Source organism: Periweissella beninensis (genome assembly GCF_016908275.1).
In the GTDB taxonomy this organism is placed as follows: Bacteria; Bacillota; Bacilli; order Lactobacillales; family Lactobacillaceae; genus Periweissella; species Periweissella beninensis.
Genome location: NZ_JAFBDN010000002.1, coordinates 115,344 through 167,039 on the forward strand (window position 1 = coordinate 115,344; position 51,696 = coordinate 167,039).

Below are 51,696 nucleotides of genomic sequence, written 5' to 3' on the forward strand. Positions count from 1 at the left end.
AACCAGTTTTGTTGAGCAATTGCAAAAAAATAATGGAATTGAACAAATAATTATTGGCTTAGCACAATTTGGCTTTACCGCTAATATGGCTACAACTATTTATGAAACTTATCGGGATGATGCATTGAAAATAATTAAAGACAATCCTTATCAGTTAGTTGAAGATATTGAGGGGATTAGTTTTCAAAAAGCTGATCAAATTGCACAACTTGTGGGAATTCCACTAGATGCGGATATTAGAATTGGTGCTAGTATAATTAGTGTTTTAACTAGTCAAAGTTTTAGTAGTGGGGATACTTATCAAGATGTTAATTTGGTCTTAAAAGAAAGTCAAAAATTACTTAGAAATAACAAAATCGTCATTGATCAAGAGAATATTCAAATGGTTTTACTTGAATTTGCTCAATCTAAAAAAATTATTGCCGAGGGCACACATGTTTATTTAGCTGATTTGTATCATGCAGAGTGGAATATTGCTGAGCATTTAAAACGGTTAACTAAGGCTGGTGTTTCTAAAAAATTTAGTACTAGTGAAATTACAGAAGCGCTAACTAGTGTTGAAAAAATGTTAAATGTTAAGTATGACCTTAGTCAAAGGAAAGCAATTATAGCAGCAATTAATGAACCATTATTTATTTTAACAGGAGGACCGGGTACTGGGAAAACAACGATTATTAATGGCTTTGTAGGTACGTTTGCTCTATTAAATGAAGTGGATTTGGATACAAACGCTTACAAAAAAGAGCCAGAGTTGCCAATATTACTAGCAGCACCAACTGGTCGAGCAGCTAAACGGTTGAGTGAGTCAACTAAATTACCAGCTAAAACAGTTCATCGTCTTTTAGGGATGACTGGCCGTGAAAAAAATAAAGTACCAGAAGTAGAAGATTTAAAGGGAAGGTTGCTGATTATTGATGAAATGTCGATGATTGATACACAGTTATTTGATATTTTAGTGGCTGCGGTACCTTTAAAAATGCAAATTTTATTAGTGGGTGATAAAGACCAACTACCTTCAGTAGGACCAGGACAAGTGTTTGCTGATTTATTACAAAGCAAAGCTTTTATGCAAATGGAATTAACACACATTCATCGGCAAGCACAAGAAAGTTCGATTATTCCCTTGGCACATGCCGTTAAACAGGGTAAAATTCCAGAAGATTTAGTTAATAATAAAACGGATAGATCATTTTTATTTGCGCGGACCAATCAAGTTAGTCAAATAGTCAAACAGGTTATCCAAAAGGCTTACGAAAAAGGGTTCAAAGATACTGATATTCAAATATTAGCCCCAATGTATCGAGGAGTAGCAGGAATTGATCATTTAAATAGACTTGTACAAGATGTAGTGAATCCATTAAATGTACATAAAGGACGCCAAGTGGAATTTAATAATCAAGTTTTTCGTGTTGGTGATAAAGTTTTACAATTGGTTAATAGCCCAGAAAGTAATATATTTAATGGTGATATTGGCAAAATTGTAGCAATCAATTTAGCAAAAGATGTTGGGAATGATACCAAGACAGATGAATTAATAATTTCGTTTGAGTCTGGTGAAGTTACTTATCCACGTTCCGATTGGCAACGGCTCACCTTGGCATATGCAATATCTATTCATAAGGCTCAAGGTAGCGAATTTGAAGTAGTTATTTTACCACTGGTAAATGCATATTCAGTGATGCTCCAACGTAATTTATTATATACAGGACTAACACGTGCCAGTAAAAAATTAGTAATTATTGGGGAACCAACTGCGTTTGCTAAGGCTGTCAATCAGTTAGGGGCTAATCGGCAAACAACCTTAGCCCAAAGAATAACTGCAGTTTATCAAAAAACAACACTAAATGAGGAAGCAAAACTAGGACTAGTAGCTAATAGTAACACTAAAACGGATACCGTAACTAAAAGTTTAGATGAAACAGTTAATGCATATACTGTAAAACCAAATCAAGGTATTGAAGAACGCATTGATAATGATAATAAACTAGCTTGGACAACTAATTATCGATTAACTATTAAAAACGTAGATGATCAAGATATTGATCCTTTAATTGGTTTAAATGACTTAAGTCCGTTTGATTTTATGAAGTAAAGCTGATTTGTTTGTTGCAAGAATTGAGATTTCTTGCGACAATTAAAAGGACATAAAAAGCTAGATGAGGTAAAAAAATGGCAGAAAATAAAAATATTAAGTTGTTCGCACTTAATTCAAATTTACCATTGGCACAAAAAATTGCTGACGAATTAAGCTTGACAATTAGTGAAGCTGAAGTAAAGCATTTTGCTGATGGTGAAATTCAAATTTCAATTGGAGAGTCAGTTCGTGGTGCTGAAATTTATGTAATTCAAGCAGTTGCTGATCCAGTAAATACTTCCTTAATGGAATTAATGATTATGGTTGATGCGCTTAGACGAGCTAGTGCGGCCAAAATTAATGTAGTAATGCCTTATTATGGTTATGCACGACAAGATCGCAAGGCACGCTCACGTGAGCCGATTACTGCTAAGTTAATTGCTTCGATGCTTGAAATGAATGGGGTAGATCGCGTTATTACAATTGACTTACATGCTGATCAAGTACAAGGATTTTTTGATATTCCTATTGATCACTTATTAGGAGCCCCCTTATTAGCTAATTATTTTTTTACACGCCATCTTGTTGGAGAAGATGTTGTGGTTGTTTCGCCGTCCCATTCAGGCGTAAGTCGGGCAAGAAAATTTGCTGAATTACTAAAGGCCCCTATTGCTATCATTGATAATCGGGATAATGAGAAGGATACAGCAGGTCCTTCAGAAATTATTGGTGAAGTTGCTAATAAAAGAGCAATTATTGTTGATGATATTATTGATACTGGTTTGTCAATGTCTGCATCAGCCCAGGCGCTCCATTTTGCTGGCGCTACTGAAATTTATGGTGTGGCTACACATGCGGTCTTGTCTGGCGATGCAGTGACGATTTTAAAAGAAGCACCAATTAAGGAGTACGTAACGACTGATTCAATTAATTTAGCTGTAGCAAAACAATTTCCACGCCTAACACAACTTTCAATTGGACCGCTTTTAGCTGCTGCAATTGAACGGATTCATAAAAATGAAGCAATTGAAGATTTATTAAAATCGCCGGATAATATGGATGTACAACTATAAATGTAATTAAATACATTGACTAAGTGTCTATTATTTGATAGTATGTACTTTGTTGTGTTTCACGTAATCGTTACGTGTTACTGCAACCGCACGGATCACGTATTAAGCTCGATTATAGCGAGCACGTGTTATGGCGAGTCTAAGAAAAAACACAAAGGAGGTGCACAAAACATGGCTGTGTACGCAATTATTGAAACAGGCGGCAAGCAATACAAAGTAGAAAAAGGTGATGCCATCTACATTGAAAAGCTTGCTGCTGAAGCAGGTGAAAAGGTTACTTTCGACAAGGTTGTTCTTTACAAGAACCGTACTGCAAAAATTGGTGAACCATTTGTTGCCGGTGTAAAAGTAGAAGCTACTGTTGAAAAACAAGGTAAGCAAAAGAAGGTTGTTACTTTCAAATACAAACCTAAGAAACACATGCATACTAAGCAAGGTCACCGTCAACCATACACTAAGGTTGTTATTGACGATATCATTGCTGAATAATATATTCAAAAATATCAATTTAATTAATAATTTATGGAGGTGCTCAAAATGTTGTTGAACATGGAAAGCCTTACAATGTTCGCCCACCACAAAGGGGGTGGATCATCTGCCAATGGACGTGACTCTGCTGGTCGTCGTCTTGGAACTAAAGTTGCTGACGGTCAATCATTGACTGCTGGTTCAATTATTTATCGCCAACGTGGAACTCACATCTATCCTGGTGTAAATGTACGTCGTGGAAATGATGATACTTTATACGCTGTTGCTGATGGTGTTGTTAAGTTTGAACGTAAGGGTCGTGATAAGCGTCAAGTATCTGTTTACACTCGTGAACAATACAACGAAATCATTGCTAAATAGTTAAAAGCTCGTGAAAAGTCGTATATCCCTAGGGATATACGACTTTTTTTATTCATAATTTTTAGATATTTTTAATTTATGGAGATCGGAATAATTTTTTATACTATTTTATTTTTATGAAAGCGCTACCAAAAAAGAGAAATGTACGTTATAATGTTTTTACAGTTATTAAGGAAAACATTTTCCTATAATATAAAGTATATATTATAGGAAAATTGCTTATGTCGTTATTTATTGTACTACTAGGAATTATTTTATTAATATTCTTGATTGTTAAAGTGAAATTAAATACATACATTTCATTACTAATTACTGCAGTTTTTTTGGCATTAATGCTAGAAATTCCAACCGATAAAATTGCAACGACAATTGAAACAGGAATTGGCTCACAACTAGGCCATTTAGCTATCGTATTTGGTTTAGGTTCAATGATTGGTAAATTAGTTTCGGATACTGGTGGTGGCTATCGAATTGCACATACGTTAATTGAGAAATTTGGCCGCAAACGCATTCAAATTGCCATTATTATTGCTTCATTTATTGTTGGTATTGCATTATTCTTTGAAGTCGGCTTGGTTGTATTACTACCTATTTTGTTTGTTGTAGCTAAGGAATTAAATATGTCGTTGCTATATTTGGAAATCCCTATGGCGGCGATATTAAATACAGCTCATGTATTTTTATCACCTCATCCAGCACCAACTGCAGTTGCTGGAGTATTTAATGCGAATATTGGTAGCGTTTTATTAATTGGAATTATCGTTTCAATTCCAACAATTATTATTTCTGGCCCAATTTTTAACTATGTTTTACAAAGAGTTTATCCCAAGGTTTATCGTGATTCAAAGCCGAGTGTTTTTGGTGAATTTAAGGAATTTAAACTTGAAGAAACACCAAAATTTGGAATTAGTATTTTAACATCAATGATGCCAGTTATTTTGATAGGACTGGCAACAATTCTATCATTTGTCTTACCAGCTAAACATGTTTTGACAAAGGCAGTTGAATTTGTTGGATCACCTGATATTGCAATGCTTATTTCATTAATTTTTGCAATATATACAATGGGACTTAAACAAAAACTAGCCATGGCGCAGATTGGTCAGATTATGACAGATGCAATTAAACAAATTGCAATGATGCTTTTAATCATTGGTGGTGGTGCTTTAAAGCAAGTACTAGTTGATGGGGGTATTTCTCAATACGTTTCAGAAATGTTTGTTCACACTAATATTTCACCAATTTTTGCGGCATGGTTAATTGCAGCTATATTAAGGGTAAGTTTAGGATCATCAACTGTTTCAGGAATTACAGCGGCGGGTCTTGTTGCACCAATTGTTAGTTCAACTAACGTTAATCCTGCTTTAATGGTATGAGCAATTGGTGCTGGTTCAGTCTTTGCTGATCATGTTAATGATGCGGGATTTTGGATGATAAAGGAATATTTTGGGTTAACACTAAAAAGAAACCCTACTTTCATGGACAACGTTAACTAGTGTGTTGTCACTGGCTGGTTTATTATCAGTTTGGGTAGCATCACTTTTTATTAATTTTAAAATATTAGATGTGAAGAAATAGGTATTTTAAGATTGATAAGGTACTTTGAATAAGTAGTAAGATTTAATTTATTATGAGATATAAAGCTAAAATAAAAAAATGATGCCAAGTTAAAATGTTTGACCTTTATTAACCAATGTAATATAGTATTCATGTAGAGCAGAGAAATGATTAAAAATCATTAAACTTATAATAATCAAATTTATGATAAGTGCTTTCATAGCTAAGGAAAAATTAATTAGGGGGAAATTAATTATGGCAAATTCATTTTTTAGTAATGATCCATTCTTTAATAATCAAGATATGGATGATATCTTTAATCAATTGATGCGTGGGGTCAATGGCATTAATTCAGAGAATCGCTATCTAGTTAATGGTCAAGAAGTAACACCAGAACAATTTGCACAGTTAAAAGCGGCTGCTAGTAAAAAACAACAACCAATAATGCCTGGACAAAAGAGTAATCCTAAGCAAACAGATATTGCAAATAATCAAGAAAATATCTTAACTAAATTAGGCCGAAATTTAACTGAAGAAGCTAAGTTAGGTAAACTAGATCCAGTAATAGGTCGGAATGCAGAGATTCAAGAAACTGCCGAAATTTTAAGCCGACGGACTAAAAATAATCCTGTACTAGTAGGGGATGCTGGTGTTGGTAAAACGGCGGTAATTGAAGGATTAGCGCAAGCAATTGTGGCTGGTAATGTGCCAGCAGCAATTAAAGATAAGCAAATAATTAGTATTGATTTATCTAGTTTAGAAGCAGGCACACAATATCGAGGAAGTTTTGAAGAAAATATTCAAGAATTAATTAAAACAGTAAAATCATTAGGTAATGTTATCTTATTTTTTGATGAAATTCATCAAATTTTGGGAACTGGTGCAACCGGTGATGCTAGTGGATCAAAGGGGTTGGCTGACATTATTAAACCTGCTTTAAGTCGTGGCGAGTTAACAGTTATCGGAGCAACAACTCAAGATGAATATCGAAATACAATTATGAAAAATGCAGCGTTGGCCCGTCGTTTTAATGAAGTAACAGTTAATGCTCCAAGTGCAACTGATACTTTTAAAATTCTACAAGGTATTCGTGATTTATATGAAAAACACCATCATGTTAAATTAAATGATGAGGTTTTAAAAGCTGCAGTTGATTATGCTGTTCAATATATTCCACAACGGTCATTACCTGATAAAGCAATTGACCTACTAGATATTACAGCGGCACATTTATCAGCTAAACATCCGGTTACTGACAAAGTAGCGTTAGAAAAACAGTTGATAGATGCCAAAGAGCAACAACAAAGCGCAGCAAAAAGTGAAAAGTATGAATTAGCGAGTCAAATGAAGGAAAAAGTCGCTAAATTAGAAAAAAAATTAGCTACAATAAAAGATAATCCTGATACTGATACGGTAGCAACTGTAAATGACGTGGCGCAAGCCACTGAACGATTAACTGGTATTCCGGTTTCTCAAATGGGAGCATCTGATATTGAGCGCTTAAAAACAATCGGGCAACGGTTGCGTGGTAAAGTAATTGGACAAGATGAAGCTGTTGACTTAGTTGCGAAAGCAATTCGGCGTAATCGAGCAGGATTTGATGAAGGAAATCGACCAATAGGAAGCTTTTTATTTGTTGGGCCTACCGGGGTTGGTAAAACTGAATTAGCTAAACAATTAGCATTAGACATGTTTGGGAGCAAAGAGAATATTATTCGCTTAGATATGTCTGAATATGCTGATGTAACAGCTGTTTCTAAATTGATCGGAACGACCGCTGGCTACGTAGGTTATGAAGATAATAACAATACTTTAACTGAAAAGGTGCGACGCAATCCATACTCAATCGTTTTATTAGATGAAATTGAAAAAGCAAATCCCCAAGTGTTAACGCTTTTATTACAATTAATGGATGATGGGCGTTTAACTGATGGTCAAGGGAATGTCGTTAATTTTAAAAATACGGTTATAATTGCTACATCAAATGCTGGTTTTGGAAATGAAAAATTTAAAGCTGATGAAAATGATAATGAAAAATTATTAGCAAAATTAGCACCATATTTTAGGCCAGAGTTTTTGAACCGCTTTAACGGAATTGTTGAATTTAGTCATTTGTCTAAAGAAGATTTAACTAAAATTGTTGATTTAATGTTAGCTGAGGTTAATACAACACTTGCTAAAAAGGATATTACCTTGACTGTCACACCAGCAGCAAAAGCATGGTTAACTACTCAAGGTTATGATGAAGCGATGGGTGCACGTCCATTGCGCCGTGTGATTGAACAACAAATTCGCGATAAAGTCACTGATTTTTATCTTGATCATCTCAACGCACATCAGCTACAAGCAGATGTGATAGATGATGAGTTAATAATTACTGCACAAAAATAAATTAAAAAAATTTAATTTTAATGTTGACTATTTTAATATTTTGGCTTACTATACTAATTAACGAAGGCAATGATGAGAAGAGTAAGCTAATTTAGTATTTTTTAAGCGACTACTGTTGGTGTAAGGGTAGATAAGAATGATTAGTTGAAGATGAACTCAGAGCCATTGGTTGGTGCAAGCTAGCCAATCGTTTAGCAAGCGTTACTTTGCTACATAATTGATAGATTATGGTTGAGATGGTTTCTTTAGAAATCATAAATTTGGGTGGTAACACGGTTAATGTCGTCCCATACTTACTAATTAATTTTAGTAAGTATGGGACTTTTTGTTTAATTTTTTATTTAGGAAAGTAGGTAATCATATGACAGTCGCATTTAAAGAGTTAACAAAAGCACCATATCGTTTTGACATTGTTGGTAGTTTTTTACGACCAAGTGAATTAAAAGAAGCACGACAAAAATTTATTGATAATGAAATTGATGCAACAAGTTTACGGGTAGTTGAAGATCAGGCTATTATTGATTTACTAGCCAAACAAGAAAAACACGGGTTAAAATCTGTTACTGATGGTGAATTTAGACGTAGTTGGTGGCATTTAGATTTCTTTTGGGGATTAAATGGCGTTAAGAAAGTAGCTTCAAGTAAAGGCTATGAATTTGAAGGTGAAATAACTCGTGCTGAAACTGCAACTTTAAGTGGGCTTATCTCTGGAACTAATCATCCATTTGTTGCTGATTTTAAATTTGCAAATGAGCACGTTAGTCAGGGTACAAATGTTAAGCAAACAATTCCTGCTCCGGCTCAATTTTTAGCTGAGCTACAACGACCAGAGAATCAAGCAGATGTCCAAAAGTTTTATAATAACGAAGAAGCGTTAATTCAAGCGATTGCAACTAGCTATCGACAGGTTATTAGTGATTTATATGATGCAGGTTGTCGTACTATTCAATTTGATGACTGTACTTGGGGAATGTTAGCTGGTTTACACAATGCTAATTTGAATAATGCAATTGATGAGGAAACACTTGAAAAAAGCAAAGCAGTTTATGTACGTGTTAATAATTTAGCATTGGTTGGGAAACCTGATGATTTAGTTGTTAATACACATGTTTGCCGAGGTAATTATCATTCACACTGGGCTTCTGCAGGTGGTTATGAATCAGTAGCAACACCATTATTTGACCAAGAAAACGTTAATGCTTACTTTTTAGAATACGATTCTAATCGTGCAGGTGGATTTGAACCATTGGCTAAAGTAACACAAGGAAAATATGTCGTATTAGGATTAGTCACCTCAAAAAATGGTGAGTTAGAGGATCAAAATGAACTTATTGAACGGGTTCACGAGGCAAGTAGGTATGTGCCACTTGAGTACTTGTGTCTTAGTACCCAGTGCGGTTTTGCTTCTACTGAGGAAGGAAATATTTTAACTGAGGATGATCAATGGGCAAAAATCGAATTAGTTAAAACAGTTGCACAAAAGATATGGGGAAATTATTAAAAAATTATATTTTTTTAATTTTAAAGCTTGACGAAAAATTTATTATAAGGCATAATAATGGACAACAAAGAAATGAGGAAAAATTTATGAAAGAAACGATGCGTACAACTAAATCAGCTATTATTATTCGCACGGTGATTATTATTAATTAGCGGCTGCGAATTATTTTGTCAGCCATTTACTAAGTAAAAGGCTGACTAGTACGTAATTGTTTCAATCGTGAACCCGTATTAGTTAGAGTAACTTCTAATTAATACGGGTTTTTATTTTATATTCAGACTTTGAAATCAGAAAAAGAGGTAATTATTATGCAAACGGCAGTGAAAACCAAGCAATCAACCACAGTATTAGTTAATGCAACTGATCAACTAAATAAAAAAGTATCGGTTAAAGAGTGGGTCTATCTAGTATCACAAGGTGTTTCAAATACAATTTTAGTTGTTTTAGGAATGGGTTTACTTTTAAATATGTTAGGCACAACCTTCCATTGGCCAGCTTTAGCACAAGCAGGAACATTAGCACAAAGGCTTCTAGCACCAGCTTTAGGTATGTCAATTGCCACAATGCTCAAAACAACTACATTAGTAACCGGAGCAACAATGATTGCGTCAACGGTAGGTGCTAACGCAGTATATTTTACTACAAGTACTGCAAATAATGCTTTTACAGCAACTGGTTGGGTTAGTACACAAGCCGCTGGGTCTGCAATTTTAACAGTTGGACAACCTGTATCAGCTGTTTTGGCTGGTGTCCTAGCAGCACTAATCGGAAAGTGGTTAACTGGTAAAACGCCATTAGATATGGTATTAGTTCCATTTGCTGTAAGTCTTTTAGGATCGGTTGCCGGATTGGGGTTAGCTGCTATTACAACACCTGCGCTAAATGCAGTTAGTGAAACACTTGCTAAAACAATGACAGTTAATCCAGTCTTAGGATCAGCTGTTGTTGCAGCCACATGGTTCATTTTTTTAATGACACCAGCTTCATCAGCTGCATTAGCGATTGCCGTACAACTAGATCCAATGTCAGCAGGTGCAGCCTTAATTGCTACTACTGTAGGATTTGTTGCATTTACCGCAATGTCATTTCGGCAAAATAATTTAGGGGCAAATATTGCGCAAACCTTAGTTACACCCAAAGTTCAATTTCCAAATTTATTAAAACGACCTATTTTAGCGCTTGGGCCAGTTCTTATTGCGATGCTAATGGCAGTCGTAGCTGTTGTCGGTTTTGATTTTAAAGTACCATTCGCAATTGCTGGTTTAGGTCTTAATTCACTAATTGCTCCGCTTTGGTTGTGGTCAAATAATGCACATAGTTTCATGTTACTAGTTGTGTTTGGGATCATATTGCCAGTTGTTTTATCATTTTTTTATTACCAATTATTAAAATTAGGTGGCAAAACGATGGAAAAAGATTTATATTTAGAAGAGATTTAATTATTAAATATTTATGTTTACAGTAGAAAGGGAATAATTATTATGACTGAAAAAGCAAAAGCTACAGATTTTGATTGGAATAACTTAGGTTTTGAGTATCATGATTTGCCATATCGTTATCGGGCATATTATAAAAATGGACAATGGAGTGTTGGTGGCCTAGAAACTGAAGCAACAATTCCAATGCATGAAGCGGCAAGTAGTCTACATTATGGTCAACAAATATTTGAAGGATTAAAAGCTTATCGTCGAAAAGATGGTGGTGTTAACTTATTTAGACCAGATCGGAATGCCGCACGGTTCAATCGGTCAGCTAGTCGGTTGATGATGCCTGAGCTTCCAGAAGAACAATTTATCGCTGCGTTAAAACAAGTAGTTGCGGCTAATGAAGAATTTGTACCACCCTATGGAACAGGTGCGACGTTATACTTGCGGCCATTTATGGTTGGTCAAGGAGCAGTAGTAGGTGTGCATCCAGCAGATGAGTATGTATTTACAGTGTATGCAACCCCAGTTGGGGCGTATTACAAAGGTGGGTTAACACCGACTGCTTATGTAACTAGTATGTATGATCGCGCAGCTCATGGTGGTACAGGACAAGCCAAAGTTGGTGGGAATTATGCTGCATCAATGCTTCCAGGGGATCAAGCACATAAAGCAGGATATTCAGATGTCGTTTATTTGGATCCCCGTCTCCATGAGTCAATTGAGGAGTTAGGATCCGCAAACTTTTTTGGTATTACCAAAGATGGACGATTTTTAACACCAAAATCACCGTCAATTTTACCATCAGTTACAAAGTACTCATTACTTGAGCTAGCAAAAGAGTTGGGATTAGAAGCAGAGGAAACGGTGATTAACATAAATGATCTTGATCAATTTCAAGAAGCTGGGGCAATGGGAACAGCTGCAGTAATTAGTCCCGTAGGCTCAATTACTCATAATGGTAATAAGCATGTTTTCTTTTCAGAAAGTGAAGTTGGACCATATACACAGAAATTGTATGATCGATTAACGGGGATTCAATTTGGTGAAGAACAAGGGCCAACAGGATGGGCGGTCGATGTACCATTAAAATAAATTTTAGATATACATTGAAAACGCTTTCATATAATGTTAGAATAATTTTGTGGGAAATACCAACCTCCACAAGGATTAAGTCTTTTGAAGATCTGATAGATTAAATTATTGTAAAAAAAGAATTCTAATTGGAATTCTTTTTTTATTTTTTAAAGGATTTTACTTATTAAAAGTAAGACAGTATAATTTAACTAATTAATAATAAGTTAAATATAAAGGAGTCAACCGCACATGTATGAATATAAAATAGACATACCTAGTAGTATCAATATAACGACCCCAGTTGTAATAACAATTCATGGTATGGGTTCAAATTATGATGATTTAAATACGTTAGTACCAGCAATTATTGGTAATGCCGTTAGTATTCATTTACAAGGAGATTTATCATTTGGTGCAGGATATGCCTTCTTTATACCAGATTTTACTAAATATTCCGAAGAAAGTATTATTCGACTAGTTATTGATAAAATATACGCAACTATTACGAAGATTATTGCGGATAATAATTTACAACAACAACCAATTTACTTGATTGGCTTTAGTCAAGGAGCAATTATTGGCACTGGTCTAATTAATTTATATGCAGACTTTTTAACTAAAGTATGGTTGTTTAGTGGACGCATGCCAACGTTTATTGCAGAGAGTGGTCAAAAATTAACGACTAAAACAAAGACTGACGTTTTTGTATCACAAGGACTAATTGATCCATTATTTGAGCCAAAGGTTGGGCAAGCAATTGCTAAAAATCTAGGTAGCCATGTGCGTACTTTGCAGTACAAAGAATATCCAAGTGGTCATACAATTCATGTTAATGCGATTGTAGATGACTAAAATTTAATACATATTAAGTAGCTTAAATGAGGAGAAAAAAATGACAGTAATTAATCCAGAATTTCGATTAGCAGCTAGTACCCACACCGGAACCGTAGCCTTAAAAGTTGCTGATTTATCAAAGCAAATAGTATTTTATCAAGATGTTATTGGCTTACATCTTTTAAAACGTGAAGAAAAAGTGGCAAGTTTAGGCATTAATAAAACACCATTACTGATTTTACGTGAAATTGATAATCCATTACCACTAACACGAAAAACTGGGTTATTTCATGTCGCATTTAGGATGCCTACTCGAAAAGATTTGGGTAATGCTTTGATTCACTATTTACAAACTAAAGCACCGATTATTGGAGCAAGTGATCATGGCTATAGTGAAGCAATTTATTTAACAGATCCTGAAGGCAATGGCATTGAAGTATACCGTGATAAACCAATGACCGACTGGGATATTCGTGAAGACGGAGAAATTGTAGGTATTATCATTGAAATGGACGCACAAGGCGTTGTAGATGCGGCCAATGGTAATTGGCAAGGTTTTCCAAATCAGTCGGATGTTGGTCATGTGCATTTAAAAGTTGCTAATTTACAGATAACTGAAAAATTTTATACTGAAGTTTTAGGGTTATCATTAAAAAATAATTTTGGTCAACATGCTAAGTTTTTTGCAACTGGCAAGTATCATCATCATATTGGATCCAATGTTTGGAATGGTCGTAATTTACCAGCAATGGCTGAAAATGATTTAGGGCTAGATTACTACACTTTCTTTGTAACAAGTTCAAATGAATTAGAGCGAATTGAGCAACACTTAGTAGAACAAAAAACGATTTTTGAAAAAGAAACAGTTGGGACGATATGGTTAAGCGATCCTAATGGTATTAAAATTAAGTTTCAAACTGTAAAAGATTAGGTGAGCACAAATATTATTTGCGGTGGGTATTAAGTACCACCGCTTTTTAGTATCTGGTTAATCTTAGATAATTGGCTACAATGCTATCAATCATAAAGCTGTTCAACTTGGCTGTGCAAGAAATCATTGCTTGCACTAAATTGGTAATATTGGCAAAATTATTAAAAAAAGGAGAAGCTGTTATGCAATTTGGTGAAAGATTAAAAAAGGCTCGAACTGATAAAAAGGTAACTCAAGAAGAAGTTGCAAAAGCATTTTTTATTACTAGACAAACTATCTCTAATTGGGAAACTGGTAAAACATATCCAGATATAGACAATTTAATAAAATTAAGTGATTATTATGCAATTTCATTAGATATTTTACTTAAAGAAGATAATCAGATGGTTAATCATGTCGAAAAACAAATCGTATTTAGAAGTATTAAACCAATGATTTGTTTACTTCTAATAAGTGACATTATTTTTTTGCTAATAATTAGCTTGCAAATATCTAAAATATTGAGAATTGATCAAATTAGTATGTTAATTATAATTGGATTTGGTTGTTTAAATGCTTTTACCTTAATCGAAGCCAGTTTTATAAACTATAAAATTGCAAGTAAATTGCAAAAACAACGTTTGCAAGTAAATAAATTTACAATTATTAGTAGTGCTTTGATAATAAGCGGATTGTTACTAAGTTTAGTTCTTGACCAACCTATGTTGGGTGGAGGTGTGACAGGGATTGGAATTGCTAGTTTAATAATTAGTCTTATAAAGCTTAAGTACCAAAAAAATTAAAATTAATTATAAAATGATTTTTGCTTATTTATTCTGGTAAAAATAAATCGTATACGATATAATTTAGGAAATAATATTTATAAAGAAGGTTATTATGACAAATTATAATTATGATGTTGCGTTTATCGGTGGAGGGCATGCTAATTGGCATGCTGCCATGACTTTACGTCAAGCAGGTTTAAAGATTGCTATCTTTGAAAAAGACACAATTGGTGGAACATGTACTAACTATGGCTGTAATGCTAAAATTTTACTAGATGGACCAGCTGATGTATTACATCAGATTAAGAGTTATGAAAATAATGGTCTTGTAGGTAATACTAAAATTGATTGGCCAGCGTTGATGGCTTATAAACACGCTAATATTGATCATCGTCATTTAGAACTAGAAGGTATGTTCAAGCAAGCAGGAATTGATTTGATTAATGGTCACGCACAGTTCATTAATGCTCATACGATTACTGTGAAGGATCAATCATTTACGGCCGATAAAATCGTATTAGGCACTGGGTTACGGCCACGAACGCTAGATATTCCAGGCAGTGAGTATATACATGATAGTCGTGATTTTCTTGATATGCCAAATATGCCAGCACATATTACTTTCTTAGGTACTGGAATCGTAAGTATGGAGTTTGCTTCTTTAGCTAGTATGGCAGGAGCTAAAGTTACCATCATCAATCGTTCTGAACATATTTTAAAAGAGTATCCACAGAAATATGTTGCAAAAATTAAGCAATCATTAATTGATGCAGGGGTTGAGTTTATTTTTAATGCAGAAGTTGTTGATGTGTTGAAGATAAATGATGATCATTTGACACTTAACTTAAGTGATAACAATAAGGTTGAAACTAATTATATTTTGAATGCTGTTGGGCGTATTCCTAATATTGAAAATATGGGGCTAGCTAAAATAGGTGTACAAACCAATAATCACGGGATTGTAGTTAATGAATTTTTACAAACAACTGTTGCAAATATTTATGCTAGTGGCGATGTTGTTAGTAACGCAATTCCTAAGTTAACACCAACTGCTACTTTTGAATCTAATTACCTAGCACAATTATTTTTAGGTATGAATAAGCGACCAATTGGATACCCAGCAATCGCGCAAACCCTATTTACGTTGCCACGAATTTCGCAAGTGGGAGTTGCATTGGACGTTGCGCAAGTTAGTGATGAATATACTGTTCAAACAGTACCATATGGTAAAATGTTCTTATTTTCAACTAAAAATGAAGATCAAGCAGAAGTTAACTTTATTTTTGATAAAGAACAATTATTAGTGGGTGCAACTGTTTTTGGTGATGAAGCGCCCGAGTTAATTAATATCTTAGCACTAATAATTAGTCAAAAAATGACAGCAACAGATTTACAAAGTGTTATTTTTGCGTTTCCAAGTCAAAGTATTGGTTTAATTAGTGTTTTAGCAAGATATTTAAAAGTTAGATAGCTAGATAAAAAGAGTCCAGACGGAATGGTAATTATACCAAGGTCTAGGACTTTTTTTATTTGTGCTAATTTACTTAATGATTAGTTGCACAGTTGATAGTATTATATAATTAAAATTAAAATTAAAAGTAGATTAGAATAGGAGCTGACGTATGCAGGACATTAAGAATAATTTAAAAATAGCAGTCATTCAAGATACCCCAAAACTATTTGATAAAAAAGCCGGATTGTTACAAGTTAAAAAATTAGTCCAAAAGGCAATTATGGCACAGGCTGAGTTAATTGTTTTTCCAGAATTATTTGTCCCAGGCTACCCATATGGTATGAATTTTGGTTTTAGTATTGGTGAACGGACAGAAAAAGGGCGTGTCGATTGGAAAAGATATTATGATAATTCGATTTTAATTCCGGGACATGAAACTGATGAAATTAGTAAATTAGCAAAAATAAATAAAGTATACATTAGTTTAGGAGTTTCAGAACGTGACAATTAACGGCACCTTGTACAATACAAATATAATTTTTAAACCTTCAGGAATAATGAAAGTTCATCGAAAATTAAAGCCGACTGGTTCTGAAAGATTAATTTGGGGAGATGGAAATAAGGGCTTTTTTCCAGTTGCTGAATCACCTTGGGGGCCAATTGGTGGGTTAATCTGTTGGGAAAATTATATACCCTTAGCGAGAGTTGCGTTATACAAAAAGGGATTCACTATATATTTAGCGCCGAACACAAATGATAATTCAGAATGGCAGGATACAGTTAAGCATATTGCTATAGAAGGACATTGTTATGTTGTTAATGCTAATCTATTTTTTAAAAAAAGTGATTACTCGCAAGATTTAGTAACGAAGAATGATTTAAAAAAATAGATGAAGATGTGTGTATAGGTGGAAGTTGTATTATTGATCCTTATGGTCATTATGTTGTTGAACCATTGTGGCATCAAGCAGGAATCATATATGCGAATATTGATATGCAAAAAGTACCAATGAGTAGAATGGAATTTGATGGCATTGGGCACTACTCACATGATGACATCCTAAAATTAATGAAAAGTAAAGGGAGTTTATAATGAAAATTGCAGCCTTTGGTGTTGAAGAGTGGTTAAATAAGTGGGAAAAAATGGCAAAATATGATTTAGCACAAAGTACAATTGCCGCATTAGACAATCGTGAATTAAGCGAGCTGATACCAGATAGTAACCAGTTACAGGCAAAATTAGCAACCATGCGTTTTGATTATGGTTGGATTGAGGGTTCACCGGAATTTAAACAAGAGGTCGCTAAGTTATATAAACGAGCAGCTGTTGATAATGTATTACAAACTAACGGGGCAACTGGTGGCAATCATTTAGCGTTATATGGTTTACTGGAACCGGGGGATGAAGTTATTGCAGAGTATCCCTCTTATCAACAGTTATATGATATTCCTAAATCTTTTGGAGCAAAAGTAAAATATTGGCATATTAATGAAAAACAAGCTTGGTATCCGCATTTAGATGAATTAAAACAACTTGTCAATCCAAATACAAAAATGATTTGTTTAAATAATGCTAATAATCCAACAGGTACTGTATTAAATGTAGCATTTCTTAAAAAAGTTGTGGAAATTGCTAAAACAGTAGATGCCTATGTTTTAGTCGACGAAGTTTATCAACCTTTTGCTGATCAAGTTCAAGTGGCTTCAATTGTAGATTTATATGATAAAGGTATTGCAACCAATTCGTTGTCAAAGACATATTCAATGCCCGGTATTCGAGTCGGATGGCTAGTTAGCAGTACCAAGATTATTAATAAGCTACGTAAATATCGAGATTACACAATGATTTGTGCAGGGGTCTTTAATGATATTATGGCTGTACATGTTTTAGAACATAAAGCAGCAATTTTAGCGAGAAATAAAAAAATAGTCCTGACAAATTTAGCAGTTTACCAAGAATGGTTGAATCAAGAACCACGTGTTAGTGCTGTTTTACCAAATGGTATATCAACCTCATTTCCAAAAATTAAGCTGCCAATTTCAACTCAAGAATTTTGCCAAAAACTATTAGAGGAAACTGGCGTTTTACTTGTTCCTGGTGAAGCATTTGATTTACCTGGACATGTTCGTTTAGGATACTGTACAGACTTAGTAACCTTAAAAACAGGTTTAGCAAAAATTTCTGCTTTTTTACGGCAGTATGACTAAAAATAAGTGCGTTAAAACTGAAATACCGGTAGATTCGAAATCTTAAATACTGATTTAAGAATTTCTTAATTATTTTATTTTGCACAAACTATGAAAAAAGTACTAATTATCACAAGTGGCTTACTTACTAATCATCGTCATATAAAATAACTTCTATAAAACATTCCTAAACTTTGTGAATTTGTTATTGTAACAATCAATCAATGTGAATAAAAACTTTTGATATTTATCAGAAAACGCTTACAAAAAGTGTATAATAATGGATATAGCGAAGGTTGCTATATCTTTATAATTAGAAAAGAGGTTTATTTTATGGCATATGCATCTATTAATCCTTACAATAATGAAGTATTGCATACCTACACGGATACAACTGATGAAGAAGTTGAAGTAGCAATTGCTTCAGCACACGCTCTTTACAAAAAATGGCGTAATGATCCAGTAAGTAGCCGCGCAGATATTTTGTACAAGCTTGCAGATTATTTTGAAGCACACGAACAAGAATTAGCAGAAGTTTTAACAAAGGAAATGGGAAAACGCATTGTTGAAGCTAAGGGGGAAGTCGCATTAACAGCCATGATTGCAAGATACTATGCCGATAATGCTGAACGCGTTTTACAACCACGCACTGTTAAGTCAGTTATGGGTGAAGCACAGATTATTTCGCGTCCAACTGGTGTAATTATGTCAGTAGAACCTTGGAATTTCCCTTATTATCAGGTTGTTCGGGTATTCGCTCCTAACTATATGGTAGGGAACCCAGTTTTACTTAAACATGCGCGCAATACGCCAGGTGCCGCTGTTGCATTTGAAAAAGCACTAGAAGCTGTTGGTGCGCCAACAGGTACTTTTAAAAATTTGTTTATTTCACATGATCAAATTGCTGATATTCTTGCTGACATGCGTGTCCAAGGACTTGCCTTTACGGGATCAGAAGTTGGGGGTCGAGCACTTGCTGAAGAGGCTGGGCGAAATATTAAAAAGAGTTCGCTTGAACTTGGTGGTAGTGATGCCTTTATCGTGCTTGATGATGCAAATCTTGAAGAGCTTGATAAAATTATCGGTCAAGCACGTCTATATAATGCTGGTCAAGTATGTACTTCATCGAAACGTTTTATTGTTACTGAAAAGAACTATAACAAGGTTGTCGAAATGTTGACGGCTAAGTTTGATGGCGTAAAAGTTGGTGATCCAATGGATCCAGCAACAAAACTTGCGCCATTGAGCTCAGTTAAGGCTAAGAATATTTTGGTTAAACAGGTTCAAAAAGCTCTTGATGGTGGAGCTACGCTAGCCTTTGGTGAAGTTGACACTAACCTAGAAACTGCACATTTTAATCCAATTATTTTAACCAATGTTACTAAAGATAATCCAATGTTTTATGAGGAATTCTTTGGACCAGTTGGACAAGTGTTTAAGGTTAAGGATGAAGCTGAAGCGATCGAATTAGCTAATGATTCTAATTTTGGTTTAGGAGGAGTGGTTTTTGCTGGCGATCCTGATCATGGAACAGAAGTAGCTACTAAAATAGAAACTGGGGCAGTGTATGTTAATAGTTATGGTGGCACATTACCTGAATTACAATTTGGTGGCGTGAAAAATTCCGGCTATGGTCGTGAGCTTGGAGAAGAAGGGTTAATGACATTTGTTAATCAAGAACAAGTAGTTACACGTCGTAAACCAATTGACTTAGCAGATACCACAGGTGGCTTTGTTTAAACTTAACATTCTATCCTGTTACAAATTTTAAAAATAAATGAGCTTACTACTTAGTTAATGTCTTACGATAGATTAAGCAGAACTCTTTAATCATATTTTTTTCTACTACAAACTAAAAAGCCGAAGAGATTGACCTCTTTTCGGTTTTTTTGCTCTTTGTCAAAGGGCACTGACAGACTTAAATAATTAAATTAATTTATTAAGCAACTAATTCTAAATTTTAATTTTTAATTAGTGTATCGCTCCGTCGAATTGAAGTAACTTCAATTGACAGGAATTTAGGAGAAATAATGACAAAAAACAATATAGTAAGATGTTCGATAAACATAGTAATTTCACCAAGCTATCACTTTATTCTAAGAGTGAGTTGCTTAGGAAACTTTGTAACAGAACCGCTTTACATCTTTGTTTGTACTATGTATAGTAGTACATATAATATACGTAGATTACGAGGTGGCATATGTGAATATTAATCCAACAAGTGGAAAACCCCTTTATGAACAATTAATGTTTGGAATTAAGCAAGACATCTTATTAGGTATCTTACAGCCAGGTGATAAACTACCATCTGTGCGAGAAATGGCACAACGTCAATTAGTTAATCCGAATACTGTTGCAAAAGCATATAAAGTCTTAGAATCACAAGAGGTAATTCAGACTGTAATGGGAAGAGGAACCTTCGTGGCGACTCATAGTGAAACTCGTCAAATTGATGCCCGACAATTAAAAAAATTTAAAACCCAATTTAAAGAATTGATGACTGAAGGGATGTATCTAGGCTTAACAAAGAACGAGTTGATTAATTTGATTAACGAGTGGTATGGAGGTGATAATAGTGGAGTTAAAGATTAATAACCTGGATAAGATAATTAATGGTAAAACGGTATTAAAAAATATCAATTTTAAAGTAAGTACTGGACAAGTACTAGGAATTATTGGTCGGAATGGTGTGGGTAAAACAACACTTTTTCGTACGATAATTGGTCAATACCTTGCTGATCAAGGCCAAGTTTTAATTGATAATACAGATTTGGACAAGCATATTGAGTTAAAGCAATCATTATTCTTTTTTGATCAACAGAATAGCTTCATTAACGATTTACTGCCGATACAAATAGCTAAATATTATCAAAAAATATACGATAAATTAAATATTAATGAATTTATTAACAATCTCCAAAAGCATAATTTACCTTTAAATACACGGTATCGAAGTTATTCTAAGGGAATGCAGGGCCTTTTTAATGTCTTATTAGCGATTGCTAGTAAAGCAGAATTTATCATTTTAGACGAACCGTTTGATGGGTTAGATATTTTGGTAAAGGAAAATGTTAAACGCTTATTAATTCAATTGATTCAATTACAAGAAACAGCTTTACTAATTTCATCCCATAATTTAGCTGAATTAGATAGTTTAATCGATCAAGCAATTATTATTGCTGATGCTGAGGTTAAGTCACGTTATGAATTAGAAGATATGCGAGTGAATACACGCAAGATTCAATTAGTTTTTAAAGATGAATTTCCAAGCTTTATTGAAAAATATGGCACAATTGTTGAAAAGCGTGGCCGTGTTTATGTAGTTATATTTAATAATTACTCTAAAGAAATTGATGAACAAATAGCAATCAGTGGTCCATTATTATTTGAAGAATTGCCACTAACGTTAGAAGATTTATTTAGAACAACATTGGTTAATGAATCGGACTATATTTTGGAAAAATAGGAGAGATTATGCAATTATTAAGCATATTATGGCAGCGATATCGATCAATTTTACTAATATTAGTAGTATTAGTATGTGGCCTGAGTATTTTAGAAGCATCTTCAAGTATTGATGAATGGAATAATGCAAATACTTTTATGAAATCTCAAAAATTTAAACAAAGTTATGCTAAAGATGCTACCAAATATACTCTAGAAAATAAGAAGAAACAACCAACATATCAACAATTTATTAAGCAGCGTAGTCAATTTTGGTTTTCTAATAAGCACGATGTCAATCAAGTTGGTTATCTTAATGAAAATACAACACGTAGCGAGCCGGCTGATACATTACAAATTAGTATTGGACTGTCCTTATTTGCAGTATTTTTCTTATTGATGTCAGATATAACAAGACATTTTAATGCTTTTTTACTAGGATCAAAAAATACACGATTAAACATTATTTTTGGTAAATATATAATGTTAGGATTGTTACCAATATTAACAGTAATAGTTAGCGAAGGATTATACTATGCACTCATCAACTTATTTATTCCTGATCAATATTTAAATTGGTCACTCGGCTTAAATTTAGGTGAAGTATTAATTGAGTTAATTGTATTTTTATTGTTGCTAGCTTTGATTTTTATAACATCAACAATTATTGGGGCCCCAATTTGGAGTTTTGTTTTATTATTGGGTTTATTAGTATCATTGGTTTCAACGACACCATTAGCATTGACTAATATTTATAATGCTATTACCATGTCTCATTTAGAAAAAATTAAACCTGATGATTTATTTAGTGGGCCTTTATCATTAATAGTAATAATTAGCATTATTATGGTGTTGTTGATTGTTGAAGTACACCTATTTAAAAATTTTAGTGGTGAACATGACGGTCAGTTTGTGATGCAGGCAAAATTACGGTGGCCTTTATGGTGGACTACGCTATGTTATACATCTTTTAGTATCGGCTTTGGGGCGATTCCATCAGTTGTAAGTAATGGAATGGCTAATGAAATTATGCAAATGGCTAGTTGGTTTAGTTTAATTGTGATTATTAATTTAGTAATGTACATTTTAATTTTTAGACCAAAATCTTTGAAACATCCAATTAAATCAATTCAATAATATTCTTTTTAAGAACTAGAATAACTACTAGTTCTTTTTTTGTATAGATACTGGTAAAATAGATAATTGGAATATAAAACAATCTGTTAAGATTTTTTACGGAGAAATAGAAAGGACGGACTCGAAATGGATTTGGAAGAAATGCGAGAACGCCAAAAAAATATTCGGAATTTTAGTATTGTTGCACATATTGATCATGGGAAATCAACAATTGCTGATCGAATTTTAGAATTGACGGATACAGTTACTGCCCGCGAGATGCAAGATCAACTCTTGGATTCAATGGACTTGGAACGGGAACGGGGTATTACCATCAAAATGAATGCAGTAGAGTTACATTATCAAGCAGATGATGGTGAAACTTATATTTTTCATTTAATTGATACTCCAGGGCATGTTGATTTTCAATATGAAGTTTCTCGTTCATTGGCGGCTGCAGAAGGCGCAGTGTTAGTTGTCGATGCCGCACAAGGTGTGGAAGCTCAAACGTTATCAAATGTCTATTTAGCGATTGATAATGATTTAGAAATTGTACCATTAATTAATAAGATTGATCTTCCCGCAGCCGAACCAGAAAAAGTTCGGGAAGAAATTGAAGATGTGATTGGAATTGATGCTTCGGAAGCTGTATTAGCATCTGCTAAGCAAGGAATCGGAATTAAAGAATTACTTGAGCAAATCGTTAAAAATGTTCCGGCACCAACCGGTAATTTAGATGCACCATTGAAGGCTTTGATTTTTGATTCATCATATGATCCATATCGTGGTGTTGTTTTGACGGTACGTGTTCGTGAAGGGGTTGTGCGAGTTGGTGATAAAATTAAAATGATGCACTCCGGTGCTGAATATGAAGTAACAGAAGTTGGGGTTAATTCTCCTAAACCGGTTGCACGTGAGTTTTTGGGAGCAGGGGATGTTGGCTATATTACTGCGTCAATTAAAGATATTAAAAGTACCCAATCTGGAGATACAATTACATTAGTTAAAAACCAAGCAGCAGAGCCACTTGAAGGCTATCGACAAATGACCCCGATGGTTTATTCTGGTTTATATCCAACTGATAATGCCAAGTTTGCTGATTTACGAGAGGCACTAGAAAAATTACAATTAAATGATGCTGCATTAGAATTTGAACCAGAAACATCACAAGCACTTGGCTTTGGTTTTCGGACTGGGTTTTTGGGTTTATTACATATGGATGTTATTCAAGAACGGCTTGAAAGAGAATTTGATTTAGACTTAATCACAACTTCGCCGTCCGTAACGTATCATGTAATGCGAACTGACGGTGAGATAGTTGAGGTATCTAATCCTGCTGAAATGCCACCTGTTAGTGAGATTCGATACATTGAAGAACCGTATGTCCATGCTAATATCATGGTTCCTAATGATTATGTTGGTACAATTATGGAACTAGCACAACGCAAGCGTGGTGAATTTGATACAATGGACTACCTTGATGAATCACGGGTTAATGTTAAATACTATATGCCTTTATCTGAAATTATTTTTGATTTCTTTGATCGTTTAAAATCAAGTACTCGTGGCTATGCATCGCTTGATTATGAACCAGCAGGCTATCGTCAGAGTGATCTAGTAACAATTGACATTTTACTAAATTCACAAAAAATTGATGCACTTAGCTTTATTGTTCATCGTGATTTTTCAGCAGAAAGAGGTCGTATTATTACTGGTAAATTGAAAAAAATTATTCCTAGACAAAATTTTGAAATACCAGTTCAAGCTGCAATTGGAGCAAAAATTATTGCGCGAACAAACATTAAAGCCTATCGAAAAGATGTTACGGCTAAGATTCATACTGGTGATCCTGATCGCCGTGCTAAGTTATTAGATAAGCAAAAACGCGGTAAAGCACGTATGAAATCAGTAGGAACAGTTGATGTACCACAAGAAGCTTTTATGGCAGTCTTGAAGACTGATGATGATGATGAATATAAAAAGGGACATTAATTATTAAATTTAAGCTTGCAAACTAGTCTTAAAAAAGCTATATTGAATAATACAAATAACCAATGAAAAAAGATTAGTATAGTAGCTTCCTTAGTTTAGAGAGTTGATGTTTGCTGAAAGTCAATCTAAGGCATACTTGAAGACACTTTTGAGGTTCAGTCAATCGATTGCGTCTCCCGCGTTAAGGGTCAAGAACCAATTAAGGTGGTACCGTGCTATGAGCGCCCTTATTAGTATTTTTTACTAATATTGGCGTTTTTTTATTTGTTAGATTAAATTAAAAGGAAGTTGAATACGATGGGGAAAAAAGCGTTTCAAAAACCTAAAGGAACCGCAGATTTATTACCAAGTGATAGCTTAAAGTGGCATTATGTTGAGGAAACAGCCCGCTTATTATTTTCAGATTATCAATATCATGAAATAAGAACGCCACTTTTTGAAAATTATGAAATTTTTTCACGGTCTGCTGGTGATACATCAGATGTTGTGACTAAAGAAATGTATGATTTTTATGATAAAGGTAATCGCCATATTGCACTCCGACCTGAAGGAACTGCTGGGGTGGTCCGTGCTTACGTTGAAAATAAGTTATACGCACCAGAAGAGGTTAAACCGTATAAAGCGTTTTATATTGGGCCAATGTTTCGTTATGAACGGCCACAAGCAGGACGGATGCGTCAATTTCATCAAATAGGGGTTGAAGCTTTTGGAAGTGAGTCACCAGCTCTTGATGCTGAAGTAATTGCTATGGCTGTTGACTTTTTTCAAATGCTTGGTCTAACTGACTTAAAGGTGGCAATTAACAGTCTAGGGGATGCAACTAGTCGTGCTAATTATCGGCAAGCACTAATTGATTACTTAGAACCACATTTGACAGAATTAAGTTCTGATTCTCAAATACGTTTATATAAAAATCCATTGCGAGTGCTTGATTCAAAGGATGAAAAAGATCAAGCGCTTGTAGCTAATGCTCCATCTATTTTAGCTTATTTAACACCGGATGCTAAAACGCGATGGGAAAAATTACAAGCATATTTAGATGCATTGGGTCTCGATTATGAAATCGATAGCTCAATGGTTCGAGGGCTGGATTATTATAATCATACTATCTTTGAAATCATGACCAATATGCAAGAGTTGGGACGTGGTTGGACAACTATTTCTGGTGGAGGACGATATAATGGCTTAGTTGAAGCCTTAGGTGGGCCTAAAACATCAGGAATTGGTTTTGCAATTGGCCTTGAACGCTTAATGTTGTTATTAGAAAGCGTCCAAGCACCATTACCTGAAGCAGAGCCAATTGATTTTTATGTTGTAAATATTGGTGAAGAAACGGATATTGAAGCACTAAAACTAGTTCAAGCAATTCGGTCATATGGTTACTCGGCAGAACGTGACTATCTTGATCGGAAACCAAAGGGGCAATTTAAAGCAGCTGATCGTTTACATGCACGTTTTGTATTGACATTGGGACCAGATGAATTAGAAAAACAACAAATTAATTTAAAGAAACTAGAGACAGGGGATGAACAAAAAGTTGAGTTACTGAAAGTTTATACCGCACTACCTGATTTAGTTGAAATGGAAAAAGGAGTGGAAAATTAAGATGAAAAGAACAACGTACGCTGGTTTAGTTGATGAATCATATATAGGAAAAGATATTGTCTTAAAGGGTTGGGTCCAAACAAGACGTGATTTAGGGGCTTTGATTTTTATTTCATTACGCGATCGTGAAGGGCTTGTCCAATTAGTATTCTCTGAGGAATTTAGTAAAGCTGCACTAGCGGTTGCTGACAAGATGCGTACTGAATATGTGATTGAAATTAAGGGGACTGTGAAAGCTCGAACAGAAAAAGCAATTAATCATGACTTAAAAACTGGTCGGATTGAAGTTGAGGTTCATGATGCATCTATTTTAGCAGAGGCCAAAACGGTTCCTTTTGATATTGAAGATAAGATTAATGCATCGGATGAACTAAGATTAAAATATCGTTACTTAGATTTACGACGACCAGTTATGCAAAAAAACTTAAGAATCCGTTCAAAAATTACTAAAGCAACACATGATTTTATGGATAGTGAAGGCTTTATTGATATTGAAACACCTTATTTGGCAAAATCAACGCCAGAAGGAGCACGTGATTATTTAGTTCCTTCACGGGTATATCCTGGTAGCTTTTATGCTTTACCACAATCACCGCAGTTATTTAAGCAATTATTAATGGGGGCTGGATTTGACCGCTATTATCAAGTTGCTCGCGCGTTTCGCGATGAAGATTTGCGTGGTGATCGACAACCTGAATTTACGCAACTAGATATTGAAATGTCATTTATGGAACAAGATGAAATTCGTGATTTAGTTGGGCAATGGGTTGCTAAAATTATGCAAGATGCTGCTGGTGTTTACGTTGATGCTAAGACCATTCCTGTGCTTGATTGGGCGGATGCAATGCAACGCTTTGGAACGGATAAACCTGATTTACGAATTGCTTATGAGTTAAACGATATCAGTGATATTGCAGCAGATTCAACTTTTGGCGTTTTCAGTACCACCATTGCTAATGGTGGTGTCGTGAAAGGGATTGCGGTTCCACAAGGAGCTGATCATTATTCACGGAAAGATTTAGATAAATACACTCAATATATTGAACGTTTTGGGGCTAAGGGATTAGCTTGGGTTAAAGTTACAGCTGATGGTTTTAATGGACCAGTTGCTAAGTTTTTGAACGATCAATTTAATGAAATTACAACTAAAATGGATGCACAAGTAGGTGATTTATTATTATTTGTTGCAGCCAAAGAAAAAGTTGTTGCTGGATCACTAGATTATTTACGACGAGATACTGCCAAGCAACTTGGCTTAATTGATCAAAATAAATGGGCTTTCACATGGATTATTAATTGGCCATTATTTGAATATCAAGAAGAAGAGGACCGCTGGATTGCCGCGCATCATCCATTTACAATGCCAAACGTTGAAGATTTACACTTTTTAAATGAAGGTGAAGATCCTCATCAGGCTCATGCACAAAGTTATGATTTGGTATTAAACGGTTATGAGCTTGGTTCAGGATCTATTCGTATTAATACAATGGATATACAAGAAAAAATGTTAAAGGCGCTCGGTTTTACTAATGAGTCAGCTCATGAAGCGTTTGGATTTTTATTAGATGCAATGGAATTTGGTTTCCCACCATTAGGGGGAATTGCATTAGGTCTTGATCGTTTAGCTATGATATTAGCTAAACAAGATAATATTCGTGAAGTGATTGCCTTCCCAAAGAATAGTAAAGCTTCTGAACCAATGACGCAAGCACCACAACCGGTATCTAAAAAACAGCTTGTAGATGACTTGGGATTAACGGCACCAACGTATGCTGAAAGTGATCAACCAAATATGGCGGAAGAGTAATGTGTATTAATTGTAGAATTGTTACTATACTATCTAGCTAAAAAAATTAAGACGTAATTATTAACAATACTAAGTGTTTGATATCCCAAAAGTTTAAGCAAAAATTGCTTAACTTTTGGGTTTTTTGGTGGTTAAACTTAAAAGGTTCTATCGATAATACTCTACAAGAAATGCATGAAGATTTACAATCAGCTATTTCATATGCTGGGGGTGATAAGTTAATTGATTTACGGAAGGTTGATTACGTTATCGTAAAAAATTCTATTGTTAATGGGGATGCCTATTAATCAAAACAGCATGATAAGCAATAATTATTAGTTGTATTAGAAAATACAAAAAGAAAATACGATTAAGATACTAGACAACTAATTCGAAATCTGGGTTAGTTGTTTTTTGTGATTCATGATGAAAAAGGTGTTATTAAAATTTTTAAAATGGCTCTAATTTGGGATAAGATATACATATGTGCTAAAGTAAATAATATGAATTGTTAAAAGAATCGAAGCAAAGAGGAGGAATGCAGGTGCTAGATGAGTTAAACCTATTTATGCAATATTTACGTGATGAACGACAGTATTCATTAGCAACGACAGCAGCTTATCAAAAAGATATTACTTTATTTAAAAATAGTAATCAAGAAGTAACTAGTTGGCATCAGGTTAATGAAATAATAATTCGGAAATGGTTAACAAATTTATTTGATCGCCAATTAGCCCGAACAACAATTAATCGTAAGTTAAGCGCGTTACGTTCTTTCTATCAATTTATGCTAGATAACGATATCGTAGCAACTAATCCATTTGCGGAAATAAAAATAAAGAACCATCCGGATAAATTGCCGCATTATTTTAGAAGTAAAGAGTTAGATGTTTTATTTGCAACTGTTTACCATCAAGATAAAAAGTTTAAATTACGAAATATTGCGTTGTTAGAGTTATTTTATGGCACCGGCATGCGCGTGTCTGAGGTAGCAGGATTACAAATTAAGCATATTGATTTTGCACAAGCAAAAGTGCACGTCTATGGTAAAGGTGGCAAGGAGCGTTTTGTACCATTGGGACGGTATGCTAGTAATGCATTAAAATCATATTTAAATAATTTACGACCGCAAATGGTAAGCAAGATAGATGGTAAAAATCCATATGTATTTTTAAATCATTTAGGAAATCCACTAACGACAGCAGGAATTGAATATATTTTACGGCAATTAATGAAGCAAACGGGATTACCAAATGAGATGCATCCGCATATGTTGCGGCATACATTTGCGACTGATTTATTAAATAATGGAGCGGATTTACGAAGTGTACAGGAACTTTTAGGGCATGCTAATTTAAGAACAACACAAATTTATACGCATGTTAGTAAAGAACAGTTGCAAAGTAATTATCGAAAATATTTTAAGCGTGCAACACCAGAACAAAGATAAATAAATTAGACCAATTTATTTATCTTCCCACTATTTTCTTAAAAGAAGCGCAATGACTTTGTTGCTTTGGCCTATACCTTTATTTGTTAAGTCCAATACAAGGAAAGATTATGGTAAAATAATCACTGATTTTAAGAATGAATAAGGGGCGAAATACGGATGACGGTAAGACTTGAAAATGAAAATTTAATTGTGGAAATACACGAGCATGGTGCAGAATTGCAAAGTGTACGGCGTAAAGATATGCAATTAGAATATATATGGCAAGGGAATCCGAAATATTGGGGGCGACACGCACCAGTGTTATTTCCGATTGTAGGACGACTTAAGGATAATCAGTATACTTATCAAGACAACACTTATTATTTAAATCAGCATGGGTTTGCACGTGATTTAAATTTCATTGTTATATCTAGAACCCGAAATAGTGTGACTTTTGAATTACAAGATTCACCATTGACCAAGTCATTATATCCATTTAGTTTTTTATTTCAAATTAGATATGAATTAGACAATACTGATCGGTTAAAAATTAAATATTATGTACATAATCCAAGTAAGCAAGAAATATATTTTCAGGTTGGTGGACATCCCGCTTTTAATGCACCGATGGAAGCAAAAGCAAAATTTACAGATTACTATGTAAATGTTGATCCGGTTAAGGAGTATGATCGCATTAAACTAATTGGTCCATATTCAAACCCAACTGAACCAGAAAAATTTAATGCGCATATTCCATTGCGCTTACGCTACGATGATTATAAGGAAGATGCGATTATTCTTGCGCTTGAAAAAGAACCAACTTCACTTATTTTAAGCCGCTTATATGAATCTCATGGTGTAACAATGCATCTTGAAAATGCTGATTATGTTGGTATTTGGACACCTTATGGTAAGGAAGCACCATTTGTATGTTTAGAACCATGGTGGGGCTTAGCTGATACAGTTGATGCTACGGGAAATTTAACTGAAAAGTTTGCAATTAATAGCTTAGCAGGACACGCTAGTTTTTCTGGTGATTGGAATTTGACTTTTTTCTAAATTAAAAATATTTTGTAGAATTAAGTTAATATGGTATACTAATTTAAGCATTTTTTGAAAGTTGGTACTAAAGTGAAATTAGCAATATTATTATTACTGAGCTATTTTATTGGTTCATTACCATTTGGTTATTGGGTAGGCAAACTATTCTATCAAGTGGATATTCGTAAAGTTGGTTCAGGAAATATTGGTACAACCAATACCTTAAGAGTATTAGGACCAAAGGCTGGTGTTTTAGTTTTACTATTGGACTTATTTAAAGGGACATTAGCTGGTTATTTACCAATGATTTTTGGATTAAATGTTAATCCTTTTATTATCGGATTTGGATCAATCATTGGTCATACGTTTAGTGTGTGGATTGGTTTTAAAGGTGGGAAAGCAGTGGCAACTTCAGCTGGTGTGTTATTGGCGTACAATCCATGGCTTTTTTTGGTGGCTAGTAGTATCTTTGTCTTGATTATATTTTTGAGTAGTATGGTTAGTCTAGCGTCTGTTATTGGTTTTATTTTAATAACACTAACTGCATTTTTTATGCAAGATTGGTTTTTGACAGTAGTAGCTCTTATTTTGACAATTTTTGTTGTTTATAAGCATCGAGAAAATCTTAAGCGAATAATGCATGGTAATGAAAATTTAGTACATTTTGGATTACTTTATTGGTATCGAAAAAAAATCACTGATAATAATAAATAGTTAAAATAAAAATGACCAGTAGAAATGATTATCATTTCTACTGGTCATTTTTATTCTTAAAGAGGTTTGTTAGAATAATTAGCAATCTTTAAAATCATGACTGCTAATAGGTTTGATAAGCTAGATAAGTTTTTTACCTATTTTGAAAAAAATATCTAAAAAACCTCTCAGTTGGATTTAGTTCAATTCAAGAGGCGTAATACATGACACGCATTTCCAGCTAAGATGTGGCGATGGCACACCTTCATTTATTAAGGTTAATTGAATATAAGCATCTGTTAAATGCACGCTTTTTTGCGAGCATGCTTGGTGTTTAGGTTTTTAACATAACTGTGTTTACTAAATAAAAAACCATTAATATGTTAACAAAAAGATTAGTAGTTATTTCACAAAGTAAAAGACAAAGTCATTATCGGTAATTAGCTATTGTACTTGTTGAAGATTAGTGCAGTGAAAATAACTATTTAATGTATTTTGTGTCTTCATCTTCAGCCCAAGGATCAAGTTTATTAATGTGATCATAATATAAAATACCATGAAGATGGTCGATTTCATGCTGGAAAACAATCGCGGGATAATCTTTCAAGCGAATTTTAACTGTTTCGCCGGCTAAATTTTGAAAGCGCACGGTAATGCGTTCGTGGCGGATGACAAATCCAGGCACATCTTCGTCGACTGAAAGGCAACCCTCACCCATTTCTAACGCACCGTTTTGGACAGAATGTGAAATAATAACTGGATTACAAATGACACCCTTAAATAAGGGCTCATCATCTTCGTATTCGCCTGGAATTAAAATAGCAGTCATTTGTTTTGAATGGCCTACTTGAGGGGCTGCAAGTCCGACACCGGGACGTAATTTATACTTTTCATTTAATGTTTCATCTTGGCTAATAACTAAATATTCCATCATATCAGCTGCCAATTTTTCATTTTCTGCTGATAAAGGGAAGGTAACCTTGCTAGCTTCTTGCCGCAATACAGGATTCCCATCACGTGTTATATCTTTCATTAGATACATAATTTTTCCTCCATAATGATATATACTTTAAATTTTAACGTTTAAAGGATGGTTGTGCAACGTGTGTACCAAAAATTCTTATAATAAGTTCACAAAATTTCACAAAGTCCTTGTAATTGTTGGTAGTTTAACTTAATATAATAAGTGTAGATGTAACCGTTTACAGAATCGTTACATTTAGCTGTTTAGTAAACTAGTAGGTATATAGAAAGGACGCTTGATATGAGTAGTAGAGTTAAATTTGTTGATTTTGCCGCGAAGAAAGAAAGTCTAGCTTCGAAAGATAAACCATTACAAGTTATTAATAGTAAGGGGGAGATTATTAATAAAGAAATTTTCGATCAATATAGTGATGAAGAGTTGGTTGATTTGATGAAGTTAATGGTCTGGGAGAGAACTTTACACCAACGTTCAAATGCTCTAACTCGTCAAGGTCGTTTGGGGTTCTATGCTCCTACTGAAGGTCAGGAGGCGAGTGAAATGGGGGCTCAACTTGCGTTTAAGAAAAATGATTATTTACTTCCAGCTTATCGAGATGTACCACAATTAATTAAACACGGGCTACCAATCTGGAAAGCCTTTCTTTGGTCTCGTGGCCATGTCTTAGGAAATGACTTTGAAGAAGAAGGGGTTGTTGGATTACCTCCACAAATTATTATTGGTGCGCAATATGTACAGGCTGCAGGTGTAGCTTTGGGAATTAAAAAAAATGGCCTAACTGATACCGTTGCTTATACATTTACTGGTGATGGTGGTACGTCTCAAGGTGATTTCTATGAGGGAATTAACTTTGCGGGGGCCTACCAAGTACCTGCTGTCTTCTTTGTACAAAACAATGGATATGCAATTTCAACACCACGCCATGTACAGACTGCAGCTGAAACACTTGCTCAAAAAGCAGTAGCTGCTGGGATTCCAGCTGTACAAGTTGATGGAATGGATATTTTGGCTGTGTATGAAGTTGCTAAAGCAGCTCGAGATTACGCAGCTGGTGGTAATGGACCAGCCTTAATAGAGTCATTAACGTTCCGTTTTGGACCACATACTAATGCAGGGGATGATCCTAAGCGTTATCGTTCAACTGATGAAGAAAAACCTTGGTTTGATAGTGATCCATTAATTCGTTTACGTAAAGTATTAATGGATAAAAAGGTTTGGTCAGAAGAAATTGAAAATACCTATATTGAAGAGGTTAAAGCGGAAATTAAAGATGCAGTTAAAAAAGCTGATGAAGCACCAAAACAAAAAGTATCAGAATTTTTAGAAAATGTATTTGAAGAACCAACCCCTGATATTGTTGAACAAATTGCAGCATTCAAAGCGAAGGAGGCAAAATAATAATGGCAAAAATGAGTTATATTCAAGCTATCACAGATGCTTTGCGCGTTGAACTTAAGAATGATGATAAAACATTGATTTTTGGCGAAGACGTTGGTAAAAATGGTGGTGTTTTCCGTGCAACAGATGGTTTGCAAGCTGAATTTGGTGAAGAACGTGTTTTTGATACACCGCTAGCAGAATCTGGGATCAATGGTTTAGCCATGGGGTTAGCCTTGCAAGGATTCCGACCAATTCCAGAAATTCAATTTTTTGGTTTTGTATTTGAAGCAATGGATGAAATTGCTGGTCAAATGGCACGAACACGTTATCGGATGAATGGTAAGGTTGGATTACCAATAACGATTCGTTCACCATTTGGTGGTGGAACACATACACCGGAAATGCACGCCGATTCACTTGAAGCAGTTGTTGCTACTGTACCAGGATTACGGGTTGTGACCCCATCAAATCCATATGATGCAAAAGGGTTGTTAATTTCAGCAATTAAAAATAATGATCCAGTTGTCTTTCTTGAAAATTTAAAACTTTATCGTTCAATGAAGGACGAGGTTCCAGAAGGTGAATATACAGTACCTTTGGATAAGGCCAAAGTTGTGCGTGAAGGAACAGATATTACAATTATTGCGTACTCAGCAGAAGTCAATGAAAGCCTTAAAGTTGCTGAAAAACTTGAAAAAGAAGGCAAATCAGTTGAAGTTATTGATTTAAGGTCATTATCACCAATTGATACAGATACGTTAGTAGCATCTGTTAATAAAACGCATCGTGTCGTTGTTGTACAAGAAGCGCAACGAATGGCAGGTGTAGCAGCAAAAGTTGTTTCAGATATTTCAGAACGTGCAATTTTAGCCCTAGATGCACCAATTGGACGGGTATCAGCACCAGATACTATTTATCCGTTTGGTTTGGCAGAAGATGATTGGTTACCAGGGGCTGCTGAAATTGAAGAAAAAGTTCGCGAAATTTTGGATTTTAATTAGGAGGAAGCAGAAGTATGGCATTTGAATTTAAACTTCCAGAACTTGGTGAAGGTTTGCATGAAGGTGAAATTGCATCTTGGTTAGTCAAAGAAGGCGATCATATTGAGGAAGATGATGGTCTAGTTGAAATCCAAAATGACAAATCCGTTGAAGAATTACCATCACCAGTATCAGGAACCATTAAAGAAATTAAAATGGCAGAAGGTGACACTGCGACAGTTGGTGATGTGATTGTTGTGATTGATGATGGATCTGCTGATACATCAACACCAGCGCAGCCAGCAGCCCAGCCAGCAGTTGCGGCACCTAGCCAAACAGCTAGTGATGAATCAGCCACAACAAAAGAAGACGCACCAAGTGGTGATGCTAAGCCAGTTGCGCCAAGTCAAGGAACAGTTGCTAAACCAGGCCAAATCGTGTTGGCAATGCCATCAGTACGTCATTTTGCACGTGAAAAAGGAATTGATTTAGCACAAGTAGTAGCTAGTGGTAACCATGGTCAAATTTTAAAAACTGATGTTGAAACCTTTGTTAATGGTACAGGACAAGCTGTAGAACCAGTAAAAGCATCAACTGATGTACCTACTGCACAGTCAAATGTCGAAGCACCTAAGCCATTACCAACGCAAGCTAATGAAACACGTGAAAAAATGTCGTTAACTCGAAAAGCAATTGCTAAGGCGATGGTAACATCTAAGCATACGGCACCACACGTTACGTTATTTGATGAGGTTGAAGTTTCAGCTTTAATGACAAATCGTAAAAAATATAAGATGGTTGCAGCAAATCGCGATATCAAATTGACGTTCTTACCATATATCGTAAAAGCCTTAACGGCAGTTTTGAAGGCTTATCCTGTCTTAAACTCATCAATTGATGATGCAACTCAAGAAATTGTAACGAAACATTATTATAATGTAGGAATTGCAACTGATACTGATCATGGACTATATGTACCAAATATCAAGGATGCTAATACGAAAGGTTTATTTGAAATTGCTAGTGAAATTTCAGATAATACTGCTAAAGCACAAGATGGTAAATTAGGTGCAGCCGACATGAAAAATGGCTCGATTACAATTAGCAATATTGGCTCGATTGGTGGTGGGTGGTTTACCCCAGTTATTAATTATCCAGAAGTAGCTATCTTGGGTGTTGGTAAAATTGCTACTGAACCTTATGTCAATGATGAAGGTGAACTAGCGGTTGGTAAGATGATGAAATTATCGTTGAGTTTTGATCATCGGCTAATTGATGGAGCAACTGCCCAAAGAGCAATGAATTTACTTAAAGAATTGCTACATGATCCAGAACTATTAATGATGGAGGGGTAAGACACATGGTTGTAGGTGATTTTGCTGAAGAACGAGAAACAATAATTGTAGGAGCGGGCCCAGGTGGGTATGTAGCCGCTATTCGCGCAGCAGAACTTGGTCAAAAGGTGATGCTTGTGGAACGGGAATATATTGGTGGGGTTTGTTTAAATGTCGGTTGTATTCCATCAAAAGCACTTATTAGTGCAGGCCATCGTTATCAACTTGCAAGTTCTGAGTTGTTTGGAGTAACGTTAGGTGAAGGTACGTTAGATTTTACTAAAACCCAGGCTTGGAAAGATAAGGATGTAGTTGCTCGTTTAACTGGTGGTGTTGAAATGTTGCTCAAAAAACATAAGGTTGAAATCATTCGTGGAGAAGTATATTTACACGATGATCACACATTACGGGTAATGAGTGAAACAAATGAATCAGCAGCGCAAACTTATCGATTTGAGAACTTAATCTTAGCAACGGGCTCTCGTCCCGTAGAAATTCCTAATTTTAAATTTAATGGTCGCGTTATTGACTCAACAGGTGCTTTGAATTTAACTGAAGTGCCTAAGGAATTAGTTGTTATTGGTGGTGGCTATATTGGAACTGAATTAGCAGGAGCGTACGCTAATTTAGGTGCGCATGTAACGATTCTTGAAGGAACTGATGCAATATTACCAAATTTTGAAAAAGATATGGTAGATATTGTGAAAAAACATTTAAAAGCTAAAGGTGTTGATATTTATACAAATGCTTTAGCTAAAACATCACAACAAGATGACAAATCAGTTCAAGTCACGTATACAGTTGCGGATGAAGAAAAAACAATTACGGCAGATTATTGTTTAGTAACAGTTGGACGGCGACCTAATACTGATGAAATGGGTATCGAATATACTAGTGTTAAAGTTGGTGATCGAGGCTTAATTGAAGTTGATAATCAAGGTCGAACCGCAGCTACAAATATTTATGCCATTGGTGATATTGTGCCAGGAGCAGCTTTAGCTCATAAGGCGTTTTTCGAAGGTAAAATTGCAGCTGAAGCGATTAGTGGTGATCAAGCGGCTGCCGTTGACTATTTAGGTATTCCAGCTGTCTGTTTTGCTGATCCAGAACTAGCGACAGTAGGGTTAACAGTTGGTGAAGCTAAAGATAAAGGAATTAAGGCTAAGGGTTGGAAGTTTCCTTTTGCTGGTAATGGACGAGCATTAACTTTAGGTGAAACGGATGGTTTTATTCGCCTAGTTACTGATGAAAATAAAACGGTGATTGGGGCTCAGGTGATTGGGGCAGGTGCTTCTGATTTAATAGCAGAATTAGCATTGGCTGTTAATTCTGCGATGAATGTTGAAGATATTGCACTAACGATTCACGCCCACCCAACCTTAGCTGAAACAATTGCTGAAGCAGCTGATATGGCAATGGGTTTTCCAACTCATATTTAAGCATGCTTGTTGGCAATACTAAATAATTAACAATTATTTAGTATTTCTAGTTGACTTTTAATTAATTAGCAACTAATATTGTATTATGAAAAGATCGTCAGTGAAGAAAGAGGCTTAACTATAAATTGACTATTGTAGAAAGCTTACGATGATGTAAAGTAAGTATAGTTATTAGTTAAGTGGAACTTTTGGAGATAGTCTGCTCAACCTTAATTAAGTTGCTTAGGAAGCTAAGAAATAGGGTGGAACCGCGTTAATTGACGTCCCTATGTCAAATTTAATTTGGCATGGGGGCTTTTTGTGTTCCCATGCACGAGGTGAAAAGTATGGAAAAAGAAACACAACGTGAATTATCACGGGCACTGACACCTAGGCACATTCAAATGATTGCTATTGGTGGCGCTATTGGTACGGGGTTATTTTTAGGTTCAGGTACTGCAATTAAAGAAGCCGGGCCATCAATTATTTTGGCCTATATTATCACAGGGTTATTTTGTTTTATGATGATGCGTGCCGTTGGTGAATTATTATTATCAAATACTAAGATGCGTTCATTTATTGATTTTGTTCGAGTTTATTTAGGTGAGAAATGGGAATTTGCCATTGGTTGGGCATATTGGTTATGTTGGACAAGTTTAGCAATGGCTGACTTAACTGCGAGTGGAATTTATTTACGTTATTGGTTCCCTAGTTTACCTCAGTGGATTACACCGATGATTGTTATTTTTTCTTTGTTAGCAATTAATTTATTTAATGTTAAATGGTTCGGGGAAATGGAATCAGCATTTTCTACGATTAAGGTTTTTGCAATTATTGCATTAATTGTAGTCGGGCTAGGTATGATTATTACGGGCTTTAAAACGCCCACAACACATGCTACATTGACTAATTTAGTAAATCATGGTGGCTTTTTCGCTACTGGATTATCTGGCTTTATTTTAGCATTTCCAATGGTTATCTTTGCCTTTACGGGAATTGAAATGGTGGGACTTACTGCTGGGGAAACGGCTAATCCAAAACGTGATTTACCAAAAGCAATCAATGCTGTCCCGGTCCGAATTGGTTTATTTTACGTTGGAGCTATGCTCGTTATTATGAGTGTTTATCCGTGGAATGTCATTAATACTGAACAAAGTCCGTTTGTTCAGGTATTTACAGGAATTGGTATTAAAGCAGCAGCGGGAATTGTTAACTTTGTTGTTTTAACTGCGGCATTATCAGCAGCAAACAGTGCTATTTTTAGTACTAGTCGAACATTATTTGTTTTAGCCCGTAATAATCAAGCACCACAATGGTTTGGCCGTGTTAATCGGCATCATGTACCAGTAAATGGTTTAGTAGCCTCATCATTATTTTTGCTATTGATTGTTTTGTTAAACTATTTTGTACCAAATCAAGTTTTTGTATTAATATCTGGAGTAGCAACGATTAGTTTTATCTTTGTTTGGATATTACTTTTAATAACACATATTAAATATCGGCACGTTGGTAAAATAGAAGGTGTATACCAAATGCCAGGGTATCCAATTACCAATTATTTAACATTAGCGTTCTTTATGGCTGTTTTAATTGTTTTAATAGTTGACCAAGCAACGCGCTTTTCTGTCATTGCTACGATTATCTTCTTTATATTGTTAGTAGTTGGCTATAGTTTAGGACATAAGAAAACCAATCTTTAATATGAAATACTTGTCAGTAGGCTAGATTGGTGTTAATATTAGAGTTGTTCAAATATAACTCATAACTTGAGTGGGCAAATTAAATTGCCCGCTCATTTTTTTCGAGTTATGAGCTATCGATAAAATTTTTAGATAAAGTACTAGTAACTAACGAAATTTAACTAATAAGAGTGGAGGATGCTTTGTGGCAAGCAATGTCGTTGAAAAAATTACAGAATTAGTCACACCAATAATTGAAGAAAAAAACTTTGAGTTATGGGATGTCGAATTTGTAAAAGAAGGGCGTGATTGGTTTTTAAGAATCGCCATCGATAAACCAGGAGGAATCACAATGGATGACATTGTGTTGGCAACTAATGAGATTAGTGAAATGCTTGATGAAGTTGATCCTGATCCAATTCCTCAAGCATATATGTTAGAAATTTCATCTCCGGGCGCTGAGCGACAATTAAAACGGCCTGAAGATTATGAATGGGCGATTGGCAAATATGTACATGTTTCACTATATCAAAAAATTGATGGTGTTAAAGATTTTGAAGGTGATTTACAAAGTGTAACACCCACAGAATTAACTTTAAATTATTTGAAGAAAAACAAGCCAACAGAAATAACAATTGCGCGTGATAAAATTGCAAAGACGAGGTTGGCAATTAAGTTTTAAAATAATAGATTGTTTTATATTTAAGATGGAAGGTAAGAATTATCATGAGTAAAGAAATGATTGCGGCTTTAGATGCGCTTGAACAAGAAAAAGGCGTAAAAAAAGAAATTGTAATTGACTCATTAGAAGCTGCTCTTGAAGCAGCTTACAAAAGAAATTATGATCAAGCACAAAATGTCGAAGTGACATTTGAGCAAAAAAAGGGTGATATTACAGTTATGGCTGTTAAGACAGTTGTACCTGATGATGAATTTTATGATGAAACGACCCAAGTAACATTAAAAGAAGCTTTGACAATTAACAAAGCTTATGAAGTTGGTGATGAAATTCGCTTTAAGGTAACACCTAAAGATTTCGGTCGCATTGCTGCCCAAACAGCTAAGCAAGTTATTATTCAACGTGTTCGTGAAGCAGAACGATCAATTGTATATAATAAGTTTGTAGAATATGAAGATGAAATAATTACGGGTGAAGTTGAACGGTTAGATAACCGTTATCTTTTTGTCTTATTACCAGGTAACCAAGAAGCTGTTATGACACAACAAGACCAAATGCCTAATGAATCTTACCGAATGCATGATCACATTAAGGTTTTAGTTGCTAAAGTTGAAAATAATGCTAAGGGACCGCAAGTGTTTGTTTCACGGACACACCCTGATTTAGTTAAGCGTTTATTTGAACAAGAGGTTCCTGAAGTATATGATGGAACTGTAGAGATTATGAGTATTGCTCGAGAAGCAGGGGATCGGGCTAAAATTGCCGTTAAGTCAAATAATCCTGATCTTGATCCAGTTGGGACAATGGTCGGTCAACGTGGTGCACGTGTTCAAGCTGTTGTCAATGAACTATCAGGGGAAAACATGGATATTGTAGAATGGACGGATGATGCCGCCCAATTCATTGCGAATGCATTAAATCCAGCGGAAGTAGTCGATGTAATCTTTGATGAAGAAAATGAGCGTGCTGCAACAATTATTGTACCAGATAGTCAATTATCACTTGCGATTGGTAAGCGCGGCCAAAATGCACGCTTAGCAGCTCGGTTGACTAGTTTTAAGATTGATATTAAGCCAGAATCAGAAGCAGCTGCTTTTTTTGAACAACAGGCCCAAGCTAAAGCAACGATACAACAAGCAAGTGATTTTATTGAATCAGATGATGACAAAGTTGATGATGATATTGAATAATATTTATTGTGAAAGGGGATTAAAACAGTGAAACCTCGCAAAATTCCAATGCGTAAAGATATTGTCACTGGGGAAATGTTTCCCAAAAAGCAGTTAGTGCGCATTGTTAAAGATAAAGAAGATAATATTAGCATTGATCCAACAGGTAAGGCTAATGGCCGGGGTGCCTATATCGGTCTTGATGTGGAAATTGCTAAAACAGCAGCTAAGAAACGAACTTTTGATAAAGTTTTTGGTATTAAGGTAGCAGATGCTTTTTATGATGAATTAGTTGCTTATGTTGATCATCAACAGGCTCGAAAGGAACTTTTTGGTGATGAATAAAGACCAAACACTACAATTACTGGGTTTAATTAGACGAGCTAATGCTTTAATAACTGGTGAAGAATTAGTAGTTGGTGCAATTCGAAATAAAAAAGCTAAATTAGTATTACTTGCCAGTGATGCTGGTAAAAATACTACAAAGAAAATTAGTGATAAGGCACAATTCTATGAAATTACCGTGATTCGTGATTTTACACGCGAACAACTTAGTAATGCAACAGGGATGGCACGGAGTGTATATGCAGTAACTAATCCGGGATTTGCAAAAAAAATCTTACAGAAAAACTAAATAACAAAGGAGTGTGATTCAGTATGGCTAAACGTATTTATGAACTTGCAAAAGAACTAAACATTTCAACAAAAAGTTTGATTGCAACTGCCACCGATATAGGATTTGCAGTTAAAAATCATATGTCGACGGTTGGACCAAATGAGGAACGACAATTGCGTGAACGATTTGAGAAAAAAGTAGTGCCTAATCATTTAACGCAAAAGCATGATGAAAAACTAAAAGCTAGTCAATCTAAGTCTACAAATACAGCCACGACTGCTAGTAAGCAAGCAACTGATCATACGAATAAGAAAAGGGATAATAAACGACCTACAAATGTAAGTAAGAATGGCAGTGGGCGTTTCGGTGGAGCATTGAATAAAAACGGACAAAAAAATACAAATAACAGTTGGAATGGTAATAAAGGTAATGGTGGCCATAATCGTCATGGTAAAAAGGGCAAACGGAATAATAACCAACGTAGTAATGGCCCTGCTAAGGTGTTGCCACAACGTAAGGATCAACCACTACCAGAGGTATTAGTATATTCAGTAGGAATGAACGTACAAGACATTGCTAAGCTAATTCATCGTGATGCCGCTGAAATAATTAAAAAATTATTCATGCTCGGCGTGATGGTAAATCAAAACCAAAGCTTAGATGCTGAAACAATTGAAATTTTAGCAGCCGATTATGGTATTGGGGCTGAAGAAAAAATTGAAGTTGATGTTGCTGATACTGATAAATTCTTTAAAGAAGCACAACAAAATGCCGACTTTTCTGCACAACGGCCACCAGTAGTAACAATTATGGGACATGTTGATCATGGTAAAACAACTTTACTAGATTATCTTCGTAATTCACATGTGACTGAGGGTGAAGCTGGTGGAATTACCCAACATATTGGGGCTTACCAAGTTAAGTTGCAAGATCGCATTATTACGTTCTTAGATACACCTGGACATGCGGCCTTTACGGCGATGCGCGCTCGTGGAGCAGATGTGACGGATATTACGGTCTTAGTTGTTGCAGCAGATGATGGTGTAATGCCACAAACAATTGAAGCAATAAACCATGCTAAGGCTGCAAAAACACCAATTATTGTGGCTGTTAATAAAATTGATAAACCAGGTGCAAATCCTGATAATGTTATGAATCAGTTAATGCAATATGAATTAGTGCCAGAAGAATATGGTGGCGATACTATTTTCGTTAAAATTTCAGCTAAATTTGGTCAAAACGTTGATGAATTACTAGAAATGATTTTGCTTCAATCTGATGTCTTAGAATTAACTGCTAATCCTAAACAAAATGCAGCTGGTTCAGTTATTGAAGCACAACTAGATAAAGGTCGAGGACCAGTAGCGACATTACTTGTACAACAAGGAACACTTAAAGTTGGTGATCCAATTGTCGTAGGTAACACCTATGGTCGTGTTCGGACAATGACCAATGATCGTGGCCGTCGGATTAAAGAGGCATTACCATCAATGCCTGTTGAAATTACTGGTTTGAACGATGTGCCTGATTCAGGTGATTTATTTGTGGTCTTTGATGATGAAAAAACTGCCCGAGCAGCTGGTGAAGAACGAGCCAAGCGAGCATTGCTAGCTAATCGACACCGTAACAATGTGGTCTCAGTGACTGATTTATTTAGTAAGATGGCTGATAAGGATCTTAAATCAGTGCCAGTTATTATTAAAGCTGATGTTCAAGGATCGGTTGAGGCCTTAGCGGGTTCATTCCGTAAAATTGATGTGGATGGTGTTAAGGTTGATATTGTGCACACAGCAGTAGGAGCTATTAATGAATCAGATGTGACATTAGCAGAAGCATCTGGGGCAATTATTGTCGGCTTTAATGTGCGGCCAACTCCGCAAGCGCGTCAACAAGCAGATAGTGAAGAGGTTGATATTCGTCTTCACAATGTGATTTATAACGCGATTGATGAAATTGAAGCCGCAATGAAAGGTCAATTAGAGCCTGAATTTGAAGAAAAAATCATGGGTAATATTGAAGTACGTGAATTATTCAAAGTTTCAAAAATTGGGACAATTGTTGGTGGTATGGTTACTGACGGAATTGTAAAGCGTGATTCAAGTATTCGTTTAATTCGTGATGGTGTTGTTGTATACGAAGGTAAATTAGGTTCATTGAAACGCTTTAAAGATGATGTTAAAGAAGTTAAAAAGGGTTATGATCTTGGTTTAACAATTGAAAACTACAATGATGAAAAAATTGGTGATGTAATTGAAGCCTATGAAATGGTTGAAGTTCCTCGGCAATAATTTGCGCAACAATAAAGGAGGGTAATATATGCCACAAGGACATTATCGTGTGGGACGTCTCTCACAAGAAGTTCAACGGGAAGTAAATGATATTTTGCTTAAAAGAGTTCGTGATCCACGAGTTGAAGGTCTCACAGTTACTGGTGTGGATGTAACGGGTGACCTACAGCAAGCAAAAATTTATTATAGTATTTACTCAGATTTAGCTTCAGTCGCACAAAAAACACAACAAGGATTAGAAGCGTCAACAGGGTTAATCAGACGCGAATTAGGGCAACGATTGAGTACTTACAAAATACCTGAATTAATTTTTGTACGTGATGAGTCTGTTCAATATGGTGATCGTATTGAAAGTTTATTGCGTAAGCTAAATACACAAGATTAGATAGTTAAAGTTAAAAGGAGTTTTAGCAAGACAGCGTTTTGTTATAGCTTCTTTTTTGTTGAAAGTGGCATAATTAAAATTAAACCCTAGTGAAGTTAAAAAAGCTAGGATGGAATATGGTTTATTTAGATAATACGGTATACTTGAATGGAACTAGTGAACTAATAGTTAAAAAACAGAAAGGTGATACTACTACAACATTGTTAGTAGTTATTAAGTTAACATGAATGGAATTTTACCAGTATATAAAGAGCGTGGGATGACAAGTCATGATGTTGTTTTTAAATTGCGAAAAATACTTAACACGAAAAAAATTGGGCATTCAGGGACGCTTGATCCAAATGTTGACGGCGTACTACCAGTTGCAATAGGGCGAGCTACAAAGGTAGTTGATTATTTAATAGCCTCGGGTAAAGTTTATCGTGGCAGCATTACACTAGGCTTTGCTACGACAACTGAAGACTTAGATGGGGAGGAAGTTGAGAGAATCCGTTTAAATGCACCGTTTACAAATGAACAAATAAATAGTGCTTTAGCTCAATTAACAGGTGTAATCACGCAAATTCCACCAATGTATTCGGCAGTCAAGGTTAACGGTAAAAAATTGTATGAGTATGCTCGAGCAGGTGAAGCAGTAACACGGCCTAGTCGACAAGTAACAGTTAGTGACTTTAGGCAAATTAAGGAGGCAACTTGGGATGCCGCCGCTAAAACACAAACAATCTATTTTGAAGTTGCCGCTTCTAAAGGAACGTATGTGCGGACCCTAGCTGTTGACTGTGGCTGTATTTTAGGAGTTCCCGCAGTAATGTCAAGCCTAACCCGCTTTAAATCAGGTGGCTTTGAAATTAAAGAGGCCATTAAATTAAGTGAGATTCAAACACTAGTAACTAATAATGAATTGACGAGTTATTTAAGGCCCATTGATTATCCATTAATGCAATATTCTTTAATTGACGTAAATAATGACTTATGGGAACGTTTGAAAAATGGTGGTTGGTTTACTAAAAATGAACTAAATATTGATGCTGATGTTATAAGGATGCGTTATCAAAATGAAACTAAAGCACTTTATCAATGGGATGATCAAAAAAAGGTTTATAAACCGTTAAAAATGTTTAGTAATCAATGATGAATGGTGAAGTATGGGTGAAGAAATATGCGATTAATTGACTTAAGATATCCATTAGATGTAAGTAAGGTTTTAGATGAGCCAGTTGTCTTAGCGATGGGCTTTTTTGATGGGGTACACTTAGGACATCAAGCGGTATTAGCAAAAGCAAAACAAGTTGCACAGAAACGTGGAATAAAAATGGCGGTATTAACATATGATCATCATCCTCAAATTGTATTTAGCAACATTCCGACATATTTTAAATATTTATCAGCACCAGAACGCAAATTAGAACTATTGGCTACACATGGTGTTGATATTGTGTATCGAGTTAGTTTTACTTCAAAATTAGGCAATTTGATACCACAAAAGTTTGTCGATACATATTTGTTAGGATTACATGCAAAAGTGGTTGTGGCAGGTTTTGATCATACGTATGGCCCAAAAGATATGGCTACGATGGCCCGGTTACCAGAGTATGCTAAAGGTCGTTTTGAAGTCATTGAGGTTGCGCCTACTGAATTGACAACTGAAAAAATTGGATCTACTGCAATTAGAAACTATCTCGACCAAGGTAAGCTAGAGTGTGCCAATGCAATGTTAGGGTATGTGTATCAGACAACTGGGCTAGTTGTGCATGGTAAAGAAATTGGGCGAACATTGGGTTATCCAACAGCAAACATTTTGACGCCCGTTGATGAGCGTATTCCAGCAGTAGGAGTTTATGCTGTTGAAATTTATGTTGGTGAGCAATGGTACCAGGGGATGGCATCAATTGGGTATAATGAAACCCTTGGAGGAGGTCGACCGAAAACATTGGAAATTAATATTTTAGATTATCAAGATGAAATTTATGGTGAAAATATTAAAGTTAAATGGCAAAAATATCTACGACCAATGGTTAAATATGCTGACTTACCGACATTAATTGCTCAATTGGCGCAAGATGAAAAAAATGTCCGTAACTTTTTTGCAGAAAAATAAAATTATTATTGACAGTCAGTTATATTATTGATACTATAATATAGTTGATTGCGGGGGGGTAGCGAAGTGGCTAAACGCGGCGGACTGTAAATCCGCTCCTTCGGGTTCGGAGGTTCGAATCCTCTCCCCCCCATAATTTTAATTAAGTGAAAAGCCGTGTAGGTAAGTACATTTTTAAGAGTTTAGACGTATGTCCTAGACTCTTTTTTTATATATTTATTCTCAAAATAGGTGCCAAAATTGGCCTTAATTTCGTTTGACTAAAAGTCAATATGAAAGGGCTTGGTTAATAATAGACAGTCTTTTAGTAGATGCGGTTTTATTACTAACTTATTTTATTTAAGGTTTAATAATAAAATTATTGACAAGCAACTGTATCCGTACGATAATCAATCATGATATGAAATATTTGTTAGTGCTGATGAAAGAATTTTGTTTTGGTAAAATATTAAGCGAGCTTAGGACAGTGAAAGCTAAGTTATTTTTAATTACAAAAGGCACTTTTGGAGCTATCAATGTAAAAGCTGCCTAGTTACCTAGGAAGTAGGGTGGAACCGCGTGATAAACGTCCCTACACCAATTTTTTGGTGTAGGGCTTTTTTATTGTGATTTTGCTATGTTAATTTAGGAGGAATATATTTTGACAAAAAAATTGCCGATGCAACAAATTATTTTAATATTGCAACAATATTGGGCTAGTCAAGGAGCAATGTTAATGCAATCTTATGATACTGAAAAAGGGGCAGGTACCATGAGTCCGTATACTTTTTTACGAGCAATTGGGCCAGAACCTTGGAATGCAGCGTATGTTGAACCATCACGGCGACCAGCGGATGGTCGTTATGGTGACAACCCAAACCGTTTATATCAACATCATCAATTCCAAGTTGTCATGAAACCATCACCAGATAATATTCAGGAATTATATTTAGGATCGTTAAAAGAACTAGGAATTGAACCGCTAGAACATGATATCCGTTTTGTAGAAGATAATTGGGAAAATCCTTCAATGGGCGCAGCCGGTGTTGGTTGGGAAGTCTGGTTAGACGGAATGGAAGTTACTCAGTTTACTTATTTTCAACAAGTTGGGGGACTACAAGTCGATTCAGTTACCTCAGAAGTTACCTATGGCTTAGAACGGTTAGCCTCATATATTCAAGATGTAGATACAGTATATGATTTAGAGTGGGCTGATGGGGTTTTATACGGTGATATCTTTAAAGAACCTGAATTTGAACATTCAAAATATTCATTTGAAGAGTCAAATCAAGAGATGCTCTTATCAATGTTTGATAATTATGAACGTGAAGCAAAGCGCTTATTAGAATTGGGGTTAGTACATCCAGCCTATGATTATATTTTAAAAAGTTCACATACATTTAACCTATTAGATGCGCGCGGGACAGTTTCGGTTACCGAAAGAGCGGGATATTTGAGCCGTATTCGTAATATGGCACGCCTAGTAGCAAAGGCATTTATTGCTGAACGTAAAAAATTAGGCTTCCCCTTATTAAAAGATCATGCCTTAAGAGCAAAATATTTAACCGATAATGAAAAAGATTTGAAAGGAGATAATAACTAATGGCTCATAATTTTTTATTAGAAATTGGCTTGGAAGAAATACCTGCCCATGTTGTTACACCTAGTATTAGCCAATTGCAACAACGGGTTAGTTCGTTTTTAGCAGAACAACGAATTGATTATCAAGAGATCAAAGTCTTTTCAACACCTCGACGCTTAGCAATTCAAGTAATGGCTTTAGCAGATGCACAGCCTGACATTGAAGAAGAAGTGAAGGGGCCAGCCAAAAAAATCGCGTTAGATAGTAATAACAATTGGTCTAAAGCCGCACAAGGCTTCGTACGTGGTCAAGGGTTAACTGTTGATGATATCACTTTTAAAGAATTAAAAGGGGTTGAATATGTATATGTTACTAAGTTCGTTAAAGGGCAGCCGATAGAACGTGTTTTGCCAGAATTAAAAAAACAAATTATGGCAATGACATTCCCCACAACGATGAAATGGGGTAATTATTCATTTGAATATGTACGACCAATTAAATGGATAGTTGCTTTATTAGACGATAAAGTTATTCCATTTTCAATTTTAGACATTGTTGCTGATCGTACAAGTCGAGGACACCGATTTTTAGGTCATGAAGTAACTTTTGCAGATGCACTAGATTATGAAGAAAAGTTAATGGCGGATTTTGTAATTGCGGATGCTGATAAACGGAAACAATTAATTAAAAAGCAAATTGAACAAATTCGGCTCACTAATAATTGGAATGTCGTGCTTGATGAGAATTTATTAGAAGAGGTCAATAATTTAGTTGAATGGCCAACGGCATTTACGGGTTCCTTTAAAGATGAATATTTAGCTGTTCCTGACGAGGTTTTAATCACATCAATGAAAGAACATCAAAGATTCTTTTATGTAACTGATACCGCTGGAAAATTGTTGCCCCACTTTATTGCTGTGCGTAATGGAAATACTGAATTTTTAGATAACGTTGTACGTGGAAACGAAAAAGTTTTAACAGCTCGATTAGAAGATGCAAAATTTTTCTATACTGAGGATCAAAAGCAATCGATTTCAGATTATATGGTAAAAGTTAAAAAATTAACTTTTCACGATAAAATTGGCTCAGTGTACCAACATATGCAACGTGTTGGTATTATTGCACATCAAATTGGTAAAAAAGTTGGCATCAGTAATGCAGAATTGGTTGACTTACAACGAGCGTCTGAAATTTATAAATTTGATTTAGTGACTGGTATGGTTGGTGAGTTTTCAGAATTACAAGGAATTATGGGTGAAAAATATGCTCGTATTTTTGGTGAAAATAACAATGTGGCGCAAGCAATTCGCGAACACTATATGCCTATTTCAGCAGAAGGTGTTTTACCAATATCTAAGATTGGAGCTATTCTCGCATTAGCTGATAAGTATGATTCAATTATCACATTTTTTGCTGCCGGTATGATTCCTTCTGGGGCCAACGATCCTTACGCCTTACGCCGAGCAGCTTTAGGAATAGTTCGTATTTTAAAAGAACAACAATGGCATCTTGATTTTGAAAAGTTAAATGAAGTGTTAGTATTAGCATTGGCTACTAATACTACTGGCTTACCAACAGTAGTAATTGAGAATATAGATAGTGTAACTGACAGTGTTTTGCTCTTTATACAAGATCGAGTTAAGCAAATGTTAACTAATGCTGACACCCGGCATGATATTATTGAAGCAGTAATAGGTAATACAAATACTGATATTTTAACAATATTTGAACAAGCTAATGTTTTAATGGTTCATAAAGATGATGCTGATTTTAGAAGTGTGATTGAAACGTTAACGCGAGTAATTCGTCTCACCAAACAAAATCAAGTGACACCCGATAAAGTTGACACTCGTTTGTTTGAGGATGCTAGTGAAGAGGCTTTATTTATAGCAGTTGAAGATGTTATAAATAATATTGGCAATGCACCACTCAGTCAACTTTATACTTCGTTGGCAAAACTAGTACCAACGATTGTGACGTACTTTGATGCCAATATGATTATGGCTAGTGATAAAGCGGTGAAAAATAATCGCTTAAGACAATTAAATATTATAGCTAGTTTAGCTAAACAACTAGGCGATTTAGATAATCTAGTTGTTAAGTAAGCGTTAATTTTATATTTAGCATATTTTTTATTTGCTAGTAATTGTTTTTTTAGAAAAAAGGTTAGGTGAACTGACCCCTCGAATTGGAGGAAATCCAATCGAGGGGTTTTTCTTATAGAAATAATAAAAACCTAATACTATTGAGCTAGGTCTAAAGTATTAGGTGCTAAAACTTAAATAATTTATTTAGAATTTTAAAAATAACTTGTTGAAAAAGACATGATTACTTAAAGTAATTTGCTAATCCTTGACGGACAGCGACGGCAACCTTATGAGGATAATTGGCTGATGCAATCGCTTTAAAATCATCATCGTCATTGATATAGCCCATTTCTAATAAAACTGCCGGTCGTGAATTATCCCGAATTACTAAAAAGTCGCCAAAATCAACGCCTTTATTTTTCATCGGAAAATTATTCATATATTTATTTAGCGCTTTCCCCAATGCAAGTGAACCATTTTTTTTGTGGTAGTAATACGTAGTTAAACCACTAGCAGAGTTTTTGGTAGGGGCAGAGTCATAATGAAATGAAATAAATGCGTCAGCAGTATGTTGTTCAGCGATTTTAGGAATTTTAGACAGATAGACGATTTTATCAGTATGGCGGGTTATAATAACATTAGCGCCGTAACTTTGAAGGACCTTTTTAACCTCTAATGCTGTTTTTAAGGTGTAAGTCTTTTCATACGCGCCCGTATTAGAAAGCGCACCAGTATCAGAACCACCATGTCCAGGATCGAGTACGATGGTAGTTTCAGCTAAATCCGTAAGCTTTTTAAGCGGCTTTTTGCGAGTTAATAACCAAGATGCCACCCATGCAGTTTGTTCATTTGGTCGTCTAATTTTATACCATTGACCATGCTTTTCAATAATTTTGACTTTAGTATTTTTATGTAATAGTGCTAACCTTTTACTATTGTGAGTAGGCTGACTACGAGTCGGAATACTTGCTAATTGAACAGTGACTTGATTCTTATTAAGTAACAAAAAGGTCATAATGACGATTAAGCAAAGCATCAGACCAGTTATAAAAATGGGGATTAATTGTTTTTTTAAGTAAGCTTGCATAAGGATCTCTGTCTTTCATAGATTAAAGTAATGTACTAAAATATATTATAAGCAAAGATGATAGGGCATACACGCTTTTTTTCATGTAATCTCAAATTTTGGTTATGTCCGTATAATTGGTGTAAATTCTAAATAGGACTTTGTGAAATCTGAAAGGAACTTCATTATGCCAAAGGTTGAATTAAATTTAGAAGATGACGAATTAAATGAACTATTACTAGGTGATCGGGATAAGGCCATGCAATCAATTATGGCCAAGATACTTGATGAAATTCTTAAGTCCGAAGCGACTGAGCAGATTAAAGCTAAGGCTTATGAACGTTCGGATGAACGAACCAATTCACGGAATGGTTATCGGGTTCGTCAGCTTACCACTCGCGTAGGGTCTCTAGAACTACACGTTCCTAAACTCCGTCATGGCAATTTTTCAACACAGTTGTTCAAACGCTACCAGCGTAGTGAGCAGGCGTTTGATTTGGCATTAATGGAAATGGTAATCCGAAGTGTTTCAACACGTAAAGTAGCTGAGATTACTAAGAAGTTATGTGGGACAACCTTTTCTAAAAGTACGGTCTCGGCTTTATGTAATAATTTGGACGACCAAGTGCTGGATTTTAACCGACGTCCCCTTACGCAAAAGTATGCTTTTGTGTATGCCGATGCAATTTTATTTAAGGTACACCGTGGTCACGTTGTGACAAGTAATAGCTTACTCGTTGCGATTGGAAT

Annotated in this window: 44 protein-coding genes, 1 tRNA gene, 2 pseudogenes and 2 other annotated features (1 of these 49 cut by a window edge); of the genes and pseudogenes, 45 read left to right on the top strand and 2 right to left on the bottom strand. The window is 35.2% G+C overall.

The genetic code is table 11. The annotated features are described in order from the left end of the window. From recD2 to plsY, 28 genes and pseudogenes are all read left to right on the top strand, one after another. Positions 1-2,092 carry the 3' portion of an SF1B family DNA helicase RecD2 gene (gene recD2, locus JOC59_RS01350; RefSeq protein WP_250966285.1) on the top strand. Its footprint begins 431 nt before the window's first position, so only the last 2,092 of its 2,523 coding nucleotides appear in the window; the start codon falls outside the window, past its left edge; it ends in the stop codon at positions 2,090-2,092. 77 nt (positions 2,093-2,169) lie between these two features. Next, on the top strand, positions 2,170-3,147 hold the full coding sequence (locus JOC59_RS01355; protein ID WP_205143001.1) for a ribose-phosphate diphosphokinase: 978 nt from the start codon (positions 2,170-2,172) through the stop codon (positions 3,145-3,147). A 74-nt stretch (positions 3,148-3,221) separates the two neighbouring features. Continuing rightward, positions 3,222-3,298, top strand: a sequence feature (ribosomal protein L21 leader region). A 26-nt stretch (positions 3,299-3,324) separates the two neighbouring features. Further along, positions 3,325-3,636 carry a 50S ribosomal protein L21 gene (gene rplU / locus JOC59_RS01360; RefSeq protein ID WP_205143046.1) on the top strand — a complete coding sequence of 104 codons (312 nt, stop codon included), beginning with the start codon at positions 3,325-3,327 and terminating at the stop codon, positions 3,634-3,636. 48 nt (positions 3,637-3,684) lie between these two features. Continuing rightward, positions 3,685-3,996, top strand: a complete 312-nt coding sequence (gene rpmA / locus JOC59_RS01365) for a 50S ribosomal protein L27 (RefSeq protein WP_205143002.1) — start codon at positions 3,685-3,687, stop codon at positions 3,994-3,996. A 221-nt stretch (positions 3,997-4,217) separates the two neighbouring features. After that, positions 4,218-5,574, top strand: a pseudogene (locus tag JOC59_RS01370) (gluconate:H+ symporter). A gap of 234 nt (positions 5,575-5,808) precedes the next feature. Beyond that, positions 5,809-7,944 carry an AAA family ATPase gene (locus tag JOC59_RS01375; RefSeq protein WP_205143003.1) on the top strand — a complete coding sequence of 712 codons (2,136 nt, stop codon included), beginning with the start codon at positions 5,809-5,811 and terminating at the stop codon, positions 7,942-7,944. Positions 7,945-8,004: 60 nt separating this feature from the next. Then, positions 8,005-8,237: a binding site (T-box leader), on the top strand. Positions 8,238-8,305: 68 nt separating this feature from the next. Continuing rightward, positions 8,306-9,445: a 5-methyltetrahydropteroyltriglutamate--homocysteine S-methyltransferase gene (locus tag JOC59_RS01380; protein ID WP_205143004.1), complete on the top strand. Its 1,140-nt coding sequence runs from the start codon at positions 8,306-8,308 to the stop codon at positions 9,443-9,445. A 308-nt stretch (positions 9,446-9,753) separates the two neighbouring features. After that, a complete protein-coding gene (locus tag JOC59_RS01385) occupies positions 9,754-10,884 on the top strand; it encodes a PTS sugar transporter subunit IIC (RefSeq protein ID WP_205143005.1) in 1,131 nt (376 codons plus the stop codon). Between the two features lie 42 nt (positions 10,885-10,926). Beyond that, positions 10,927-11,964, top strand: a complete 1,038-nt coding sequence (locus JOC59_RS01390; RefSeq protein ID WP_205143006.1) for a branched-chain amino acid aminotransferase — start codon at positions 10,927-10,929, stop codon at positions 11,962-11,964. Positions 11,965-12,195: 231 nt separating this feature from the next. Further along, the gene (locus JOC59_RS01395) at positions 12,196-12,798 is read left to right on the top strand and encodes an alpha/beta hydrolase (RefSeq protein ID WP_205143007.1); all 603 of its coding nucleotides are present in this window, start codon (positions 12,196-12,198) and stop codon (positions 12,796-12,798) included. Positions 12,799-12,838: 40 nt separating this feature from the next. Further along, positions 12,839-13,711, top strand: coding sequence for a VOC family protein (locus JOC59_RS01400; protein ID WP_205143008.1), 873 nt, complete (start codon positions 12,839-12,841; stop codon positions 13,709-13,711). A gap of 113 nt (positions 13,712-13,824) precedes the next feature. Continuing rightward, on the top strand, positions 13,825-14,493 hold the full coding sequence (locus JOC59_RS01405) for a helix-turn-helix domain-containing protein (RefSeq protein ID WP_338090186.1): 669 nt from the start codon (positions 13,825-13,827) through the stop codon (positions 14,491-14,493). 94 nt (positions 14,494-14,587) lie between these two features. After that, positions 14,588-15,946: a dihydrolipoyl dehydrogenase family protein gene (locus JOC59_RS01410; protein ID WP_205143009.1), complete on the top strand. Its 1,359-nt coding sequence runs from the start codon at positions 14,588-14,590 to the stop codon at positions 15,944-15,946. A 151-nt stretch (positions 15,947-16,097) separates the two neighbouring features. Then, the gene (locus JOC59_RS09415) at positions 16,098-16,439 is read left to right on the top strand and encodes a nitrilase-related carbon-nitrogen hydrolase (RefSeq protein ID WP_205143010.1); all 342 of its coding nucleotides are present in this window, start codon (positions 16,098-16,100) and stop codon (positions 16,437-16,439) included. Continuing rightward, the gene (locus JOC59_RS09420) at positions 16,429-16,818 is read left to right on the top strand and encodes a nitrilase-related carbon-nitrogen hydrolase (protein WP_205143011.1); all 390 of its coding nucleotides are present in this window, start codon (positions 16,429-16,431) and stop codon (positions 16,816-16,818) included. The genes JOC59_RS09415 and JOC59_RS09420 overlap by 11 nt, the downstream gene beginning before the upstream one ends. A gap of 8 nt (positions 16,819-16,826) precedes the next feature. Beyond that, the gene (locus tag JOC59_RS09425; protein WP_205143012.1) at positions 16,827-17,021 is read left to right on the top strand and encodes a nitrilase-related carbon-nitrogen hydrolase; all 195 of its coding nucleotides are present in this window, start codon (positions 16,827-16,829) and stop codon (positions 17,019-17,021) included. Further along, complete coding sequence (locus JOC59_RS01430; RefSeq protein WP_205143013.1) at positions 17,021-18,136, top strand: aminotransferase; 1,116 nt, start codon at positions 17,021-17,023, stop codon at positions 18,134-18,136. Before JOC59_RS09425 ends, JOC59_RS01430 begins: the two co-directional genes overlap by 1 nt. A gap of 312 nt (positions 18,137-18,448) precedes the next feature. Then, positions 18,449-19,855 (top strand): NAD-dependent succinate-semialdehyde dehydrogenase, encoded by a 1,407-nt coding sequence (locus JOC59_RS01435; protein WP_205143014.1) that lies wholly within the window; start codon positions 18,449-18,451, stop codon positions 19,853-19,855. Positions 19,856-20,317: 462 nt separating this feature from the next. Continuing rightward, on the top strand, positions 20,318-20,707 hold the full coding sequence (locus JOC59_RS01440) for a GntR family transcriptional regulator (RefSeq protein ID WP_250966286.1): 390 nt from the start codon (positions 20,318-20,320) through the stop codon (positions 20,705-20,707). Continuing rightward, positions 20,691-21,581 (top strand): ATP-binding cassette domain-containing protein, encoded by an 891-nt coding sequence (locus tag JOC59_RS01445; RefSeq protein WP_205143015.1) that lies wholly within the window; start codon positions 20,691-20,693, stop codon positions 21,579-21,581. The genes JOC59_RS01440 and JOC59_RS01445 overlap by 17 nt, the downstream gene beginning before the upstream one ends. 8 nt (positions 21,582-21,589) lie before the next feature. Further along, positions 21,590-22,696 (top strand): hypothetical protein, encoded by a 1,107-nt coding sequence (locus tag JOC59_RS01450; RefSeq protein ID WP_205143016.1) that lies wholly within the window; start codon positions 21,590-21,592, stop codon positions 22,694-22,696. Between the two features lie 126 nt (positions 22,697-22,822). Next, positions 22,823-24,667 carry a translation elongation factor 4 gene (lepA, locus tag JOC59_RS01455; protein WP_205143017.1) on the top strand — a complete coding sequence of 615 codons (1,845 nt, stop codon included), beginning with the start codon at positions 22,823-22,825 and terminating at the stop codon, positions 24,665-24,667. A 297-nt stretch (positions 24,668-24,964) separates the two neighbouring features. Further along, a complete protein-coding gene (gene hisS, locus JOC59_RS01460; RefSeq protein WP_205143018.1) occupies positions 24,965-26,272 on the top strand; it encodes a histidine--tRNA ligase in 1,308 nt (435 codons plus the stop codon). Between the two features lies 1 nt (position 26,273). Next, positions 26,274-28,079: an aspartate--tRNA ligase gene (gene aspS, locus JOC59_RS01465; RefSeq protein WP_205143019.1), complete on the top strand. Its 1,806-nt coding sequence runs from the start codon at positions 26,274-26,276 to the stop codon at positions 28,077-28,079. Positions 28,080-28,207: 128 nt separating this feature from the next. Further along, positions 28,208-28,366: pseudogene (locus JOC59_RS01470) on the top strand (GMP reductase); the annotation flags it as partial. A 260-nt stretch (positions 28,367-28,626) separates the two neighbouring features. After that, the gene (locus JOC59_RS01475) at positions 28,627-29,508 is read left to right on the top strand and encodes a tyrosine-type recombinase/integrase (RefSeq protein WP_239516981.1); all 882 of its coding nucleotides are present in this window, start codon (positions 28,627-28,629) and stop codon (positions 29,506-29,508) included. Between the two features lie 159 nt (positions 29,509-29,667). Next, positions 29,668-30,549: an aldose 1-epimerase family protein gene (locus tag JOC59_RS01480; protein ID WP_205143021.1), complete on the top strand. Its 882-nt coding sequence runs from the start codon at positions 29,668-29,670 to the stop codon at positions 30,547-30,549. Between the two features lie 72 nt (positions 30,550-30,621). After that, the gene (gene plsY / locus JOC59_RS01485; RefSeq protein ID WP_205143022.1) at positions 30,622-31,245 is read left to right on the top strand and encodes a glycerol-3-phosphate 1-O-acyltransferase PlsY; all 624 of its coding nucleotides are present in this window, start codon (positions 30,622-30,624) and stop codon (positions 31,243-31,245) included. Positions 31,246-31,705: 460 nt separating this feature from the next. Here plsY and def read toward each other — a convergent pair whose 3' ends face one another. Beyond that, a complete protein-coding gene (gene def / locus JOC59_RS01490; RefSeq protein WP_205143023.1) occupies positions 31,706-32,266 on the bottom strand; it encodes a peptide deformylase in 561 nt (186 codons plus the stop codon). A gap of 222 nt (positions 32,267-32,488) precedes the next feature. Here def and pdhA point away from each other — a divergent pair, with 222 nt between their 5' ends. The 16 genes from pdhA (at position 32,489) to glyS (ending at position 49,898) form a co-directional block, all read left to right on the top strand. Next, entirely contained in the window at positions 32,489-33,604 is a 1,116-nt protein-coding gene (gene pdhA / locus JOC59_RS01495; protein ID WP_205143024.1) for a pyruvate dehydrogenase (acetyl-transferring) E1 component subunit alpha, read from the top strand. A 2-nt stretch (positions 33,605-33,606) separates the two neighbouring features. Continuing rightward, positions 33,607-34,587 carry an alpha-ketoacid dehydrogenase subunit beta gene (locus tag JOC59_RS01500; protein WP_205143025.1) on the top strand — a complete coding sequence of 327 codons (981 nt, stop codon included), beginning with the start codon at positions 33,607-33,609 and terminating at the stop codon, positions 34,585-34,587. 14 nt (positions 34,588-34,601) lie between these two features. Beyond that, the gene (locus JOC59_RS01505; RefSeq protein WP_205143026.1) at positions 34,602-35,921 is read left to right on the top strand and encodes a 2-oxo acid dehydrogenase subunit E2; all 1,320 of its coding nucleotides are present in this window, start codon (positions 34,602-34,604) and stop codon (positions 35,919-35,921) included. 5 nt (positions 35,922-35,926) lie between these two features. After that, positions 35,927-37,339 (top strand): dihydrolipoyl dehydrogenase, encoded by a 1,413-nt coding sequence (lpdA, locus tag JOC59_RS01510; RefSeq protein ID WP_205143027.1) that lies wholly within the window; start codon positions 35,927-35,929, stop codon positions 37,337-37,339. Positions 37,340-37,665: 326 nt separating this feature from the next. After that, positions 37,666-39,018, top strand: coding sequence for an amino acid permease (locus tag JOC59_RS01515; RefSeq protein WP_205143028.1), 1,353 nt, complete (start codon positions 37,666-37,668; stop codon positions 39,016-39,018). A gap of 184 nt (positions 39,019-39,202) precedes the next feature. After that, positions 39,203-39,679: a ribosome maturation factor RimP gene (gene rimP, locus JOC59_RS01520; RefSeq protein ID WP_205143029.1), complete on the top strand. Its 477-nt coding sequence runs from the start codon at positions 39,203-39,205 to the stop codon at positions 39,677-39,679. Positions 39,680-39,723: 44 nt separating this feature from the next. Further along, positions 39,724-40,866, top strand: a complete 1,143-nt coding sequence (gene nusA / locus JOC59_RS01525; RefSeq protein WP_205143030.1) for a transcription termination factor NusA — start codon at positions 39,724-39,726, stop codon at positions 40,864-40,866. 27 nt (positions 40,867-40,893) lie between these two features. Next, complete coding sequence (rnpM, locus tag JOC59_RS01530; RefSeq protein WP_311734460.1) at positions 40,894-41,190, top strand: RNase P modulator RnpM; 297 nt, start codon at positions 40,894-40,896, stop codon at positions 41,188-41,190. After that, on the top strand, positions 41,183-41,479 hold the full coding sequence (locus JOC59_RS01535) for a L7Ae/L30e/S12e/Gadd45 family ribosomal protein (RefSeq protein WP_239516977.1): 297 nt from the start codon (positions 41,183-41,185) through the stop codon (positions 41,477-41,479). The genes rnpM and JOC59_RS01535 overlap by 8 nt, the downstream gene beginning before the upstream one ends. Before the next feature lie 23 nt (positions 41,480-41,502). Next, positions 41,503-43,749 carry a translation initiation factor IF-2 gene (gene infB / locus JOC59_RS01540; protein ID WP_205143032.1) on the top strand — a complete coding sequence of 749 codons (2,247 nt, stop codon included), beginning with the start codon at positions 41,503-41,505 and terminating at the stop codon, positions 43,747-43,749. Positions 43,750-43,777: 28 nt separating this feature from the next. Further along, positions 43,778-44,134 (top strand): 30S ribosome-binding factor RbfA, encoded by a 357-nt coding sequence (rbfA, locus tag JOC59_RS01545; RefSeq protein ID WP_205143033.1) that lies wholly within the window; start codon positions 43,778-43,780, stop codon positions 44,132-44,134. Positions 44,135-44,357: 223 nt separating this feature from the next. Beyond that, positions 44,358-45,266, top strand: a complete 909-nt coding sequence (gene truB / locus JOC59_RS01550) for a tRNA pseudouridine(55) synthase TruB (RefSeq protein WP_205143034.1) — start codon at positions 44,358-44,360, stop codon at positions 45,264-45,266. A gap of 27 nt (positions 45,267-45,293) precedes the next feature. Beyond that, a complete protein-coding gene (gene ribF, locus JOC59_RS01555) occupies positions 45,294-46,232 on the top strand; it encodes a riboflavin biosynthesis protein RibF (protein ID WP_205143035.1) in 939 nt (312 codons plus the stop codon). A 52-nt stretch (positions 46,233-46,284) separates the two neighbouring features. Further along, positions 46,285-46,365, top strand: a tRNA-Tyr gene (locus JOC59_RS01560). A 507-nt stretch (positions 46,366-46,872) separates the two neighbouring features. Then, positions 46,873-47,814, top strand: a complete 942-nt coding sequence (gene glyQ / locus JOC59_RS01565; protein WP_205143036.1) for a glycine--tRNA ligase subunit alpha — start codon at positions 46,873-46,875, stop codon at positions 47,812-47,814. Beyond that, positions 47,814-49,898 carry a glycine--tRNA ligase subunit beta gene (glyS, locus tag JOC59_RS01570; protein WP_205143037.1) on the top strand — a complete coding sequence of 695 codons (2,085 nt, stop codon included), beginning with the start codon at positions 47,814-47,816 and terminating at the stop codon, positions 49,896-49,898. Before glyQ ends, glyS begins: the two co-directional genes overlap by 1 nt. 223 nt (positions 49,899-50,121) lie before the next feature. On the opposite strand, the gene JOC59_RS01575 is transcribed toward glyS, so the two are convergent. Then, positions 50,122-50,967 (bottom strand): N-acetylmuramoyl-L-alanine amidase family protein, encoded by an 846-nt coding sequence (locus tag JOC59_RS01575; protein WP_205143038.1) that lies wholly within the window; start codon positions 50,965-50,967, stop codon positions 50,122-50,124. Between the two features lie 166 nt (positions 50,968-51,133). Here JOC59_RS01575 and JOC59_RS01580 point away from each other — a divergent pair. Continuing rightward, on the top strand, positions 51,134-51,696 hold a 563-nt coding region (locus tag JOC59_RS01580; protein ID WP_205143039.1), incomplete at its 3' end, for an IS256 family transposase.

Coding starts and splice junctions, on each gene's coding strand:
- JOC59_RS01355 (WP_205143001.1), top strand. CDS start 2,170: ATGGCAGAAAATAAAAATATTAAGTTGTTCGCACTTAATTCAAATTTA.
- rpmA (WP_205143002.1), top strand. CDS start 3,685: ATGTTGTTGAACATGGAAAGCCTTACAATGTTCGCCCACCACAAAGGG.
- JOC59_RS01375 (WP_205143003.1), top strand. CDS start 5,809: ATGGCAAATTCATTTTTTAGTAATGATCCATTCTTTAATAATCAAGAT.
- JOC59_RS01380 (WP_205143004.1), top strand. CDS start 8,306: ATGACAGTCGCATTTAAAGAGTTAACAAAAGCACCATATCGTTTTGAC.
- JOC59_RS01385 (WP_205143005.1), top strand. CDS start 9,754: ATGCAAACGGCAGTGAAAACCAAGCAATCAACCACAGTATTAGTTAAT.
- JOC59_RS01390 (WP_205143006.1), top strand. CDS start 10,927: ATGACTGAAAAAGCAAAAGCTACAGATTTTGATTGGAATAACTTAGGT.
- JOC59_RS01395 (WP_205143007.1), top strand. CDS start 12,196: ATGTATGAATATAAAATAGACATACCTAGTAGTATCAATATAACGACC.
- JOC59_RS01400 (WP_205143008.1), top strand. CDS start 12,839: ATGACAGTAATTAATCCAGAATTTCGATTAGCAGCTAGTACCCACACC.
- JOC59_RS01410 (WP_205143009.1), top strand. CDS start 14,588: ATGACAAATTATAATTATGATGTTGCGTTTATCGGTGGAGGGCATGCT.
- JOC59_RS09415 (WP_205143010.1), top strand. CDS start 16,098: ATGCAGGACATTAAGAATAATTTAAAAATAGCAGTCATTCAAGATACC.
- JOC59_RS01430 (WP_205143013.1), top strand. CDS start 17,021: ATGAAAATTGCAGCCTTTGGTGTTGAAGAGTGGTTAAATAAGTGGGAA.
- JOC59_RS01435 (WP_205143014.1), top strand. CDS start 18,449: ATGGCATATGCATCTATTAATCCTTACAATAATGAAGTATTGCATACC.
- JOC59_RS01450 (WP_205143016.1), top strand. CDS start 21,590: ATGCAATTATTAAGCATATTATGGCAGCGATATCGATCAATTTTACTA.
- lepA (WP_205143017.1), top strand. CDS start 22,823: ATGGATTTGGAAGAAATGCGAGAACGCCAAAAAAATATTCGGAATTTT.
- hisS (WP_205143018.1), top strand. CDS start 24,965: ATGGGGAAAAAAGCGTTTCAAAAACCTAAAGGAACCGCAGATTTATTA.
- aspS (WP_205143019.1), top strand. CDS start 26,274: ATGAAAAGAACAACGTACGCTGGTTTAGTTGATGAATCATATATAGGA.
- JOC59_RS01475 (WP_239516981.1), top strand. CDS start 28,627: ATGCAATATTTACGTGATGAACGACAGTATTCATTAGCAACGACAGCA.
- JOC59_RS01480 (WP_205143021.1), top strand. CDS start 29,668: ATGACGGTAAGACTTGAAAATGAAAATTTAATTGTGGAAATACACGAG.
- def (WP_205143023.1), bottom strand. CDS start 32,266: ATGTATCTAATGAAAGATATAACACGTGATGGGAATCCTGTATTGCGG.
- pdhA (WP_205143024.1), top strand. CDS start 32,489: ATGAGTAGTAGAGTTAAATTTGTTGATTTTGCCGCGAAGAAAGAAAGT.
- JOC59_RS01500 (WP_205143025.1), top strand. CDS start 33,607: ATGGCAAAAATGAGTTATATTCAAGCTATCACAGATGCTTTGCGCGTT.
- JOC59_RS01505 (WP_205143026.1), top strand. CDS start 34,602: ATGGCATTTGAATTTAAACTTCCAGAACTTGGTGAAGGTTTGCATGAA.
- lpdA (WP_205143027.1), top strand. CDS start 35,927: ATGGTTGTAGGTGATTTTGCTGAAGAACGAGAAACAATAATTGTAGGA.
- JOC59_RS01515 (WP_205143028.1), top strand. CDS start 37,666: ATGGAAAAAGAAACACAACGTGAATTATCACGGGCACTGACACCTAGG.
- nusA (WP_205143030.1), top strand. CDS start 39,724: ATGAGTAAAGAAATGATTGCGGCTTTAGATGCGCTTGAACAAGAAAAA.
- JOC59_RS01535 (WP_239516977.1), top strand. CDS start 41,183: ATGAATAAAGACCAAACACTACAATTACTGGGTTTAATTAGACGAGCT.
- infB (WP_205143032.1), top strand. CDS start 41,503: ATGGCTAAACGTATTTATGAACTTGCAAAAGAACTAAACATTTCAACA.
- rbfA (WP_205143033.1), top strand. CDS start 43,778: ATGCCACAAGGACATTATCGTGTGGGACGTCTCTCACAAGAAGTTCAA.
- truB (WP_205143034.1), top strand. CDS start 44,358: ATGAATGGAATTTTACCAGTATATAAAGAGCGTGGGATGACAAGTCAT.
- ribF (WP_205143035.1), top strand. CDS start 45,294: ATGCGATTAATTGACTTAAGATATCCATTAGATGTAAGTAAGGTTTTA.
- glyS (WP_205143037.1), top strand. CDS start 47,814: ATGGCTCATAATTTTTTATTAGAAATTGGCTTGGAAGAAATACCTGCC.
- JOC59_RS01575 (WP_205143038.1), bottom strand. CDS start 50,967: ATGCAAGCTTACTTAAAAAAACAATTAATCCCCATTTTTATAACTGGT.